This window comes from Paraburkholderia phymatum, assembly GCF_038900715.1.
Lineage (GTDB): Bacteria > Pseudomonadota > Gammaproteobacteria > Burkholderiales > Burkholderiaceae > Paraburkholderia > Paraburkholderia phymatum_A.
The window spans coordinates 1-56,202 of sequence record NZ_JAYMRZ010000014.1; the positions used below are offsets into that span (position 1 = coordinate 1).

53 protein-coding genes and 6 pseudogenes are annotated in these 56,202 nt (G+C 62.7%); 40 read left to right on the plus strand and 19 right to left on the minus strand.

Annotated elements, in window-relative coordinates; genetic code table 11:
* Window positions 1-107 precede the first annotated feature (107 nt).
* The 8 genes from VSR68_RS23940 to VSR68_RS23975 all read left to right on the plus strand — a co-directional run bounded on the left by VSR68_RS23940 (window position 108) and on the right by VSR68_RS23975 (window position 8,128).
* Window positions 108-797: an MFS transporter gene (locus VSR68_RS23940; protein WP_342942420.1), complete on the plus strand. Its 690-nt coding sequence runs from the start codon at window positions 108-110 to the stop codon at window positions 795-797.
* Window positions 798-959: 162 nt separating this feature from the next.
* Window positions 960-2,081, plus strand: a complete 1,122-nt coding sequence (locus VSR68_RS23945) for a porin (RefSeq protein ID WP_342942214.1) — start codon at window positions 960-962, stop codon at window positions 2,079-2,081.
* A gap of 132 nt (window positions 2,082-2,213) precedes the next feature.
* A complete protein-coding gene (locus VSR68_RS23950) occupies window positions 2,214-2,729 on the plus strand; it encodes a VOC family protein (RefSeq protein WP_342942215.1) in 516 nt (171 codons plus the stop codon).
* A gap of 26 nt (window positions 2,730-2,755) precedes the next feature.
* On the plus strand, window positions 2,756-4,456 hold the full coding sequence (locus tag VSR68_RS23955; RefSeq protein WP_342942216.1) for an FAD-dependent monooxygenase: 1,701 nt from the start codon (window positions 2,756-2,758) through the stop codon (window positions 4,454-4,456).
* 20 nt (window positions 4,457-4,476) lie between these two features.
* Entirely contained in the window at window positions 4,477-4,680 is a 204-nt protein-coding gene (locus VSR68_RS23960; RefSeq protein WP_342942217.1) for a hypothetical protein, read from the plus strand.
* Window positions 4,677-5,840 (plus strand): alpha/beta hydrolase, encoded by a 1,164-nt coding sequence (locus VSR68_RS23965; protein ID WP_342942218.1) that lies wholly within the window; start codon window positions 4,677-4,679, stop codon window positions 5,838-5,840. The genes VSR68_RS23960 and VSR68_RS23965 overlap by 4 nt, the downstream gene beginning before the upstream one ends.
* Before the next feature lie 63 nt (window positions 5,841-5,903).
* On the plus strand, window positions 5,904-7,109 hold the full coding sequence (locus tag VSR68_RS23970; RefSeq protein WP_342942219.1) for a CaiB/BaiF CoA-transferase family protein: 1,206 nt from the start codon (window positions 5,904-5,906) through the stop codon (window positions 7,107-7,109).
* Window positions 7,106-8,128: a hydroxymethylglutaryl-CoA lyase gene (locus tag VSR68_RS23975; protein ID WP_342942220.1), complete on the plus strand. Its 1,023-nt coding sequence runs from the start codon at window positions 7,106-7,108 to the stop codon at window positions 8,126-8,128. Before VSR68_RS23970 ends, VSR68_RS23975 begins: the two co-directional genes overlap by 4 nt.
* 153 nt (window positions 8,129-8,281) lie before the next feature.
* On the opposite strand, the pseudogene VSR68_RS23980 reads toward VSR68_RS23975, so the two are convergent.
* Window positions 8,282-8,380 (minus strand): annotated as a pseudogene (locus VSR68_RS23980) (IS6 family transposase); the annotation flags it as partial.
* A gap of 72 nt (window positions 8,381-8,452) precedes the next feature.
* Here VSR68_RS23980 and VSR68_RS23985 point away from each other — a divergent pair.
* Window positions 8,453-8,656: pseudogene (locus VSR68_RS23985) on the plus strand (IS6 family transposase); the annotation flags it as partial.
* A 64-nt stretch (window positions 8,657-8,720) separates the two neighbouring features.
* Here VSR68_RS23985 and VSR68_RS23990 read toward each other — a convergent pair.
* A pseudogene (locus VSR68_RS23990) lies at window positions 8,721-9,092 on the minus strand (IS6 family transposase); the annotation flags it as partial.
* Window positions 9,093-9,202: 110 nt separating this feature from the next.
* Window positions 9,203-9,637, minus strand: coding sequence for a DUF7686 domain-containing protein (locus VSR68_RS42875; protein WP_428983571.1), 435 nt, complete (start codon window positions 9,635-9,637; stop codon window positions 9,203-9,205).
* Between the two features lie 124 nt (window positions 9,638-9,761).
* Between VSR68_RS42875 and VSR68_RS24000 the strand changes: the two genes are divergently transcribed.
* The 5 genes from VSR68_RS24000 to VSR68_RS24020 are packed head-to-tail and all read left to right on the plus strand — an operon-like array spanning window position 9,762 to window position 13,214.
* Window positions 9,762-10,577 carry an ABC transporter ATP-binding protein gene (locus VSR68_RS24000; protein WP_342942421.1) on the plus strand — a complete coding sequence of 272 codons (816 nt, stop codon included), beginning with the start codon at window positions 9,762-9,764 and terminating at the stop codon, window positions 10,575-10,577.
* Window positions 10,574-11,410: an ABC transporter permease gene (locus VSR68_RS24005; RefSeq protein WP_342942222.1), complete on the plus strand. Its 837-nt coding sequence runs from the start codon at window positions 10,574-10,576 to the stop codon at window positions 11,408-11,410. Before VSR68_RS24000 ends, VSR68_RS24005 begins: the two co-directional genes overlap by 4 nt.
* A gap of 48 nt (window positions 11,411-11,458) precedes the next feature.
* Complete coding sequence (locus VSR68_RS24010; protein WP_342942223.1) at window positions 11,459-12,334, plus strand: TauD/TfdA family dioxygenase; 876 nt, start codon at window positions 11,459-11,461, stop codon at window positions 12,332-12,334.
* Window positions 12,324-12,605 (plus strand): hypothetical protein, encoded by a 282-nt coding sequence (locus tag VSR68_RS24015; protein ID WP_342942224.1) that lies wholly within the window; start codon window positions 12,324-12,326, stop codon window positions 12,603-12,605. The genes VSR68_RS24010 and VSR68_RS24015 overlap by 11 nt, the downstream gene beginning before the upstream one ends.
* A gap of 39 nt (window positions 12,606-12,644) precedes the next feature.
* The gene (locus VSR68_RS24020; RefSeq protein ID WP_342942225.1) at window positions 12,645-13,214 is read left to right on the plus strand and encodes a MaoC/PaaZ C-terminal domain-containing protein; all 570 of its coding nucleotides are present in this window, start codon (window positions 12,645-12,647) and stop codon (window positions 13,212-13,214) included.
* Here the strand turns inward: VSR68_RS24020 and VSR68_RS24025 are convergent.
* From VSR68_RS24025 to VSR68_RS24055, 7 genes are read right to left on the minus strand one after another with little or no spacing between them, the layout of a single operon-like run.
* Window positions 13,211-13,963, minus strand: coding sequence for an SDR family NAD(P)-dependent oxidoreductase (locus VSR68_RS24025; protein WP_342942226.1), 753 nt, complete (start codon window positions 13,961-13,963; stop codon window positions 13,211-13,213). The two genes, VSR68_RS24020 and VSR68_RS24025, sit on opposite strands and share 4 nt — an antisense overlap.
* Window positions 13,964-14,001: 38 nt before the next feature.
* Complete coding sequence (locus VSR68_RS24030; protein WP_342942227.1) at window positions 14,002-15,159, minus strand: acyl-CoA dehydrogenase family protein; 1,158 nt, start codon at window positions 15,157-15,159, stop codon at window positions 14,002-14,004.
* A gap of 2 nt (window positions 15,160-15,161) precedes the next feature.
* On the minus strand, window positions 15,162-16,370 hold the full coding sequence (locus tag VSR68_RS24035) for an acetyl-CoA acetyltransferase (protein ID WP_342942228.1): 1,209 nt from the start codon (window positions 16,368-16,370) through the stop codon (window positions 15,162-15,164).
* A 14-nt stretch (window positions 16,371-16,384) separates the two neighbouring features.
* Window positions 16,385-17,827: an OB-fold domain-containing protein gene (locus tag VSR68_RS24040; protein WP_342942229.1), complete on the minus strand. Its 1,443-nt coding sequence runs from the start codon at window positions 17,825-17,827 to the stop codon at window positions 16,385-16,387.
* Window positions 17,828-17,849: 22 nt separating this feature from the next.
* The gene (locus VSR68_RS24045; protein WP_342942230.1) at window positions 17,850-18,731 is read right to left on the minus strand and encodes a MaoC/PaaZ C-terminal domain-containing protein; all 882 of its coding nucleotides are present in this window, start codon (window positions 18,729-18,731) and stop codon (window positions 17,850-17,852) included.
* Entirely contained in the window at window positions 18,728-19,660 is a 933-nt protein-coding gene (locus tag VSR68_RS24050) for an SDR family NAD(P)-dependent oxidoreductase (RefSeq protein ID WP_342942231.1), read from the minus strand. The genes VSR68_RS24045 and VSR68_RS24050 overlap by 4 nt, the downstream gene beginning before the upstream one ends.
* Window positions 19,657-20,439 (minus strand): glutaredoxin domain-containing protein, encoded by a 783-nt coding sequence (locus VSR68_RS24055; protein WP_342942232.1) that lies wholly within the window; start codon window positions 20,437-20,439, stop codon window positions 19,657-19,659. Before VSR68_RS24055 ends, VSR68_RS24050 begins: the two co-directional genes overlap by 4 nt.
* A gap of 246 nt (window positions 20,440-20,685) precedes the next feature.
* Between VSR68_RS24055 and VSR68_RS24060 the strand changes: the two genes are divergently transcribed.
* The 14 genes from VSR68_RS24060 to VSR68_RS24130 all read left to right on the plus strand — a co-directional run bounded on the left by VSR68_RS24060 (window position 20,686) and on the right by VSR68_RS24130 (window position 34,919).
* Complete coding sequence (locus VSR68_RS24060) at window positions 20,686-21,852, plus strand: acyl-CoA dehydrogenase family protein (RefSeq protein ID WP_342942233.1); 1,167 nt, start codon at window positions 20,686-20,688, stop codon at window positions 21,850-21,852.
* Complete coding sequence (locus VSR68_RS24065; protein ID WP_342942234.1) at window positions 21,849-22,535, plus strand: TetR/AcrR family transcriptional regulator; 687 nt, start codon at window positions 21,849-21,851, stop codon at window positions 22,533-22,535. Before VSR68_RS24060 ends, VSR68_RS24065 begins: the two co-directional genes overlap by 4 nt.
* On the plus strand, window positions 22,525-23,886 hold the full coding sequence (locus tag VSR68_RS24070; protein WP_342942235.1) for a phenylacetate--CoA ligase family protein: 1,362 nt from the start codon (window positions 22,525-22,527) through the stop codon (window positions 23,884-23,886). Before VSR68_RS24065 ends, VSR68_RS24070 begins: the two co-directional genes overlap by 11 nt.
* On the plus strand, window positions 23,883-24,692 hold the full coding sequence (locus VSR68_RS24075; protein ID WP_342942236.1) for an SDR family NAD(P)-dependent oxidoreductase: 810 nt from the start codon (window positions 23,883-23,885) through the stop codon (window positions 24,690-24,692). The genes VSR68_RS24070 and VSR68_RS24075 overlap by 4 nt, the downstream gene beginning before the upstream one ends.
* Complete coding sequence (locus tag VSR68_RS24080) at window positions 24,689-25,486, plus strand: enoyl-CoA hydratase/isomerase family protein (RefSeq protein ID WP_342942237.1); 798 nt, start codon at window positions 24,689-24,691, stop codon at window positions 25,484-25,486. Before VSR68_RS24075 ends, VSR68_RS24080 begins: the two co-directional genes overlap by 4 nt.
* Before the next feature lie 44 nt (window positions 25,487-25,530).
* Window positions 25,531-26,616: an ABC transporter substrate-binding protein gene (locus VSR68_RS24085; RefSeq protein WP_342942238.1), complete on the plus strand. Its 1,086-nt coding sequence runs from the start codon at window positions 25,531-25,533 to the stop codon at window positions 26,614-26,616.
* A 10-nt stretch (window positions 26,617-26,626) separates the two neighbouring features.
* Entirely contained in the window at window positions 26,627-27,514 is an 888-nt protein-coding gene (locus tag VSR68_RS24090) for an isocitrate lyase/PEP mutase family protein (protein WP_342942239.1), read from the plus strand.
* Between the two features lie 3 nt (window positions 27,515-27,517).
* Window positions 27,518-28,783 (plus strand): aconitase/3-isopropylmalate dehydratase large subunit family protein, encoded by a 1,266-nt coding sequence (locus VSR68_RS24095; protein ID WP_342942240.1) that lies wholly within the window; start codon window positions 27,518-27,520, stop codon window positions 28,781-28,783.
* Complete coding sequence (locus VSR68_RS24100) at window positions 28,780-29,280, plus strand: 3-isopropylmalate dehydratase (RefSeq protein WP_342942241.1); 501 nt, start codon at window positions 28,780-28,782, stop codon at window positions 29,278-29,280. The genes VSR68_RS24095 and VSR68_RS24100 overlap by 4 nt, the downstream gene beginning before the upstream one ends.
* 1,375 nt (window positions 29,281-30,655) lie before the next feature.
* Window positions 30,656-31,345, plus strand: a complete 690-nt coding sequence (locus VSR68_RS24110; protein WP_342942242.1) for a histidine ABC transporter permease HisQ — start codon at window positions 30,656-30,658, stop codon at window positions 31,343-31,345.
* On the plus strand, window positions 31,342-32,055 hold the full coding sequence (locus VSR68_RS24115; protein ID WP_342942243.1) for an ABC transporter permease: 714 nt from the start codon (window positions 31,342-31,344) through the stop codon (window positions 32,053-32,055). The genes VSR68_RS24110 and VSR68_RS24115 overlap by 4 nt, the downstream gene beginning before the upstream one ends.
* A gap of 31 nt (window positions 32,056-32,086) precedes the next feature.
* Window positions 32,087-32,854 (plus strand): ABC transporter ATP-binding protein, encoded by a 768-nt coding sequence (locus VSR68_RS24120; protein ID WP_342942244.1) that lies wholly within the window; start codon window positions 32,087-32,089, stop codon window positions 32,852-32,854.
* Between the two features lie 80 nt (window positions 32,855-32,934).
* The gene (locus VSR68_RS24125; protein ID WP_342942245.1) at window positions 32,935-33,711 is read left to right on the plus strand and encodes an ABC transporter substrate-binding protein; all 777 of its coding nucleotides are present in this window, start codon (window positions 32,935-32,937) and stop codon (window positions 33,709-33,711) included.
* A gap of 92 nt (window positions 33,712-33,803) precedes the next feature.
* Entirely contained in the window at window positions 33,804-34,919 is a 1,116-nt protein-coding gene (locus VSR68_RS24130) for a succinylglutamate desuccinylase/aspartoacylase family protein (RefSeq protein ID WP_342942246.1), read from the plus strand.
* Window positions 34,920-35,531: 612 nt separating this feature from the next.
* Here the strand turns inward: VSR68_RS24130 and gcvA are convergent.
* A complete protein-coding gene (gene gcvA / locus VSR68_RS24135; protein WP_342942247.1) occupies window positions 35,532-36,425 on the minus strand; it encodes a transcriptional regulator GcvA in 894 nt (297 codons plus the stop codon).
* A gap of 203 nt (window positions 36,426-36,628) precedes the next feature.
* Here gcvA and VSR68_RS24140 point away from each other — a divergent pair, with 203 nt between their 5' ends.
* The 8 genes from VSR68_RS24140 to VSR68_RS24175 all read left to right on the plus strand — a co-directional run bounded on the left by VSR68_RS24140 (window position 36,629) and on the right by VSR68_RS24175 (window position 47,212).
* Window positions 36,629-37,474: a transketolase gene (locus tag VSR68_RS24140; RefSeq protein ID WP_342942248.1), complete on the plus strand. Its 846-nt coding sequence runs from the start codon at window positions 36,629-36,631 to the stop codon at window positions 37,472-37,474.
* A complete protein-coding gene (locus VSR68_RS24145; RefSeq protein WP_342942249.1) occupies window positions 37,471-38,469 on the plus strand; it encodes a transketolase family protein in 999 nt (332 codons plus the stop codon). The genes VSR68_RS24140 and VSR68_RS24145 overlap by 4 nt, the downstream gene beginning before the upstream one ends.
* Before the next feature lie 70 nt (window positions 38,470-38,539).
* Entirely contained in the window at window positions 38,540-39,304 is a 765-nt protein-coding gene (locus VSR68_RS24150) for a glucose 1-dehydrogenase (protein WP_342942250.1), read from the plus strand.
* 163 nt (window positions 39,305-39,467) lie between these two features.
* The gene (locus tag VSR68_RS24155; RefSeq protein ID WP_342942251.1) at window positions 39,468-40,511 is read left to right on the plus strand and encodes a TRAP transporter substrate-binding protein; all 1,044 of its coding nucleotides are present in this window, start codon (window positions 39,468-39,470) and stop codon (window positions 40,509-40,511) included.
* A gap of 5 nt (window positions 40,512-40,516) precedes the next feature.
* Window positions 40,517-42,376 carry a TRAP transporter large permease subunit gene (locus VSR68_RS24160; protein ID WP_428983579.1) on the plus strand — a complete coding sequence of 620 codons (1,860 nt, stop codon included), beginning with the start codon at window positions 40,517-40,519 and terminating at the stop codon, window positions 42,374-42,376.
* A 118-nt stretch (window positions 42,377-42,494) separates the two neighbouring features.
* Complete coding sequence (gene tkt, locus VSR68_RS24165) at window positions 42,495-44,471, plus strand: transketolase (protein ID WP_428983580.1); 1,977 nt, start codon at window positions 42,495-42,497, stop codon at window positions 44,469-44,471.
* A 34-nt stretch (window positions 44,472-44,505) separates the two neighbouring features.
* On the plus strand, window positions 44,506-45,462 hold the full coding sequence (locus tag VSR68_RS24170) for a D-2-hydroxyacid dehydrogenase (RefSeq protein WP_342942254.1): 957 nt from the start codon (window positions 44,506-44,508) through the stop codon (window positions 45,460-45,462).
* A 334-nt stretch (window positions 45,463-45,796) separates the two neighbouring features.
* The gene (locus tag VSR68_RS24175) at window positions 45,797-47,212 is read left to right on the plus strand and encodes an IS1182 family transposase (protein ID WP_342942422.1); all 1,416 of its coding nucleotides are present in this window, start codon (window positions 45,797-45,799) and stop codon (window positions 47,210-47,212) included.
* 415 nt (window positions 47,213-47,627) lie between these two features.
* Here VSR68_RS24175 and VSR68_RS24180 read toward each other — a convergent pair whose 3' ends face one another.
* From VSR68_RS24180 to VSR68_RS24190, 3 genes and pseudogenes are all read right to left on the minus strand, one after another.
* Window positions 47,628-47,927: a hypothetical protein gene (locus tag VSR68_RS24180; protein ID WP_342942255.1), complete on the minus strand. Its 300-nt coding sequence runs from the start codon at window positions 47,925-47,927 to the stop codon at window positions 47,628-47,630.
* 343 nt (window positions 47,928-48,270) lie between these two features.
* A pseudogene (locus VSR68_RS24185) lies at window positions 48,271-48,498 on the minus strand (PLP-dependent transferase); the annotation flags it as partial.
* 212 nt (window positions 48,499-48,710) lie between these two features.
* The gene (locus VSR68_RS24190) at window positions 48,711-49,112 is read right to left on the minus strand and encodes a hypothetical protein (protein WP_342942256.1); all 402 of its coding nucleotides are present in this window, start codon (window positions 49,110-49,112) and stop codon (window positions 48,711-48,713) included.
* A gap of 736 nt (window positions 49,113-49,848) precedes the next feature.
* On the opposite strand from VSR68_RS24190, the gene VSR68_RS24195 reads away from it, so the two are divergent.
* Window positions 49,849-50,067: a hypothetical protein gene (locus tag VSR68_RS24195; RefSeq protein ID WP_342942257.1), complete on the plus strand. Its 219-nt coding sequence runs from the start codon at window positions 49,849-49,851 to the stop codon at window positions 50,065-50,067.
* Window positions 50,068-50,691: 624 nt separating this feature from the next.
* Here VSR68_RS24195 and VSR68_RS24200 read toward each other — a convergent pair.
* Window positions 50,692-50,913, minus strand: a pseudogene (locus VSR68_RS24200) (transposase domain-containing protein); the annotation flags it as partial.
* Window positions 50,914-50,919: 6 nt separating this feature from the next.
* On the opposite strand from VSR68_RS24200, the pseudogene VSR68_RS24205 reads away from it, so the two are divergent.
* Window positions 50,920-51,135: pseudogene (locus tag VSR68_RS24205) on the plus strand (transposase domain-containing protein); the annotation flags it as partial.
* A 7-nt stretch (window positions 51,136-51,142) separates the two neighbouring features.
* Window positions 51,143-51,739 (plus strand): plasmid pRiA4b ORF-3 family protein, encoded by a 597-nt coding sequence (locus tag VSR68_RS24210; protein WP_342942258.1) that lies wholly within the window; start codon window positions 51,143-51,145, stop codon window positions 51,737-51,739.
* 294 nt (window positions 51,740-52,033) lie between these two features.
* Here VSR68_RS24210 and VSR68_RS24215 read toward each other — a convergent pair whose 3' ends face one another.
* Window positions 52,034-54,574 carry an LPD7 domain-containing protein gene (locus VSR68_RS24215; RefSeq protein ID WP_428983573.1) on the minus strand — a complete coding sequence of 847 codons (2,541 nt, stop codon included), beginning with the start codon at window positions 54,572-54,574 and terminating at the stop codon, window positions 52,034-52,036.
* A gap of 150 nt (window positions 54,575-54,724) precedes the next feature.
* On the opposite strand from VSR68_RS24215, the gene VSR68_RS42880 reads away from it, so the two are divergent.
* The gene (locus VSR68_RS42880) at window positions 54,725-55,156 is read left to right on the plus strand and encodes a hypothetical protein (RefSeq protein WP_428983574.1); all 432 of its coding nucleotides are present in this window, start codon (window positions 54,725-54,727) and stop codon (window positions 55,154-55,156) included.
* Here VSR68_RS42880 and VSR68_RS24220 read toward each other — a convergent pair.
* The 3 genes from VSR68_RS24220 to VSR68_RS24230 are packed head-to-tail and all read right to left on the minus strand — an operon-like array spanning window position 55,097 to window position 55,968.
* A complete protein-coding gene (locus tag VSR68_RS24220; RefSeq protein ID WP_342942260.1) occupies window positions 55,097-55,330 on the minus strand; it encodes a hypothetical protein in 234 nt (77 codons plus the stop codon). The two genes, VSR68_RS42880 and VSR68_RS24220, sit on opposite strands and share 60 nt — an antisense overlap.
* Window positions 55,331-55,345: 15 nt before the next feature.
* Window positions 55,346-55,711 carry a plasmid mobilization protein gene (locus VSR68_RS24225; RefSeq protein ID WP_342942261.1) on the minus strand — a complete coding sequence of 122 codons (366 nt, stop codon included), beginning with the start codon at window positions 55,709-55,711 and terminating at the stop codon, window positions 55,346-55,348.
* A gap of 2 nt (window positions 55,712-55,713) precedes the next feature.
* Window positions 55,714-55,968, minus strand: a complete 255-nt coding sequence (locus VSR68_RS24230) for a hypothetical protein (protein ID WP_342942262.1) — start codon at window positions 55,966-55,968, stop codon at window positions 55,714-55,716.
* Window positions 55,969-56,202 lie beyond the last annotated feature (234 nt).

A 56,202-nucleotide genomic window follows, 5' to 3' on the forward strand; every position in this document is an offset into this window, starting at 1 on the left:
TCTGCACCTCATCAGGAATTGCAGGATTCACGCATCAATATGCCAGGTCCCTGCAATTCCCACAACACCATTTCCGACTCAAAGCCCCACTGTAGAAGGCTCCGCTGATTGTTCAGGGTCGACTATTAAGCCCGGAGGCCCTTCAGAAGGCGGAAAAAATCCGCTTTAAAGACCTGATCAGCGATCCCTATGTGTACATTCTGGCGATCGCTTACTTTACGTTGAATAGCGGGAACTTCGGACTGGGTTTCTGGCTGCCGACGATCCTGAAGGATTTCGGTATTCGGGACCCCCTGATGATTGGAGTCTGGAGCGCAGTCCCCTACGCGCTCGGAACCGTCGGCATCGTCGCCATCTCCCGGAGCTCCGACCGCAACCAGGAACGTCGGTGGCATTTGCTCGCCTGCACCTTCTTTGGCGCGGTGTCGCTCTGGTCGCTTACCTTGCATGTGCAAACGTTCTGGCTGGTCATCGCACTACTCAGCTGCGCAATTGCGTTCATGTATGGCGGCATGCCGATATTCTGGGCCGTTCCGTTCAAGGATCTAAAACCCAATGCGCTGGCCGGAAAAATCGCTTTGGTCAGCAGCCTGGGGCAACTTGGCGGTTTCGCTGCGCCCTACGGCCTTGGCCTCATCAAGGCCGCGACCGGAAAGCTTGACGTCGGCCTCATCGTACTTGCGGCCATGTTTGCCGCAGGTGGCGCGCTGATATGGCTGACGTCCAGGTCACAACGGCATGAAGGACCGGTATTCGAGACACAGTCGCTCGCTGCCGCTGACAACCACGAAACCTGAACGGTTGCATGTATCGAGCAACTGAATTGCCCGGAGAGCGCGCGTTTCATTGCGGAACGCGCCTCCGTACCGCGAAGTGATCACCAGGATCACACGCGTTTTTTCCGGATACCGGACACAGCATCTGAAATACGAACACCAAGCTCGCAAGGAGACACTTACGTGAATAAAAGAAAGTTCGGGATTGGTGCGGCGTTGATGACCCTGTCAACTTTGGCTGCTGCACAGAGTAGCGTAACCCTGTACGGCGTCATTTCAGAAGGAATCGCATGGGTCAACAACGATGGCGGGAATCGAAACATCAAATTGCTGAGCGGCGTTAACCAGAACAACCGCATGGGTTTTCGAATCACCGAAGATCTCGGAGCCGGAAATCATGCGTTAGCCGTTCTTGAAAACGGGTTCGACATCACCAGCGGGAAACTTCAGCAAGGTGGCCGACTGTTTGGGCGACAGGCGTTCGTGGGGCTGGCGAACGATCAGTTCGGCACAGTCACGTTCGGCCGCCAGTACGACATGTTCTGGGATTACTTCCTGCCGTGGACCACGGCAACGACCACAGGTAGTGAAGCCGCACATCCTGGTGACGCCGACAATCTGTTTGGCACGTGGCGCTATAGCAATTCGGTCAAGTACAAATCGCCGACCATAGGCGGGTTCAACGCCGAAGCGCTGTACGCATTCAGTAACGCCAGTGGGGACTTTGCAAACAATCGGGCGTTCAGTGTTGGCGCGGGATACACACACGGCCCTCTCAAACTGGCTGCTGCCTATGTTGAACTTGACCGACCAGGTATAGCGAACACAGCCGGAGCCGTAACCGACGACTACCAGGCTGCGCCATTTTTGACGTTCCAGACGAGCCCTGTTAACAAAGTGGGCGTATTGAAGCAGCGCAATGCGGGTGTCGGCGGCCAATATGACTTTGGTCACGGATTGCGGCTCAACGCCCTCTACGATACCGTACGGTACTCTTACCTCGACGGGACAGCCTTCCGCCTCGACAACTACGATATCTCAGTTAGCTACTACGTTACGCCTGCCCTTTTGCTCGGCGCGGGCTATGTCTATTCAGGCGGGCAGTATCACGGAATCGATGCCAATCCTCATTGGCATACCGCCGCGATTAACGTCGACTATTTTCTGTCGAAACGCACTGATGTGTTCGCTTTTGCCGATTTTCAGCGCGTTTCCGGCCCGGGCTCAGCGGTATTGTATTTGAACAGCCCGTCATCGTCGAACATGCAAAGCATGGTAGTGCTCGGGATGCGCCACACGTTCTAATTTTGGCGAAGCCGGCGCGACTTCGGGTTAGTCGCGCCGGCTTTGCGACCCACCTAAAGTGTCAATTTTTGCGAAACCTGACGGCCACCAGAAAGCCGTCCCGTTTCATACAGTAACCGAAGGAGACGCACCATGACATCACGATTCGAAACCATAGAGCGGCTGCACCACTTCGCGTGGCGTTGCCGGGACGCCGAAGAAACCCGCCAGTTTTACGAAGACGTGCTGGGACTGCCGCTCACGCATGTCGTGCGCGCCGAGAACGTGCCGAGCACCGGCGAGCACTGCCCTTACGTGCATTTGTTCTTCCAGCTTGCCGATGGCTCGTCAATTGCGTTCTTCGATCTTGGCGACAACGAATCCGCCCTGCCTTCGCCGAACACACCAGCGTGGGTCAATCACGTGGCGTTGCGCGTCGGGTCCATTGAGGCGGTACAGCGCGCGAAAAGTCGCCTCGAAGAGGCTGGCATCGAGGTGCTCGGCGTAACCGACCACGGCTTCGTGCATTCGATCTACTTCTTCGATCCGAACGGCGTTCGCCTCGAGCTGACGACCGATACCGCCGACGCGGCCTACGCGGCTGCGGCTCGCGCAGAGGCGCGGGAACAACTCGATGCGTGGATGCAGGAAAAGCGTTCGCGCGCGTAAAACAAAACAAAGGACGCGCAAGAGACATGTACCAACCGAACACCACTCCGCATAGGTCGAGTTACTTCGACTACGAAATCTATCCGTTCAAGCGCTCGCCCGAAGCCGGTGCCGCGACGCTCACGCACCATCCGGTCGTCGTCATTGGCGCGGGGCCGATCGGGTTAGTGCTGGCGATCCAGCTCGCGCAGCAGGGAGTCGCGCCCGTGCTGATCGAGGCCGAGGCGCAGGTATGCGGCGGCAGCCGCGCGCTCGCGCTGACGAGGCGTTCGATGGAAATCTTCGAGCAGTGCGGCGTTGCAGAGCGCGTTCTCGAAGGCGCACTGCTCTGGAAGGACGGCTACAGCTACTACAAGGGCAAGCCAGTCCATCACATGAAACTGTCCTTCGCCGAGGACGACAAGTTCTATCCGATGACTAACCTCGCGCAATGCGACATCGAGAAGATCCTGCTCGATCGCGTGTTCGAGCTCGGCATCGACGTGCGCTTCCAGACGAAGCTGGTCGCGCAGGAAGCGCATGACGAAGGCGTGACGCTCACGCTCGACACGCCTGAAGGCGGGTATCGAATCGACGCGCAATGGCTCGTCGCGTGCGACGGCGCGCGCTCGACCGTGCGCAAGCTCCAGCAATTACGCTTCGAGGGCGAATCGTTCGAAAGCCGCTTCGTCATTGCCGACTTCAGGATCGACCTCGACGAGCCTGCGGGCCGTCGCGCCTACTTCGATCCGCCGTGGCTGCCGGGGCAAACCGCGCTCATGCACAAGGCGCCGAAGGGCGTCTGGCGGCTCGATTATCAGGTACCCGAGGGTATGAGTGATGAAGCCGCACTAGATGACGCCAAGATTCGCAAGAACATCAAGGATCATCTCGCCTACATCGGCGTCCATCTGCCGTGGGAGGTCGAGTGGACCACGATCTACAAACCGAACGCGCTGACGCTCGGCTCGTATGCGAATGGCCGCACGTTCTATTGTGGCGATGCCGCGCATTTGCTGCCCGTATTCGGCGTGCGCGGTATGAATACCGGCGTGCAGGATTCGCTGAACCTCGCGTGGAAGCTCGCCGCCGTCTTGCAAGGCCGTGCCGACGCAAAGCTCCTCGATAGCTACAGCGTCGAACGCGTCGCCGACGCGCGCCAGATCTGTGTCGAAGCGAGCCGCAGCACGCGCATGTACGCACCGCCGAGCGAGGGCTTTCGCATCATGCAGCAGGCGGTGCTGTCGTTGTGTCTCGATCACGCGTTTCCGCAAGACCTGCTGCACTGGCGCACGTCGCATCCGATCGACTACCTGGCAAGCCCGCTCACGCAGATCGACGCAAGCGGCGCGCAATTCGAGTCCGGCCCGAGGCCGGGCGCGCCCGCGCGTAATGTGCGCCTCGCGGACGGCACGTATCTGTTCGATCACCTCGCGAGGTCGTTCAACGTGCTCATGTTCGGCACCGACGCGGTGACGTGGGAGCGTGCCGCTCAAGATGTGAAGCGCCTGAACGCGGAAGGCATTCCCGTACGCCTCGTCGCCGTGCGTAGTGAAGGCGAGCGGCCCACGCACGCCGATGTATTCGTTCTTGACGCGAATGGACACGTCGCGTCGATGTGGGGCGCAACGGAGGATGCCGTGTATGTCATGCGGCCAGATCAGCACATTTGCGCGCGTTGGCGCGTGGGTAGCGCGGCGAACGTCGCCGACGCGGTGCATCAGGTGCTGCGCGGCGGACGCGCGTGATCCAAACGAAAGGGTGGAACATGGAAAAGATGAGCTTTCAACAGCTTGAAGTGCTGTACGACGCGATGGCGCGTTCACTCGATCGCGTCCCCGAGTCGCGGCGCAATGTCTATCTGGCGCGCCTTGTGTTGCAGATTGCGCATGAACTCGGTCACGCGGATCGCATCGTGGCGCTCGTCGAATCGAGCGCTGACGAAGTGCTCCGCGAAGGAGCACTGTCATGAGCGACGCGATCAACCGGCGTTGGGTTCATATCGCCTATGAGGAAACGAGCGCGTTCACCGAGGTCTATGGTTTCGTCGGTAGCCGGGGCACCGTGAATCTCGAAGGCGTGCTGCTGGAACCGCGCGAGCCGCGCTCGCGCACAGTGTTCCTGATGATGCATCCGAGTTCGACGCTCCAGTTGCTGCCCTTGCCGAGCGCGCTTGCGCAGGCGGGGCACGCGGTCATGTGCATGGGCAGCCGCTACGCGAAGAACGACACCCCACTCATTTTCGAGAAGGTGGCGCTCGACCTTGGCGCGTGCGTGCGCGCGGCAAAGGAGCAGTATGGCTACGACAAGGTTGTCCTGCTCGGCTGGTCGGGTGGCGGTTCGTTGTCGCTGTTCTATCAGTCGCAAGCCGAGAAGCCGACGATCACCCAAACGCCCGCGGGCGATGCCGTCGACCTCACGGCGGCGGGCCTCATTCCCGCAGATGGCGTGATTCTCGAAGCGGCACATCGCTCCCGGGCACAGTGTCTCGCCGACTGGATCGATCCGTCGGTCATCGACGAGCACAACCCGGACAGGCGCGAACCCGAGTTCGATCTCTACTCGCCTGGTCTGGCCGTGCGCCCACCGTATCCGGCCGACTGGCTGGCGGCCTATCGCGCGGCTCAGTTGCGCCGCGTGCGCCGCATCACGGCGTATGTCGAGGAAACCTTGGAGACCTTGCGCAGGCGTGGGGGCGCAGAAGTGGAGCGCGGGCTGCTTACGCACCGCACGATGGCGGAGCCGCGCTTTCTGGACGCTAGCATCGATCCGAACGGCCGCCCGATCGGCAGCTGCTACATGGGCGTGCCGGAAGCCGTGAACAGCGGCCCAGTGGGCCTCGCACGTTACTCGACGTTGCGTGCGTGGCTCTCGCAATGGTCAATCGAGCATTCGCGCGCGGACGGGGAGAAATGCGCGGCGGGCATGAGCGTGCCGCTGCTCGCGATCGAGCATGGCGCCGACGACGCGGTACCGCAGCCGGACGTCGGCCTGATGTACCACGCGTGCGCGAGCGCCGACAAGACGTTCCACTGTATCGAAAGCGCCGGCCATTACTTCAAGGGGCAGCCCGAGCAACTGGCACAGGCCGTCGGGCTGATTGGCGACTGGACGCAGCGTCACGGCTGGTAAAAGCCAACAACGGCGTGGCGCACAAGGCGTGCCACGCATCACGACTCTCATCCCACGACGAATATGGACAAACTCAATCCGCGTCCACTCGACGGCATTCGCGTCGTCGAAATGGGCAGCCTCATCGCGGGGCCGTTCGCGGCGAAAACGCTCGCCGATTTTGGTGCCAAGGTCGTCAAGATCGAGCCGCCCGACGGCGGCGATCCGCTGCGCGTGTGGCGGACACCCGACGACTCTACCTCGGTCTGGTGGCACGTACAGTCGCGCGACAAGCAGTCGGTCGCCATCGACCTGCGCAGCCCGGAGGGCCAGGCGCTCGCACGCAAGCTCATCGACGAGGCAGACGTACTCATCGAAAACTTCCGCCCTGGCACGCTGGAGCAATGGGGGCTCAGCTATGAACAGCTCGCCTCGACCAATCCGAAGCTCGTCATGCTGCGCATCTCCGGCTACGGCCAGAGCGGGCCGCTCCGCGATCTGCCGGGCTTCGGCGTGATCGCCGAGGCGATGGGCGGACTGCGCCACATCACAGGTGTGCCGGGCGAGCCGCCGGTGCGGCCGGCCATCAGCATTGGCGATTCACTGTCGTCGCTCCACGGCGTCATTGGCGTGCTGCTCGCGCTGTATCACCGCGACGCGCGCGGCGGGCGCGGCCAGGTCGTCGATGTCGCACTGTACGAGTCGGTGTTCAACATGATGGAAGGGGCGCTCTCCGAATATGACCGCTACGGCCTCGTGCGCGAGCCCGCTGGCAGTGCGCTGCCGGGTGTCGCCCCGACCAACGCGTATCCGTGCGCCGATGGTCGTTACGTGCTGATCGCCGGCAATGGCGACAGTATCTTCAAGCGGCTCATGTCGCTCGTGGGCCGTGACGATCTCGCGCAGGACTCGACTCTCGCCCGCAACCCGGCGCGTGTGCGCCGCGCCGCTGAGCTGGACGCCGCCATCGGCGCCTGGACGCGGCAGCACTCGCTCGACGACGCACTCGCTGCCTTGGCAGGAGCCCGCGTGCCCGCCGGCAAGGTTTTTACGATCGAGGATATCGCGCAGAGCGAGCAGTATCGCGAACGCGGCATGATCCGCACTGTGCGCCTGCAGGACGGGAGTGAAATGAAGGTGCCCGGCATCGTGCCGCAACTGAGCGCGACGCCAGGCGGCTTCTGCGGCGGTGGCCCGGCGCTTGGTGAACATACACGCGAGGCACTGGAATGTGTGGGCGTCTCCGTCGAGCAGATCGAGGCGATGCGCGCGAAAGGAGTGATTGCATGAGTGCGCAAACGACCGGCGAGCGCGTGTGGATCAACGATGTCGTGATGCGAGATGGCCTGCAGATGGAGCCCGTCTTCGTGCCAACGCCGCAGAAGGTCGCGCTGATCAACGCGCTTGGCCGCTGCGGGCTGAACCGCATCGAGGCGACCTCGTTCACCTCGGCGAAGGCGATTCCTGCGTTGAGCGACGCGGAGGCGGTCATGCAGGAGATCGAGCGTGTCCCGGGCGTTCGCTACGCCGCGCTCGTGCTGAACCGGCGTGGCGCTGAGCGGGCGCTCGAATGCGGCGTTGACGAGCTGAACCTCGTCGTGTCAGCGAGCGAGACGCACAATCTCGCGAACACGCGTATGACGCGCGCACAGTCGATCCGCGCGCTGATGGACATCACGGCCTTTTGTGGCGGCCGGGTCGCAATCGGCGTGTCGATCGCGACGGCATTCGGATGCCCGATGGAGGGCCTGATCGACATCGATTCGGTGGTCCACATTGGCGACAGGTTCGTCGCAGCCGGCGTGCAGGGCATCACGCTGTGCGATACGACAGGTATGGCGAACCCGCGTCAGGTCGAACCGGTGTGCGGCGCGCTCGCGGCGCGCTGGTCCGGAGTCGAGCTCACGCTGCATCTGCACAACACGCGCGGCATGGGCCTTGCGAACGTGGTGGCAGGCCTTGATGCAGGCGTTCGCCATTTCGATGCATCGCTCGGCGGTCTGGGCGGCTGTCCGTTCGCGCCGGGCGCAAGCGGCAACATCTGCACGGAAGACCTCGTTCACATGCTCGACGCGATGGGGTACGTGACCGGCGTCGATCTGGAGCGCCTCATCGAATGCGCGAGCCACATGCCGCACCTCGTTGGCCATGGCGTGCCGGGCCAGGTACAGATCGCGGGGCCGTGGCATCGGCGATATCCCCCGCCGACCGATCTGGAGGAGACACGTGAGCGCGCGCTCGCACGTGAGGCGTCCGGCGACGCCGATCGCGCGATGCGCCCCGGCGTCGTGCCCGCGCCGTACCGCTGAATGGCGCCGGCTTGATCTGGAACTCGCCCGCGCCTGTTTTGGGCCAGCGTTCGTGGAGAACGCACCGAGGGCCATCCGAGCTACTGGCCCGAGATCGGGTTTTGTCGCGATAACGATTGCAAGTTGAGAAAAACCTGATATGACTAGGACTACTTATTCCACCAACGAATAGAACTGATCGGCGAAAGTTTGTCGGCCGCCGTTGGCTTTCATCTGCCCCTTAGCGATCATGTGAGTCACCTCGATGCCACCGCACCGGAAAGGTTCTGTCGCAGTAACGCGATCAAGTAGAATCGGTCGGACCGTAACGCATGACAATAGATGATGGCAAATACGCCACGCAAGACGCTGCCCGTGGGGATTGGCAAGGTATTGAAGCGACTGCACTATCCGCTGGATGTGATTCTGCTGTGCGTGCGTTAGTACGTGGCGTACTCGTTGAGTCTGCGCGATCTCGAAGAGATGATGGCCGAACGCGGAGTGGAGGTGGATCATTCGACGGTGCACCGCTGGGTCATCAAACTGGTTTTGACGCGATAACGATTGCAAGTTGAGAAAAACCTGATATGACTAGGACTACTTATTCCACCAAATACCGCCGCGCCGCAGTCTTATCCCGATGGGCCCGCAACAGAAAGTCGACGGTGTTGCCGGCCTTGTCGACGGCGCAATACAGGTATTTCCAGTGGCCATTGACCTTGATGTAGGTCTCATCGACGCGCCAGCTCTTGCCGACGGCGCGTTTGTGGCGGCGAAACGCTTTTTCCAGCACCGGCAGCAACTTGAGGGCCCAACGATGCACGGTTGAGTGATCGACCGAGATGCCTCGCTCCGCCATCATTTCTTCCAGGTTTCGCAGGCTGAGCGGATAGGCCACATACCAGCGCACGCAAGTCAGGATGACATCAAGCGGGTAATGCAGGCGTTTGAGCACGCGGGCCACGGTCGGATTCAGCGTCTTCATCAAGCTTTCAGTCGTTCATCTCGTTCCGCGCATGATAGCGGAGCTTCCTATTGCAACAGAACCAACTACCACAGGCAGCTCAGAAATATCACTGACGTGCCCGCATTAACTTAAACCAACCAGCCTCCACGATTCTCGGTGCGGTTCATTTTCCCGGTCACCCGGTCTGGAGAGACGAACGCCCGAAGAGTTGCTGTTCGCATGCGCCGGCTCAAGCCGCGCAAGCATGAAGTACATGCGTACGCTCGCGCGTGTCGACCGGAAGATGTGTCGTATGAGCACGACTCGTCCCATTCGATAGGCCCGCGCGCCGTGCTGTCAATGATCTGGCGTTCATGAAAATCGATGTGCCTGAGTGCACGACGCATCTTTTCGACGAGACGCCCGAACTGCGCGAACACGTCCTCGTCGGCTTCGCTTATGAGCTGGAACCAGTAGCCGGCCTGGACTTCTCTGCGAAACCGGGCTTGATTTGAGTAGCGCGAGGCTGACAGCAAGTCCCGCCTTAGCCCGCGTAAACACCTATCCAACGCTATTGACGCCATACATATGCATTAGTAAGATTTCCCCACGACATACTACGTAGTATGTTTTGTGCGCAATTCGGCACCCGTCAGACGCCCTTCCCTGCAAGACGACTCAAGGAGAGCCTTCGCCGCCATGGACCGCATGCCCACACTGTCGCTCTTTGACCGCGAGCACCGTGCGCCGCTACCCGCCCTGATCCATATCGAAGGTCTGCAAAAGCATTACCGGACACGAAGCGGCGACTCGGTGCAGGCGCTCGGCCCGATCGACCTGACCATCGACACGGGTGAATTCATCACGGTCGTCGGCCCCTCGGGGTGCGGCAAGTCAACGCTGCTAAAGATGCTGGCGGGCCTCATCCCCCGCACCTCCGGCACGATTCGCGTCAACGGACAGCCGATCGACGGCCCGCAGCGCGACATCGGCGTGGTGTTTCAAAGCCCGGTGCTTCTGCCGTGGAAGACGACGTTCGACAACGTCATGCTGCCCGCCACTGTGCTGAAACTCGATCGCCGGGAAACGACTGCGCGCGCGATGCAACTCCTCGACATGGTCGGTCTTGCCGACTTCGCGCATCGCTACCCGAACGAACTGTCAGGCGGCATGCAGCAGCGCGTCGCGATAGCCCGCGCGCTGGTGCACGATCCCGCTGTGCTGCTGATGGACGAACCGTTCGGTGCACTCGATGCGATGACGCGCGAAACCATGAACGTCGAAATTCGCCGCATCTGGCGCGAGTCCGGCAAGACCGTGCTGTTCGTCACCCACTCGATTCCCGAAGCAGTGTTTCTCGGCAGCCGCGTGCTCGTGCTGTCGAGCCGTCCGGGCTGCATCGCCGAAATCGTCGACGTCGAACTTCCCGCGCAACGGGATCTCGACGTGATGACCACCGAGCGTTTCGGCGGGTACACGCGCCGCATCCGACAACATTTCCAGGCAAAGGGGTTCATAGAATGAGTGCCGAACTCGCGCTCTCTCATCAGCCGGCGAAGCCGCGCCGCCATGCATTCGCCGCGTTGAAGGAGCATCCGGAATGGGTGTGCGTGCCGGCGCTGTTCGTACTGGTGGTCGCCGTGTGGGAGGCCGGCTTCGCGCTCGCATCGGTACCGATCTACATCGCGCCGGCGCCCTCCGACATCTATCACGCGCTCTTCCACGGCCTGTCGAGCGGCCTGTTCATCAGCAACGGCCTGACGACGCTCGCCGAGGCGCTGCTCGGCTTCGTGCTTGCGACCGCGCTAGGCATCGTGCTCGGCGCGGTGATCGCGCAGTCGCGCTTCGTCGAAAAGACGCTTTACCCGTATCTGATCGCGATACAAACCACGCCGAAAGTGGCGATTGCGCCGCTCTTCATCATCTGGTTCGGCTTCGGCATGACCTCGAAAGTGATCATGGCGGCGGTCGTCGCGTTCTTTCCGATTCTCGTCAACGTGATCGTCGGACTGCGATCGACCGACACGTCGCGTATCGAGTTGATGCGCTCCCTCCAGGCAAGCCGCTGGCAAATCTTCACCATGGTCCGCCTGCCGAGCGCCGCACCGATGATCTTCGCCGGGCTGCATATAGCGGTGATCTTCAGCGTGCTCGGCGCGATCGTCGGTGAGTTCGTCGGCTCGCGCAAGGGCCTCGGCAATCTGATCATGCAGCTCAACAACAATCTCGACACAGCGGGCGTATTCGCTGCGCTGGTCGTGCTTTCGGGAATGGGAATCGTGTTGCATCTGCTGATGCACATGCTTCAGAAGAAGCTGCTGTTCTGGTCGGAGCAACATCAGATCGCGCAGGTTTGATGTCATCCGATTCGTCGCCGCCTGTCGTCCCATACTACGGATTCCATCATGACGTTTACTTTGAAGCCTCTCGCGTCGGCGATCGGCGCGGAAGTGATCGGACTCGATCTGCGTCAGCCGCTCGACGACGACACCATCGCCGCCTTGCGTGATGCGTGGCATCGCCACACCATTCTGCTGTTTCGCGGCCAGTCGCTCGACCATGCACAACACGTCGCGTTCAGCCGCCGCTTCGGCCCGCTCGACGATCACGCGTCGATCCCGCGCTTCCGTCATCCGGAGCATCCGGAAATTCTACTGGTCACCAATTACGAAGCCGGCGGCAAGCGGCTCGCGGTCGGCCGTCAATGGCATTCCGATCTCTCGACGACGACCTGCCCGGCGAAGGGATCGCTGCTCTATTGCTCGGTGCTGCCGCCGGTCGGCGGCGACACGATGTTCTGCAACATGGTACGTGCATGGGACACGCTCTCGTCCGGCATGCAGTCGATGCTCGATGGCCGCTGGGCATTGCACGACATGACCATCGCACGCGAAACCCAGGCCAATCGCAGCGCCGACGAACTCGCCGATATCCGCCGGCGCAATCCGCCGGTATTTCAGCCGGTCGCGCGCGTGCACGACGAATCGGGACGCAAGGCGCTGTACGTGAGCGAAATGACGACTGTCTCATTCGAGCACATGACGCGCGCCGAGAGCAGGCCGCTCCTGGAATACCTCTACCAGCACTGCGTTCAGCCGGAGAACGTGTATCGCCATCGCTGGCAGGTCGGCGATCTGATGATGTGGGACAACCGTAGCGCCATGCACATCGCGTTGTCCGATTACGATCAGACTCAGCCACGCATGATGTATCGCACGACGCTGCTCGGCAATCCGAGTGGACGTGTCGCCGAAGCATCGGCGCTCGCGCTTGTCACCTGACGCGCGGCGCCGCGTGCCGCCCGATCCGACCCGCCTGCTGAACTGGCCGATCGACGCGATCACTCAACGCTACACGCCGCGCGACGCGATGTTCTATGCGCTGTCGCTCGGCATCGGTCAGGCGCCGGCCGATCGCAGGCAACTCGCCTATGTGCATGAAAATGCGCTCGACATGCTACCGGGCTTCGCGACCGTGCTCGCCGATCCGGGGCCGTGGCTCGGGGATCCGCGCCTCGGGCTCGACTGGCGGAGCATGCTGCACAGCGCATAGCGTATCGAACTTCATCGGCCGCTCGCGACGAGCGGGCACGTGCGCAGCGCAAGCCGTGTGATCTCGCTCGACGATCTCGGCCGCGAGCGCGGTGCACGCGTCGTCACGAGGCGCGTGCTCGTCGACTCGGACGACGGCGCGTTGATCGCCACGCTCGACATGACATCCATTCTCCGTGCACACGGCGGCTTCTCGCGGCATCTTGTCGCGAGCGAAGCGAAGCCTTGCATCAACGGCGAGGCCGCGCGACCCCAAATTTTCGACTACACCATTCCACCGCAGACGGCGCTGCTGTTTCGCCTAAACGGCGACATGAACGATCTGCATGCCGATCCGGATGCCGCGCGCGAAGCCGGCTTTCCGCAGCCCATCCTGCACGGCATGGCGACATTCGGCATCGCGAATTACATGCTTCTGCGCGCGCTGAATCGGAGCGCGCGTACGCTGCGCGAACTCGAAGCGCGCTTCACCGCGCCGGTCTTTCCCGGAGACACGCTGCGCATCAAAGCACATGCATCGGACGGTGGCCAGCGCGCCCGGTTCGAAGTGTACGCGCCCGATCGCCACGTGAAAGTGCTGTCACGAGGCGTCGCGCGCTTCGAAGGCTAGTAGCGTCCGCCTGATACGTGTAAAACGTCGCCGCTGATGTAACCCGCGCGCTCTGACAACAGAAATGCGACCGCATCCGCGACATCGGCGGGATCGCCGATGCGCGGAACCGGCGTCGTTTTCCCCGCGGCTTCGCGGACCTTGTCGTAATGAGGCAGATCGCGCACTGCCTGCGTATCTATGATCCCGGGCGCAATTGCGTTCACGGTCACGCCGTGACGCCCGTTTTCCAGTGACATCGCGCGGGTGAAACCGATCAGACCCGCCTTTGCCGCCGAGTAGTTCGCCTGCCCCGGATTGCCCAGATGCGCCCGCGACGAAATATTGACGATGCGTCCCCAGCGCTGGCCCTCGGCGGTCATATGCGGCAGCACCGCGCGCGTGCAGAGGAACGCGCCCTTCAGAATCACGTCGACGACGCTGTCCCAGTCGCCGACGCCCATCTTCGTTATTCGCATGTCGCGCGTGAAACCCGCGTTGTTGACGAGCAGATGCACGCTGCCCCAGGCCTTGGCGACCGCTTCGACCATGCCATTCACGGGCGCTTCGTCGGTGACGTCTACCGCGTACGCGCGCGCCTCGACGCCCATCGACGACAACTTGTCCGCTTGCGCCCGCGCGCCGGCTTCGTCGCGATCGACGACCGCGACGCGCACGCCTTCCATCGCCAGCCGTTCGCTAATCGCCGCACCGATCCCCCGCCCGCCGCCAGTGACGATCGCCGCCTTGCCCTTCAGTCCGAGATCCATTCCGCCGCTTCCTGTCGATGTTCTTGTTGATAAGAGCCTCACGCCGCCAATGCACGTCGCGCCAGTTCCTTGCCGATGATGATCTGCTGGATCTGCGTCGTGCCTTCGTAGATGCGAAACAGCCGTACGTCGCGATAGAAGCGCTCGACGGCGCTGTCGCGCATGTAGCCCGCGCCGCCGTGAATCTGCACAGCGCGATCGGCAATGCGGCCGACCATCTCCGAGCAAAAGAGCTTGCAGCACGACGCTTCGAGGGACACGCGTTCTCCGCCGTCATAACGCCGAGCGATATCGCGCAGCATGCATTCGGCCGCGTAGAGATCGGCTTGACTGTCGGCGAGCATTGCCTGAATCAGCTGAAAATCCGCGAGCGGCTGACCGAACTGCGTGCGGTTGACCGCGTATTGCGTGGCTTCGTGCAGGATGCGCCGCGCCTGCCCGACGCACACCGACGCGACATTGATGCGGCCGCGGTCGAGCGATTTCATCGCGGTGACGAATCCGCGCCCTGGTTCGCCGCCGATGATCGCGCTCGCCGGCACGCGCACGTTCTCGAAGTAGACGTCCGCCGACCAGGCGCCCGCCTGCCCCATTTTTTTGTCGTTCGCGCCGATCGTCACGCCAGGCGTCCCGGCAGACACCAGGAACGCGGTGACGTGCGCGTTCTTCGGCAGGCGCTCGGGATGCGTACGCGCCATCACGAGAAAGACTCCCGCGACCGGAGCATTCGTGATGAAACGCTTGCTCCCGCTAATCACATAGTCGTCGCCATCGCGCACCGCGCGCGTGGACAGCGCCGCGCTGTCGGAGCCCGAATCCGGTTCGGTGAGACAGAAGCTCGTGATCACCTCGCCACTCGCGATCTTCGGCAGCCAGTAATCTTTCTGCGCCTGCGTGCCATCCATCAGAATGCCCTGCGAGCCGAGCCCGAGATTGATGCCGACCGCCGAACGAAACGCGGCCGATGTCCACGTCAGTTCCATGATGATCTCGATCTCTTCCGCCGAACCGAGCCCGAGTCCGCCATACGCCTCGGGCGTCGTCAGACCGTACAGGCCCATCTCGCAGAAGTCCTTGATGATCTCCGGCGGAATGCGGTCGTCTTCGGCGACTTGCTGTTCCAGCGGCACGAGTTTTTCGCGCACGTAGCGGCGCACGGAGTCCTTCAGTTGTTCGAGCGTGTCGCGGTCGATCATCGTCATGCTCCCGCAAGGCCGACGATCGCGACCGCGCTCACGTTCTGGTTCGGCATGCCGCCCAGATTGTGCGACAGCCCGAAGACCGGCGGCGTCCTGACCTGGCGCTTGCCCGCGCGTCCCAGCAACTGCAGATAGTTCTCGTAGATCATCCGCAGCCCGGACGCGCCGATCGGATGACCGAAGCACTTGAGACCGCCGTCGATCTGACACGGGATCTCGCCGTCCGCGTCGAAACGGCCGTCGAGCGCGTCGCGCCAGCCTTGTCCCGGTTCGCTCACGTGGAGGTCTTCCATCGTCACGAGTTCGGTGATCGAGAAGCAGTCGTGCACTTCCATCAGACTGAGTTGCTCGCGCGGATGCGTGATGCCCGCTTCGTCGTAGGCGCGTTTCGCGGCGATGCGCGTCGTGTGGAAATAGCTGCCGTCCCAGCCGGAACCCTGCAATTCCCAGCCGTTCGACACCGCCAGTTGCAGCGCCTTCACGGTGACGAGCTCGCTGCCCTTGCCGAGCGCGCGCGCGATTTCCGGCGTCGTGACGATCGCGCAGGCGGCGCCGTCCGACACGCCGCAGCAGTCGTACAGACCGAGCGGCTCGGCGATCATCGGTGCATTCAGCACGGCGTCCATCGTGATCGCACGACGCAGATGCGCCTTGGGGTTATTGACGCCGTTCGCATGACTCTTGACCGATACGTGCGCCATCGCGCGTTTCAGATCGTCGTAGGAGACGCCGTGCCGCGCGCGATACGCGGCGGCGAGCTGCGCGAAATTGCCCGGCGCCGAGCCGACCACGCCGATCATGTCGAAGGTCGTGCCGCGCGTGCGCACCGGCAGGCCGGCGTAGCCAGTGTCCTTCAGCTTCTCGACGCCGAGCGCCAGCGCGATATCGGCGGCGCCCGACGCGACCGCGTAGACCGCGCCGCGAAACGCCTCGGTGCCCGACGCGCAATAGTTCTCGACTTTCGTCACCGGAATGTCGTGCAGCCGCAGCGCCATAGCAAGCGGAATGCCGGACGGCCCGATGTTCGTCGCGTCGAAGCCAACCGACAGCCATGCCGCGTCGATCTGCGCGGTTTCGACGCCCGCGTCGGCGAGCGCCTCGATGTAGGCTTCGACCATGAGATCGTCGGCGTCGTCGTTCCAGCGCTCGCCGAAGCGCGCGCATCCCATGCCGAGAATCGCTACCTTGTCCCGAATGCCTTTAGGCATGTGTTCGCTCCTTGTCAGGCGGGCATTGCCTTCCAGAAATATTTGACGAAGCCACGGCGCGCATCGACAGACTTGATGCGAAACGTCATGCGCATCGGCCGGCCGACTTCGATCTGATCGGCGTCGGCGTCGGTGAATTCGGTGACCATGCGGCCGCCGCCGTCGAACTCGACCATGCCGTAGCAGCCCGGCGGATCCGGCGTGAACGCGAGACGATCCGCGGTGAAGGTCAGCACCCGCGCGGTGCGTTCGGCAAGCGGATACGGCTCGAATTTGCTTATGCGTGCGGCCTGGGCGCCCACCGCGATGCCGCTCGGGGGATACTGAACCGCGCCGCTTTCCGGATCGTGCCCGCCGACCAGGCCGAGCACCGCCGACCGGTTCCGGTACAGCGCGGTAAGCGGCTGTTTCTGATCGAATTCGGCGCGCATGCCGGTGTCGAGGTCCACTCCGCCCGTGAAGAATAGATATTTCAGGTAGTTCGACTCCGGCTTGCCGCGCGCGAGCCAGCCGGACACGCCGCGGCCGTGTTCGCGCACGCGTGTCGCGATCGCGGGCGTCGTCTCGAAGATCAGCACGTCCGCACCCTGACCGAACCCCAGCACGACGATCCGCTCGCCGGGCTGGGCGTGCTCCAGCGCATGCGCGAGAAGCACGAGCGGCTGGGCGCAACCCGCGTGGCCGAGCGATGCGCCGAGCGAATCGCCGATGGCCGTCGCCGGAATGCCTGCTTGCTTCGAGAGCGCTTCGGCGACGCCGCGCACGGGAATCGGTACGATCAGCCGATGCACGTCTTCGCCCGCGAGGCCGAATTTTGCGAGCGCTTGCGTCAAGGCATTGCCAACGATGCCGACATAGCCTTCGTCGCGAACCCAGCGCGCTTCCCAGCCGTAGTCGAAAGCTGCATCGCGGCCGCGAAAGTGATCGACGAAATCAACCGACAGCGAATGAGTGCCGATACAACGCGCAATTGGTTCGCCTTCACCGATCACGAACGCCGCCGCCGCGTCGCCGTTGATCAGTTCGGCTTCGGAGCCCGGTTTGGACACCGCGCGCTCGGACGCGATGCATAACGTGTGCTCGCCATTCGACGCACGCAACGCCTGAACCAGCGCGCCGGTGCCCGCTTTCTGGCTTCCGCCGACATCCTGCGTGAAGACCTGATCGCGGAGATTGAGCGACTCTTTCACGATGCCCGCGTTCTGGCGATCCGCGAAGGGCAGGCTGGTCGAAGCGAGCACGAGCGCACCGATCGCCTCCCGCGATGCCTCGGGCGCAGCGTCGCGCGCGGCTTCGACGGCGAGCGTGATCGCGTCTTCGTCCCAGTTCGCCATCGCACGCTCGCCTTTGTCATGCGCCTTGAGCGCCGGCGCGAACCACGCATGCGCGGCGGCCACCGTCGCGCGCTGCAGGCGCAGGCGCGGAACGTAGGCGCCGCAAGCCAGTATTCCGATCATATTTGCTCTCTTGGTATGGGCTTCATCGCCATTGGAAACGGCCATTGCCGAGCACGACCGCATCGCGTTCCGCGACGCGCGCAACGAACGACGCCTCGCGCTCGCCGGTGATCCAGATATCAGTGACGATGATTTCGCCCGGATACACCGGCTTCGAAAAACGGCACGCCATGCGCGCGAATCGCGATGCATCGTCATTGCATAAGGCGCCCGTCAACGCGCGCGCCACGACGCCGTAAGTGCACAGGCCATGCAGGATCGGCCGCCCGAAACCGGCCGCTTCGGCGATGCGCGGATCGATGTGCAGTGGATTGCGATCGCCGCTTAACCGGTAGAGCAATGCCTGATCGTCGCGCGTCGCGAGCGGCACGGACGTGTCGGGCGCGCGCTCGGGCGCGACGTTCTGCTCCGGCGCGAGGCCGTCCCCGTTCGCGCCCGCCGATCCGTGTCCTCCGTCGCCGCGCAGAAACGTGGTGCGCCGCTCGGTCGCGAGCAATGCGCCGCCCTCCAGCGCGTATAGATCGCGACGCGAATACAAAAGCGAGCCCTTGTCCGCACCTTTATCGACGATCCGCTCGACGCTCAGCACGCTCCTCAACTCGCCTTGCGGCGGCAGCGGCGCGAACACTTCGAGCGATTGCGCCGCGTGCAACACCTTCTGCCACGTCACGCCGTATTGCGGTTCCTTCAGCCAGAAGCCGGGCCATGCGAGCACGACGGCCATCGTCGGCAAGACCTGCAGTTGCGTTTCGTAGACGTGACGCAGCGTGGCGTCCGACGTCGCCGATTCCGTCCCCACGCCCACGCCCAGCGCATACAGAATCACGTCGCGCGCATCATGCGTCGCGATGGTTTCGCGCGGCGGCGACGCGACGATCTTCGCGGGATCGAACACGGCGCTCATGCCGGATCCCACGCGAACACATCCGACGATCGCTGCAATGGCTGCAACGTCGGTCGGAATGCGGGCAGCAGATCCGACGCGAGCGACTCGACGCTCCAGCCCTCGGCGCGCTGCATCGAACGGATTGGGCGCGGCAGCGAGAACAGAAAGATTTCGTTCTTGCGCGCGCAGAACACCTGCCCGGTCACGTCGCTCGACAAATCCGAGCAGAGAAACGCGGCGAGCGGCGCGACCTTGTCGGCAGACATGGTTTTTAGCCGCTCGACGCGCGCCTTGTCCGCGTCGGTTTCGGCAGGGATCGACGCGGTCATCCGGCTCCACGCGAATGGCGCAATGCAGTTCGAGCGCACGTTGTAACGCTGCATGTCGAGCGCGATCGACGTCGACAGGCCAACGATGCCCATCTTGGCCGCCGCGTAGTTCGCCTGGCCAAGATTGCCGACCAGCCCCGACGTCGACGTGAAATGCACGAATGCGCCACTGCCCTGCGCCTTGAAATGCGGGGCAGCTGCCTTGGACACGTAGAAGTAGCCGTTCAGATGCACATCGACGACATCGCGCCACTCCGCGTGGCTCATGTTGTGAAACATGCGGTCGCGCAGAATGCCGGCGTTGTTGACGACCGCATCAATGCGGCCGAAGTGCTGCATCGCAGCCTCCACGATCGAACCGGCACCCTGCGGATCGGCGACGCTCGCGGCGTTCAGCACCGCGAGCCCGCCTGCACCGCGGATTGCATCGACCACGTCCGCGCCCGGATTCGGCTCGTCTGCACTCGCGCCGTCCGGGCCGCCGTAATCGTTCACCACCACCGCCGCCCCTTCCCTCGCGCACAGCAGCGCGATCTCTCGGCCAATGCCACGGCCCGCGCCCGTTACCGCCACCACCTTGCCGGTCAGATTCACGTTGTCTCCATTCTTGAGTGTCATTTGTCGTCGTCCCACGCCTTTTCGGGCAGCGGCAGCCCGGAGAGATCGGCAGCCGTGAACGGATTGTTCACGGTGTCGCCCTGCGCCTCGATCACGACGGTCAGTTGCCGCGCGTGCTGCATTGCATGCCATGTCGTGCGCTCGAAGACTTCATGCAGCGGCTGCGCGCCCCAGTACGTTGCCGCGAGCGCGTCGAAGTCGTCGTCGCGATGCATGCGCCACCAGCACTCGAAGCGTGCGAGCACCGTTTGGCCGTATGCAATGACGTCCTGCTTCGGCAGCACGTCGTGCGTGCCGCGCATCGTCATTTCGTAGGTAAGTTCAGCGTGGGTTTCACCCGCTTCGAGAAAGGCTTCAACGACGCGAAACACGTGATGCGCAAGACCGCGCGGCGGCGCCCAGCTATTGCGAAAGGGGCCGTCGAGCACGTCGTCCGACATTTGCGCGACGAAGCTGATGGCCTTCGTGATCGTGATCCTGACGCGCTCCGCGAGCGCGGCGGGCGGCAAGCGCGTGCCGTCGGGAATGTCGAGACCGAGAAAAGCCTTGATGTCGGCGAGCGACTGGCAGTAGACGTAGCGCGGACCGATTGCGAGAACTGGAACGCTGCGCGCCCCCGAACTGCGAAGTGCCTCCATTGCGCCAGACTGCGCGGCCACGTTCACCGATTCGAATGCAATGCCGTGACGCGTCAGGAACTCCTTGACGCGCAGACAACTCGAGCATCCCGGCGCCCAGAACACCTTCAGCACCGGCGCGACCGTTTCAACTGTGTGCATCGCCTGTCTCCTGTCGATCGGTTCGCCATGCGCGGGGCGGGCTTTCCCTGCCTTCCGCGCTGTTGACCGAAAACATACTCGTTAGTATGATGTGTTGACCGAGCATACTACACAGTATTTTTTTTGGTCAATCGTTTCGAACTGGCAAGGTCATCGCGAATGAACATTTCCGAACGCGCAGCCGTTGCGGCAGAAAGAGCAGTCATGGCGGATTCGCCGTCTCAGAACGGCGCGTCTCGCGCCTCGGTGGACGTTGTCTGGGAGCCGCAACTGAGCGCGGAGGAGCGGCGCTGGCACGACCTCGCCGCGCAGTTGTCGGTCGAATACTTCGCGCCGCTTGCCGTCGAGATCGATGCGAGCCAGCGCTATCCGCACGAAACCGTGCAGCGCCTGCGCGACAGCGGCATCGCAACGATGGCGCTGCCGAAACAGCACGGTGGCGGCGGCGCGAGTCTGGTCGCGTATTGCGCGGTGGTCGAGGAAATCGCGCAGAGCTGCGCATCGACGAGCGGCATCGTCGCAACCATCCAGCTCGGCGCGGCGCCACTTCTGCTGCTGCGCGACGAACAGCTGAAACGCGATCTGCTGCGTGGTCTCACCGAACGCGGCGAAGCCGTGTCGTTCGCATTGAGCGAGCGCAACGCCGGCTCCGATCCCGCATCGATGCAGACCATCGCGACGCCCGAAAGCGGCGGCTGGCGAATCCGCGGCCAGAAGTGCTGGATCGGCGGCGGCGGTGCGGCGCACTGGTATGTGGTCTTCGCCCAGACCGAGCCGGGCGCGGGCAAGCGCGGCATCGCGGCGTTTCTCGTCGATGCGAAGGCGCGAGGCGTCGACGACAGCCGGCTCGAGGACAAGATGGGCATGCGCGGCACGCGCACCGCGACCATCGAACTCGATACCTGGGTCGAGCATGCGCGCGTGCTCGCGCCGCCGGGCGAAGGGCTGCGCATGGCATTCGGCTCGCTCGACGTGGGCCGCATCGGCGTCGCCGCACAGGCCTGCGGAATGGCGCTTGCCGCATTCCGGCTGGCCGTCGGGTATGCTGCGAAGCGACGCACGTTCGGCCAGTTGCTGATCGATCATCAGGCGCTCGGCTTCAACCTCGCCGATCTCGCCGCGCGCATTTCCGCCGCGCGCGCGCTCACCTACGAAGCCGCGAAGGCGCACGATAACTACGCGGATGTTTCGGTGCTGGCAGCCCAGGCCAAACTGATCGCGAGCGAAACCAGCCACGACGTGATCGACGCCGCGCTGCAGATCTTCGGCGGCGCCGGCTATGTGAAACCCAACCCGGTGGAACGTCTGTATCGCGACCAGCGTGTCACTGAAATCTATGAGGGCACATCCGAGATCCAGCGTCTGCTTATCGCGCGCGCGATCCGGGCCCACGCAACAGGAGGTTCCGTATGACACTCGAAGTCGAAACGCGCCCGCCGCGCGGCCGCGCGATCCAGACGAAGCAGTCGAAAGCCGCCGCGGACGACAGCAGCAGCGTCGCGCAGATATTGCACGCGGCGGCCAGCGCGTTCATGCTCAAGGGCTTCGCCGCGACCAGCATCGACGATGTCGCCGACGTGCTCGGCTGCACCAAAGGTCGCATCTATCACCACTTCAAGAGCAAAACCGACCTCTTCTTCCAGGTGCATGGCGAGGCAATGGAGATGGTGACGAGCGCGGTCGGCGCGGCAGCCGAGGGCGTCGCGGATCCGATCGCCCGCATCGCCAGGATGTCGCGTGAGCACGTGCTCGTCATCATGAGCAACATCGAATACCAGTGCGTCGTCGTGCAGGGTCTCGACATGCATCTGCATGGCCAGACCACGCCGGCGCAGCGCAAGGTGCTGAAGGAATTCCTCGCGATGCGCGACCGCTACGAAGCGATGTTCGTCGATGCAATCGAGGAAGCAATGGCGGCCGGCTCGCTGCCGCAGCAGGACGCGCACGTCGTCGTGAAGGCGCTGCTCGGCGCGCTGAACTGGACGACGATCTGGTACCGTCCGCGTCGCACAGAGACCGTCGCTGAACGCAATTCGACCGCCGACAGCGTCGCCGCGTTCTGCGTACGCGGGCTGGGAGCGAACTATGCAGGCTGACGCGCTCCCGCCGCCGGACGCGATCGCCGACGAGGCCGCGCCGCGCGACGCCTGCGAAACCTGGCCGCGCGAACAGATCGCCGCCTATCAGCTCGACCGGCTGCGCACGCAGCTCGACTATGTCGGCGAACACAGCGTCTACTATCGCCGTCTGTTTGCCGAGCATGGATTCAGGCCGGCCGATCTGCGCGCGCTCGACGATCTGCGCGCGCTGCCCTTCACCCGCAAGCGCGACTACGTGGATACGATCGCGCGCGTGCCGCCGTACGGCGAATTTCGCGCCGTGGCGCCGGCCGACGTGCGACGCATCCATTTTTCTTCCGGCACCAGCGGCGCGCCCGCTCCGCAGTACTGGACCGATGCCGACCTCGACCGCTGGGCCGGCCTCTACGCGCGCTATGCGCATGCGCAGGGCGTGCGACCCGGCGATGTCTATCAATGTCTGTTCGGCTTCGCGTGGTTCGTCGGCGGGCTCGGCGCGACAGCGGGCTATCAGAAGCTCGGCGCAACCTGCATACCGGGCGGCAGCGCCGACTCGGAGCGGCAAATCCGCTCGATCTTCGAATACGGCGTGAGCGTCATCACCGCGACGCCATCGTTCGTCGCGCACCTCGCGCAGACGGCGCGCTCGATGGGACTCGACGCGCGCCAGTCGCCGGTGCGGCACATCATGCTCGGCGGCGAAACGGGGGCAAGCGTGCCCGCGACGCGCGAGCGGCTCGAAGCCGAATGGAACGCGAAGTGTTTCGATGCGTACGGCAGCCTCGAATTTCAGACGATCGGTCAAGACTGCCATGCGCAGAGCGGTCCGCATCTCGCCGAGGATTTCGCGTACGCAGAGATCGTCGACGAGCATGGCGATCCGGTCGCGGACGGTACGCCCGGTGTGCTGGTGCTCACGCATCTGGACAAGCAGGCGGGCCCGCTCGTGCGCTGGTGGACCGGCGATGTCGTGGTGCGCGACAGCCGCGACTGCGCGTGCGGACGCACGCATGCGCGGCTGGCCGGCGGCGTGCAGGGCCGCGCGGACGACATGCTGGTGATACGCGGCGTCAATGTGTTTCCGTCGTCGGTCGAACAGATCGTGCGAGGTTTCGATGGACTCAGCAGCGAATATCAGATCGTGCTCGATCCATCGGTGCGCGATGCGGACACGGGCTTCCTGACCGGTTTCCGGTTGCGCGTCGAACCGAAGGGGGCGGCGGTAGGCCCCGATATCGCCGAACGGCTCGCGCACGAGATTCGCGCGAAGCTGCAGGTGCGCGCGACAATCGAGATCGTGGCGGCGGGCAGCCTGCCGCGCAGCACGCACAAGTCCAGACGCGTCGTCCGCGAAGGGCTCGACCAATGAGCCGCGCCGCACCGGTCCTCGCTGCATCCGCGCTGAGCGGCAGGCGCATCTACGTGACCGGTGCGGGTTCCGGCATCGGACGGGCGATCGCGTGCCGCGCAGCCGCGCTCGGCGCGACAGTCGGCGGGTGCGGAAGACAGGCGGCGACGCTCGGCGCCACCGCTCGTATGATCGCGGACCAGGGCGGCGTCTTCACGTACGACGTGTGCGACGTGCGCGACGCTGACGCGATGCGCGCGGCCCTGCACGCGTTCGCAGGCGACACGGGCATCGACGGCCTCGTCAACAACGCGGGCGGCCAGTTCGCCATGCGCGCCGAAGCGATTTCGCCGAACGGCTTCGCCGCGGTCGTCGATCTCAATCTCAACGCGGTATTCAACACGACCCGCGCCGCGCACGATCTGATGCCGCGCGGTGGCGCGGTGGTGAACCTGTCGATCTGCCCCGCCGGGCGCGGCGGCCTCGGTCTCGCGCATGCAGTCGCGGCTCGCAGCGGCGTCGCGGGACTGATGCACGCGCTAGCGCTCGAATGGGGCGCGCGCGGGATACGGGTGAACGGCGTCGCGCCGGCCGCGGTGGAAACGCCAGCGTTCGTCGCCGCCTACTCCGCCGAGGCGGCGCGCGCCCTCGGCGCGGCAACGCCGCTCGGCCGCAACGCGAGCGCTGGCGAGGTTGCCGAAGTCGTCGCGTTCCTGCTTAGCGACGCCGCGGCGCTCATTACCGGACAACTGATCCGCGTCGATGGCGGCGCGTTTCTCGGCGCGCCGATCGACCTTCGCCCACCGCACAAGGAGACATTTGCATGAGCGACGACTTCGCGATCGAGCGCGCCCCGCTCGTGCAGACCAAAACGCATGGCGCGGTCACGCTGATCCGGCTGAACCTGCCGGACAAGCGCAATGCGCTCGTCGAAACGTTGCGCGAGGCGCTAATCGCAGCGCTTGAGCAAGCGCAGCACGACAGCGCGTGCCGCGCGGTTGTCCTGACCGGCAGCGGCACGAGTTTCTGTGCGGGCGGCGATCTCGACGGCCTGCGCGACCACGAGCCGCTTAACGTGCGCGCGCGCATGCAACGCGGCCAGCAGTTGATCCGGCTGATCGCGGCCGGCGACAAACCCGTCATCGCGGCGGTCAACGGCGCGGCGCACGGCGCGGGACTGTCGATAGCGGCGGCCTGCGATTTCGTCGTCGCGAGCCGTGCTGCGAAGTTCGGCGCGGTGTTCGGCAAACTCGGCCTGATGGCGGACTTCGGTTTGCTGTGGACACTGCCGCGCCGCATCGGCATGGCGCAAACGCGGCGCGTGCTGTTCTCGAGCCGCGTGCTCGATGCACAGGAAGCGCATGCGCTCGGTCTCGCCGACCAGCTGGCCGAACCCGCGGACCTGATCGCCGACGCACTCGCGCTCGCGCAGTCGTTCAGCGAATCCGCGCCGGTCGCCGTCGCGATGACCAAAGCCGCGCTCGCGAAACCGGTCGACTCGCTCGATGCGGCGCTCGCGCTCGAACTCGAAGGGCAGACCCTGCTTTTTTCCACCGACGATTTCGTCGAAGGCCGCAGCGCGTTTCGGGAGCGCAGACCGCCGCGCTTCCAGGGCCGATGAATCGCCAGAACGGCATCTATCTAAAAGCACAGGAGACACGCAACATGACCCGCTCGCAACGCGCTCGCCTCGGCACGTACGCCCTCGCCACATCGTTCGCACTCGCCACCGCGCCGCACGGCGCACTCGCACAGGACATGCAGAAGATCACCATGGCGGTCGGCACGACGGTGATCGACGCTTCGCAGGCCAACAACACGTCGATTCCGCTCTACACGAAGTGCTGGCAGAAACAGGGACTCGACGTGACCATCCAGCCGATCAATTCGACGGCCGGCATGCAGGCAGTACTCTCGGGTCAGGCGCAGTTCGTCAACATGGCGCCGGGAGCCGCGATCGTCGCGCGCTCCAAGGGCGCGCCGATCAAGGCTGTGTATCTGAACATCCGCCGCAACTTCCAGTTTCCGGTCGTGCTGGATTCGAGCCCGATCAAGAGCATCAAGGACTTCAAGGGCAAGACCATCGGCGTGATTTCGTACGGCGCGGTGCTCGTCAACATCATCAAAGGACAAATCGCCGAAGCGGGGCTCGATCCTGACAAGGACGTGACCTTCGTCGAAACTGGTACGGGCGCGCAGGCGATCACGGCGCTTCGAAGCGGCAAGGTCGACATCTGGGGCACATGGGATTCGCAGATCGCGCTCGCCGAGGACATGGGCCTGAAGCTGCGCGTGTTCAAATCGCCATCGGCGGAAAAACTCACGTTCGGCAGCGCCTACTTCGTGCGCGACGACTATACGAAGACCCATCCAGACGTGATCGAGAAACTGCTGCGCTGCGTCGTGCAAGGTACGCAGATCACGATGGCCGACCCGAAGGGCGCGATTCGCGCGCACTGGGACGAGTTTCCCGCAAGCAAGCCGGCCGGCTTGTCCGACGCCGCGGCGATGAAGCAGGCGCTCGCGCTCGTCAATATGCGCATGAATTATCTGAAGACCGACGCGGGCGAGAACTTTGGCGAAACGCCCGCCGAATCCGCCAGCGCGATGGTCGAGTTCCTGAAGAGCAACAAGCAACTCGCCGGGCCGCTGGATCCGAAGGATGTCTATACGAACCAGTTCATTCCCGCAGCGAACACGTTCGATCCGCAAGCGGTCAGGCAGGCGGTCGCGACGCTGCCGAAATCGTGAGGTTACGCACATGACAATCTCCCTGCCTTCCGATGCAACCCGTGGCGCACGCGTGCGCGCGATGCTCGCGAAACGCGAAGCGGTTGCCGTGCCGGGTACGCACGACGCGCTCGGCGCGATGCTCATCGAAGCCGCTGGTTTCGAGGCCGTCTACATGTCGGGCTATTGCGTGGCCGCGAGCCGCGGCAAGCCGGATATCGGCCTGATCAGCGCAACCGAGATGATCGCGCAGGCCGGGCAGGTCGCCACGGCGGTCAAGATCCCCGTGATCGCCGATGCCGATACGGGTTACGGCGACGTATCGAATATCGCGGAGACCGTGCGCGCACTCGAGCGCGCGGGCGTCGCGGCGATGCATCTGGAAGACCAGATGTCGCCCAAGCGTTGCGGCGCGATGACCGGCAAGGCGCTCGTCGACGATGCCGAGATGGCCGGCCGTCTGCGCGCCGCGCTGCAGGCGCGCACCTCGCCCGACTTTCTCGTGATCGGCCGCACCGACGCGGTCACGCTGCACGGTCTCGAGGAAGCGATCCGCCGTCTCAGGAAGATGGCCGAACTCGGCGTCGACGCCGTAATGGTGCCGTCGCTCTCGTCCCTCGACGAATGCCGGGCCGTCGCCGAAGCGGTGAACATCCCGGTGATTCACACGGTCGCCGAAACCATTCGTCCGCTGCATCCGCAAAGCGAGCTGGCAAAGACGGGGCTGGGCATGGCGCTGTATCCGATCACGCTGATACAGGGGATCGTCGGATGGCAGCGTTCGCTGCTCGCGCATCTGAAAGCCGAAGGCAGCACGGCCGCGATGACGCCGGACATGGCACCGCTCGCGCAGATCACTGACATGCTCGGCGCGTCGCGCTATGCGGCGTTCGAGCGTCGTGTCATGAGCGGGGAATGAAGCATGGCGTCCACGTTGGTTCAGAAAATCCTTGCCCGCTCGAGCGGCCGCGCACGCGTCGAGCCGGGCGAAGTCATCTGGGCGACGCCGGATCTGACGACGATGCCCGAGGTGTCCTATCCCGCGTATGTGAAGCGTCTCGCGGACATCGGCATCGACACGCTTGCGAGGCCGGAGCGCCTCGTCGTCGCGATTGATCACGAGACGCCCGCGCACAGCGTGGCCGCCGCCGAACGCAACCGGCTCACGCGGCAGCTCGCGGCGAAGATGCACGTTGGCCATCTTTTCGACGGCGAAGGGATCACGCATCCGCTGACCGTCGAACGCGGACTCGTGATGCCCGGCATGTTCGTGGCGGGCGCCGATACCCATACGTCGGGACTTGGCGGCGTCGGCGCGCTCGCGATGCCCTTCGGCATCGAAGTGACGATGATCATGGCGACCGGGCGGATCTGGCTCAAGGTTCCCCAGACGATCCGGGTGTGCGTAAACGGTGCGCTGCCTGTTGGCGTCACGGCGCGGGACGTCGTTCTGCACGTGATGCGCCTGATCGACGCCGATGAGGCGAACGAGCGCGTGATCGAATATGGCGGCACGGCGATCGAACGGATGTCGGTGCCGGAGCGCATCACGATATCCGGTCTGACGGTCGATATGGGCGCGGACGCGGGCATGGTCCCGGCGGATGCCCGCACGCTTCAATATTTGCGCGACAGTGGCGTACAGGATCCGCAAGTCCTGAGCGGTGACGACGATGCGGACTACGCCCGCATCATCGACGTGGACGCGCGCGCGCTCAGGCCGCTCGTCAGCATTCCGCCTTCGCCTGCTCACGTGCGCGAAGCGACAGAACTGGGCGATGTCGCGATCCAGCACGCGTATATCGGATCGTGCGCATCTGGAAGTCTCGCCGAATTGCGCATGGCGGCTGCGCTCGTGAAGGGACGTAAGGTGCGCGACGGCGTGCAGTTGCTCGTCATCCCGGCGACGCGTCGGGTGCACGAACAGGCCATGGCCGAAGGCGTGCTCGGCACGTTGATGGCCGCGGGCGCGCAGATCGCGCCGTCGACGTGCGGTCCGTGCTTCGGCGGCCTCGCACCACTCGCGGCGGGCGAGGTGCGCATCAGTACCAGCACGCGCAACGATCCCGGACGCATGGGCAGCCTCGACGCGAACATCTATCTGGCAAGCTCGCTAACTGTCGCTGCATCGGCTCTTGCTGGCCACATCGCTGATCCGCGCGATTTCTTACAGGAAGCTTTGACATGACGGTCCCGCTCTCGACCACAGGCCGCGTCTGGAAATTGCCCGATGATGTATCAAGCGATGCGTTGATCTCCGCCAGTCACGTCTTCAACTATGATCCGCGTGCATTGCGCAAGCATTTGCTGTTCGAGGTTCGCCCGGAGATTGCCGAGGAAGCACGTTCAGGTGACGTCATCGTGGCCGGAAAGCGCTTCGCTCACGGCAGTCAGCATAGCCATCCGTTCATCGCGATGAAGGAAATCGGGCTTGGGCTTCTGGCTGTTAAGCTCGCTCGGGCGCCATATCGCATCTCCGTTTACATGGGCGTGCCGTTTCTCGAGATTTCCGCTGTCGAATACGGCGCGATTGAGGACGGCGAGACACTCGAAGTCGACTTTCTCAATGGAAATGTTCGGCAGACGGCAAGCGGAATTTCGCATCAGGTGCCCCCGTTGCCCCCCTTCGTGCTGGAGATCGTATCGGCGGGCGGCGGTATGCCGTACCTGCGGAAGCAGGTTTGAGCGCGAGCCTGGCACGGGACGCCTGCGTGTCGATGGAAACGAACACCCTCCCGCGGCATCTGCACCAACGGCACAGTGCCCGTTCCATCGATAGATCAAGCGCCTCGTGATTCGCCAGCCACCAGAGACTGCGCCGGACGTAGCGCCCACAAACGCAGCACCGGATAGACGACCAGACACACCGCGACCGTGGTCACAAATTCGATCGGCACGATGGTGTTGAGCACCCAGTGCGACAGGGCGAAGGCAATGATGGTGGTCGCGACACCGGCGTAATTGCATACAAACCCCCGCCTGAGCCTGCTTTCGCATCACGAAGTCCTGTTCCCGCCAGAAGAGACCCGCTGTGTCAAAGGAATCTGCGCGAGACACAGATCCATCGTGCCGCCGGACACGCGTAGAAAGCGACGGGCGTGCAGCAGGAGTCGACGGTGTTGCCGGCCTTGTCCACCGCGGTACAGGTATTTCCACCGGCCGCCCACCTTGACGTACGTCTCGAGGACTTCGCTTTTTTGCTGCAGCAGAGCCAGGGCTGCTTTCTGCGTCTGGGAAACGGCTTGAATGCGCCTATGCTGCACAGTGCGCAGTACGACTACGCCGACGAAAATCTCGTTATTGGCGCTACATTCCGGACTCGGCTCGTAGAACGTTTCCTCGGCTCGGACTCAACCTGAGCGAACTGCATCGACTACATGTGGGCGCACCTTCTTTCAGCCCATGTCGTTCGCTGGAACGGACGGCAGTTGCGGTTGCATTCGCACAGCGTGCGCAATTTCTCATTCGATGTGCGGGTGAGCCGATCTGAGCGGCGATCTGGCGGCCGCCTATGCGACGTTGTTACCCGCTGCGGATGTGTCGCTTCCGAAACAAACAGCACGATGTTGTATGGACAAGTTGCCAATAGGAGGCGCGAATGACTTCGTCCATGACAGTTCTGAGTAACCTTACAACATCCGTTCTCACCTGTTTAGTGCCAAAAACAGGGCCTCTTTTGACTTCCGCGTCGAGCACGTGTTGGTAATAACACCGATTGTCGGTTTCTGAGATGCGTCGATAATTGTATATACAAGTTGCGAAACCGCCCTCGGGCGTCTGACCGGGGCATCTAAGGCTTTCGATAGGGTCGCCCGCGTGCGGGATGCCGCATCGAACATCGCTTTCGGCGACTTTCATGAAGAAGCACGCTCGCCCAAAGCGAACAGCGAACAGCTTTCGTCCACATGGTCAAGGACGGACATACAAGAGGAACGAGTTGAGGTATTTCGACTTCGGCGTGTGCGGCGGTTAACTGCTGTCGCATTCACTCGCATCAACACAGGGGCACAGGCTGCGCGGACGCGCGGCGTGCGCTCCCTGTCACCAGGGACTTCCTTCCATGCTTTTTCAAGGCTTCGGCCCGCTGCTGCTGGCGGGCACGCTCGAAACTCTCAAGCTCGCGGTTCTTTCGCTCGCTGCGGCCTTTCTGCTGGGCCTCGCCGGCGCCGCGGCGAAGCTCTCGCGCAATCGCATGCTCGCGCGCCTCGGCGCGATGTACACGACGCTGATTCGCGCGGTACCCGACCTTGTGCTGATGCTGCTGCTGTTCTACAGCATTCAGATCTGGCTCAACGACGTGACTGACATGCTCGCCATGAATCAGATCGACATCGATCCGTTTGTGGCGGGCGTCATCACGCTCGGCTTTATCTACGGCGCGTACTTCACCGAAACCTTTCGCGGTGCCTTTCTGGCCGTTCCCCGCGGGCAAATCGAGGCTGGCTTCGCATACGGCATGAACTCTACGCGCGTGTTCATGCGTATTCTGTTCCCACAGATGATGCGCTTCGCGCTGCCGGGCATCGCCAACAACTGGCAGGTGCTCGTGAAGGCGACTGCGCTCGTGTCGATCATCGGTCTCGCCGACGTTGTGAAAGCCGCTCAGGACGCGGGCAAGGCGACGCAGGCATTTTTCTTTTTCACGCTTGCAACCGGTGCAATCTATCTCGTGATCACCACCGTTTCCAACCTTGCATTGCACCACCTCGAAAAGCGCTATTCGATCGGTGTGCGGAGGGCTGCGCTGTGATCGAACTCATTCACCAATACTGGCCGAACTATCTTTACAGCGACGGCTTCAACTACAGCGGCCTCGTCATCACGCTTTGGCTGCTGGTCGTTTCGATCGCACTCGGCTTTCTGCTCGCCGTGCCGCTCGCCATTGCGCGCGCGTCTCGCAACTCTTTTGTTTCGCGACCGGTCTGGCTCTACACCTATGTGTTTCGCGGCACGCCGCTCTACGTCCAGTTGCTGCTGTGTTACACGGGCATCTACAGCCTGCACTTCGTCCATGCTCACGAACTGCTCGGAGCGTTCTTTCGCAGCGCGATGAACTGCACGCTGCTGGCTTTCACGCTGAACGAATGCGCCTACGCCACCGAGATCTTCGCCGGTGCGATCAAGGAGACCTCGTACAGCGAGATCGAAGCCGCCCGTGCTTATGGCATGTCGAATTTCAAGCTCTATACGCGCATCATCCTGCCCTCCGCATTGCGACGCGCGTTGCCCGCTTACAGCAATGAAGTGATCCTGATGCTGCACGCCACGACGCTAGCCTTCACTGCGACCGTACCCGACATCCTGAAAGTGGCACGCGACGCGAATTCGGCCACCTATATGACGTTCCAGGCATACGGCATCGCGGCCGCTTTGTATGCGTCTATCGTGTTCGCCCTGATCTGGGTATTTCGCCGCATGGAAATGCGAATGCTGGCTTACCTGAAACCTCAAGGGCACTGAACCCGTCCAGCCCTGATGGAGAGCATCGAGAATGTACAAGCTGACTGTCGACGATCTGCACAAGAAGTTTGGCGAGAACGAGGTATTGAAGGGGGTATCGCTGAAGGCGAAAGCCGGCGACGTGATCAGCCTGATTGGTTCTAGCGGCTCGGGAAAAAGCACGTTCCTGCGTTGCATTAACTTCCTCGAATTGCCGTGCTCCGGGCGCATCACTCTGAACCGCGAGGAAATCCGCACCACGACAGACCGCAGCGGCGGACTGCGCGTGAGTGACCCGAAGCAGCTGCGGATGATGCGCGCGCGTCTGTCGATGGTCTTCCAGCATTTCAACCTGTGGGCTCACATGACCGTGCTCGAGAACATCATCGAAGCACCCGTGAGCGTGCTGGGCTTGAGCCGCAGCGACGCGGAAACGCGCGCCCGAAAGTACCTCGACAAAGTGGGGCTTTCGGCCGATGTCGAGCAGAAGTATCCGTCGCATCTGTCCGGTGGCCAGCAGCAGCGCGTGGCGATCGCCCGCGCGCTGGCGATGGAACCGGAAGTCATGCTGTTCGACGAACCGACCTCCGCGCTCGATCCCGAACTCGTCGGCGAGGTGCTGAGAGTGATGCAGGCGCTCGCAGAAGAAGGCCGCACGATGATCGTCGTGACGCATGAAATGGGCTTCGCGCGGAATGTTTCGAATCACATTGTCTTCCTGCACAAGGGCAAGATCGAGGAGCAAGGCGACCCGCGTGAAGTGCTGACCGCACCGCGCAGCGAGCGGCTGCAGCAATTTCTGGCAGGACGGCTGAAGTAAGCCCATTCGATGCACTTCGTGCTCGAAATTTCCCGGCATCTCCATCAATCCGACTTTCACAACCTTTGGAACCCACATCAATGAAGAAGTTTGCTCTGTTCATGGCGACGCTTGCGATCGCAACCTCCGCCTGCGCGAAGGACTGGTCCACCGTCCGGTTCGGTGTCGATGCGAGTTACCCTCCGTTTGAATCGAAGAGTGCGAACGGCCAGCTGGTCGGCTTCGATATCGATCTGGGCAACGAGATCTGCAAGCGACTGAATGCGAAGTGCGTGTGGGTCGAGAGTGCGTTTGACGGCATGATCCCGGCGCTGAAGGCGAAAAAATTCGACGGCGTGCTGTCGGCGATGTCGATGACGCCCCAGCGTGAAGCGCAGATCGCGTTCTCGGCGAGGCTGTTCCACACGCCGACTCGCCTCGTTGCGAAGAAAGGCTCGAACCTCCAGCCGGCGGCAGATGCGCTGAAAGGAAAGGCGGTCGGTGTCGAGCAGGGTTCGATCCAGGAAACCTATGCAAAGATCAACTGGGCGCCGAAGGGCGTGAATGTCATCCCCTATCAGGATCAGGACCAGGTCTATGCAGACCTGACCTCAGGCCGTCTCGACGCGGCATTGCAAGACGCCGTGCAGGCCGACATGGGCTTTCTGAAGACCTCGCGCGGCGCAGGCTTCGCGTTCGCGGGCAGCGAACTGACCGATCCGCAGGGGACGCTCGGCAGTGGCGCCGCCATTGGTCTGCGCAAGGAAGATACCGAACTGAAGGCAAAGATCGACAAGGCGATCGCGGACATGATCAAGGACGGCACCTACAAGAAGATCGAGGCCAGGTACTTCGCATTCGACGTGTACGGCACCTGACACACACGGGAACCGTGACGCTCGGCAGCGATCGGCTGAATCGCAATACCTCATCCCCGCGCCGGTATCATCCGGCGCGCGCTCGACCCATCATGCAAACACAAACGCACCCGTTAATCTCCCCGGCGCTCGGCACGCAGCGGCACCTGACGAGCTTCCACTATGGCCCTGCGGGCGGGCAAAAGGTCTACATTCAGTCGTCGCTGCACGCTGACGAGTTGCCCGGCATGCTCGTCGCCTGGACACTGCGCAAGCGCCTCGCCGCGCTGGAGACAGCGGGCAAGCTGCGCGGCGAAATCGTCATCGTGCCCGTGCCGAATCCGATCGGGCTCAACCAGCGGCTGCTCGGCCAGATGCTCGGCCGCTTCGAAACCGGCACTGCGTCGAACTTCAACCGGAACTTCCATGACCTGGCCGCGCTCGTGATCCCCCGTATCGAGCATCGGCTGACGGGCGACGCGCAACAGAACCTGCTCGCCGTGCGCGACGCCACGCGAGAAGCACTGGACGAGCAGACGCCGACCACCGAGCTCGAATCCCAGCGCCTCGCGCTGCAGCGACTGTCATACGACGCCGACATCGTGCTCGATCTGCACTGCGACTTCGAAGGCGCGATGCATCTCTTCACAAACCCCGATTTGTGGCCGGACGTCGAGCCGCTCGCGCGCTATCTCGATTCGAAGGCCTCGCTGTTCGCGCTCAATTCGATCGGCAATCCATTCGATGAGATCCACAGCTTCTGCTGGTCGGAGTTGCGGGCGCGCTATGGCGAGCGCTATCCAATACCGAACGGCTCGATTTCGGTGACGATCGAGCTGCGCGGTCAGGCGGACGTGACCTACGCGTTCGCCGAGCGCGACGCGAGCGCAATCGTCGAATACCTGACCTACCGAGGCGTCATCGATGGGACGCCCGCCCCCTTGCCGCCGCTCGAGTTCGACGCGACGCCGTTCTCCGGCACCGAGCCCCTCCTCGCTCCCATCTCCGGTGTGCTCGTGTTCCGCACGCCGGTCGGCATCTGGGTCGAACCCGGCCAGGCGATCGCCGACGTCGTCGATCCACTCGCCGATCGCCTCGTCACGATTACCAGTTCCATCGCCGGCGTGCTATATGCGCGGCAGCGTGCGCGCTTCACCACCGCCGGGCAGGAGGTGGCGTGCATCGCTGGGGCCAAGCCGATTCGCAGCGGCTCGTTGCTTCCGGGCTGAACGCATCACGGCGCCGGATCTCGTATCTCTCCATGAAGATGCTCGAATCCACGATCATCCGTGAATGCCGCGACAGCATCGTTCGACTGCGGGTCGACGTCAGGTCAATTCCGCGTACATGTCGGGTTGGTCGAACGTCACGGTTCAACTGTAATCCTGGCCCGCGCTCGAATCACGACGATCCGCTCGGACACGTCGTTCTCAGACAAAACGGGTCCATGATGTGCCTTCAAAGACATCCGTGCGTGTCGTCATCGATGACTTCGTCTGCGCACGATGTATGTTGATGCTGTTGCTTCTGTAGAGCATGGGGATTCCGGTAGGGCGCGATCTCAGTCCCATGCCGCGTGACGCTCTCCACTTCATCCTCGACGTGACGGCGTGAGATGGCCATCGCCGCATGGTCCAGAAAGGGGTGATCGTACTTTTCGTGCGGGAAATGGCGGCTAGCCTTGAAAAGAGCGAAAGGTCAAGGCTTGCGCTTCGGCAGACTCGTGCGGCATCCAAAGGCGGCGAAATCTTTATGCAGGCGGTTCGGTTTCATGAAGCCGCCAGCAATCAATCGAAATGTACGTTCACCACAAGAAGCGGCCCGATCTGTCCAACCGCGCCTCAGCCCGTCTCGAGTTCCGCAAACAGCCAGTCCTGAAAGCGCTTCAGCTTCGGCAGATCAGCGCGCGATTTGAGCAGGTTCAGCGTATAGCCATTCACCCTCAATCCTTCGAGTCCCAACGGCGCCACCAACGTGCCCGTCTCCAGTTCGCGCTGCACGAGCAGCAGGCTCTCCAGACACACGCCCATGCCGTCCGCCGCCGCGCTGATCGCCATGAACGAGCGATCGAAACGCGGACCGCGCGTGATATCGAGCACGACCTTGCGATGCAGCCGCATCCAGTCGCGCCATCCGACGAGGCACCCTTCGCTATGAATCAGCGTGTGATTTTTCAAATCCGCGACCGAGCGAATCGGATGCTCGCCGCTCGCGAGTCGCGGCGAACATAACGGCACGATCGTTTCGAGCGGCAAGTCCAGCACCATCGTCCCCGCCGGTTGCAGCCGCCGCGCGCCATAGCGAATGTCGATATCGACAGACTCCTTGATCAGATCCACGGGCGCCGACGATGCATTCAGCCGCACATCGATATCCGGATGCATCGCACTGAAACGCGCGAGCCGCGGCATCAGCCATTGCGTCGCAATGCTCGGCGTCGCATGCACGGTGAGGATGTCGCTCTTCGCGACGCGGCCGATGTCACGCGTCGCCCTGTCGATCCGCGCGAACGCCGCGCCGACTTCCTCCGCATATTGACGGCCCGTGTCCGTGAGGATCACCGCGCGATGCACGCGATGAAAGAGCCGTACGCCCAGTTGATCCTCCAGCAGTTTGATCTGATGACTGACCGCAGAGGGCGTCACGAACAGTTCGTCTGCTGCGAGTGCGAAAGACGACAGCCGCGCAGCAGCCTCAAACGCCTGAATAGATTTGAGTGTGATCCGATTGTGCATTGCAGTGTACGGTTGAATTCAATTCATGGATAAGCCACTTTAATTCGTTTGAGTGGATGTGTTCAAGCAGATACGCTTTCAATCACTCGCAGCGCACTCGAAGCAAGGGATTACCTGAGTCTGCGAGCACGACGAAACATCCCGCCATGAATCACTCCACGCCTGGCCCTCACCGAGCCAGGCGCTGCAAGAAGGAGACACGCGTGAATACGAGCGAAGCCGGGCGTACCGCCCAACTCGCGGAACACGCCTACCGCATCCGCCGCAACGCGCTGCTGATGGGCGAAGTACAGGGCCAGGGCTATATCGGCCAGGCGCTCGACATTGCCGATGTACTGGCCGTCGCCTACTTTGGCGCCATGCACTACCGCCTCGAAGATCCCGAATGGGAAGGCCGCGACCGCTTCCTGCTATCGAATGGTCACTACGCGATCGCGTTATACGCGGCCCTCTTCGAAGCCGGCGTCCTGCCCGCCGACGAACTCGAAACCTACGGCAGCGACGACAGCCGTCTGCCGATGTCCGGCATGGCCAGCTACACGCCCGGCATGGAGATGTCCGGCGGCTCGCTCGGCCAGGGCCTGACGATTGCCGTGGGCCGCTGCCTGGGCCTCAAGCGCAAGGGCTCGGACGCATTCGTCTACACCCTCTTCTCCGATGGCGAACTCGACGAAGGCGCGATCTGGGAAGGCGTCATGTCCGCCGCGCACTGGAAGCTCGACAACCTGATCGCCATCGTCGACGTGAACAACCAGCAGGCCGACGGCCCGTCGACGCAGATCATGGCGTTCGAGCCGCTCGTCGACAAGCTCGAAGCCTTCGGCTGGTACACGCAGCGCGTGAACGGCAACGACATCGATGCCGTCAAGCAGGCCTTCGACAACGCCCGCAATCACGACAAGCCGCAGCCGCGCATCATCGTCTGCGATACGAAGATGGGCTGCGGCGTGCCATTCCTCGAAGAGCGCGAGAAGAACCACTTCATCCGCGTCGATGCGCACGAGTGGAAGCTCGCGCTCGAAGCACTCGATGCCGGGAGGCACGCATGAGCACCGTTGAAAAGAAGCCGCGTCTGAAGACCTCCGCGATGATCGCGTCGATCGCGGGCGAAGGCCAGCTCACGCGCTCCGCGCCGTTCGGTCACGCGCTCGCGAAACTCGCGCGCACGAAGACCAGCATCGTCGGCATGACGGCCGACCTCGGCAAGTACACGGACCTGCACATCTTCGCGCAGCAGTTTCCCGAACGTTACTACCAGATGGGCATGGCCGAGCAGTTGCTGATGGGTGCCGCAGCGGGTTTCGCGCACGAAGGCGCGCAGCCGTTCGTCACCACGTACGCGGTGTTCGCCACACGCCGCGCGTACGACTTCATCCACCAGACAATCGCCGAAGACAACCTCGACGTGAAGATCGTCGCGGCGCTGCCGGGACTGACGACGGGCTACGGTCCGAGCCACCAGGCTGCCGAAGACCTCGCGCTGATGCGTGCGATGCCGAACATGACGGTGATCGATCCGTGCGACGCGCTCGATATCGAGCAGATGGTGCCCGCGATCGCGGCGCACAAAGGGCCCGTGTATGCGCGTCTGCTGCGCGGCAATGTGCCGGTCGTGCTCGACGAATACGACTATCGCTTCGAACTCGGCAAGGCGAAGCTCCTGCGCGACGGCAACGACGTGCTGCTGATCTCGTCGGGGATCATGACAATGCGCTCGCTCGAAGTGGCTAAGGCGCTGCAAGCCGACAACATCGGCGTCGGCGTGCTGCACGTGCCGACCATCAAGCCGCTCGATACGGCCACGATCCTGCGCGAGGCGAAGCGCACGGGCCGCATGGTGATCGTCGCGGAGAACCATACGGTGATCGGCGGGCTCGGCGAAGCGGTGGCGCGCACGCTGCTCAGTGCAGGCGTTACTCCTCCGTTCCGCCAGATCGCGCTGCCCGATGAGTTTCTCGATGCGGGTGCGCTGCCCACGCTGCACGACCGCTATGGCATCTCGACGAAAACGATGTGCGACACCATCAAAGGCTGGCTGGGCTGACAACACCCGCTTAGCCAATAGCCACACCAACAACCCTTACGCAAGCAATCATTATCAGGAGCACAGCATCATGTCAGAGTCACGTCTTCTCGAAGGCAAGGTCGCCGTCATTTCCGGCGCAGCATCGCCGCGTGGAATCGGCATGGCCACCGCGCGCATGTTCGCGAAGCACGGCGCAAAGATCGCGATCCTTGATCTCGACGCTTCCGCGGCACGCGACGCTGCCGCCTCGATCGGCCCCGAGCATCGCGGCTATGCGTGCAATGTCATCGACAAGCAGGCGTGCCAGGCAGCCGTCGAGCAGATCGTCGCCGACTTCGGCGCAATCGATGTGCTCATCAACAACGCGGGCATCACGCAAGCCGTGAAGCTGCTCGACATCGATCCCGAAAGCTGGGACCGCATTCTCGACGTGAACCTGCGCGGCGTGCTGTATCTGTCGCAAGCCGTCGTGCCGCAGATGAAGAAGCAGAAGAGCGGTTCGATCGGCTGCATGTCGTCCGTGTCGGCACAGCGCGGCGGCGGCATTCTCGGCGGCCCGCATTATTCGGCGGCGAAAGCGGGTGTGCTCGGCCTTGCGAAAGCGATGGCGCGCGAGCTCGGCTCCGATGGCATTCGCGTGAACTGCGTGACGCCCGGCCTGATTCAAACCGACATCAACGCGGGCAAGATCAGCGACGACAAGCGCGGCGAGATTCTAGCGGGCATTCCGCTGAACCGTCTCGGCGTGCCGGACGATGTCGCCGGCGCGTTCCTGTTTCTCGCGTCGCCGATTTCGTCGTACATCACGGGCGCCGTCATCGACGTGAACGGCGGCATGCTGATTCACGGCTGATCCGCGGATAACGCCACAGCGCGCGGCCGGGTCCGGCCAGCCGCGCGCGAAGCAGGCAACAACAGCAGCAATAGCCGGACGCAGACAGACGCGCCGCAGAGCGTGTTGTCCGGGTAAGACAACTACACCGATACATCACAAATCCGTATTGGAGGAGCACATCATGAGCAACCGCTCGACCATCCGCACCGGCATCGACCGACGCACGTTTCTGAAAGCGGGCGCAAGCGTCGCAGCAGCAGCACCGCTCTGGGGCCTGTCGATCCGACGCGCATCGGCCGCCGACTTCTCGTACAAGCTCGCAACGGGCCAGGACCCGACGCACCCGGTCAACATCCGCGCGCAGCAGGCTTGCGACAAGATTCGCGCCGCGACCAACGGCAAGCTCGACATCAAGGTCTTTCCGGCGAACCAGCTCGGCTCGGATACCGACCTGCTGTCGCAGGTGCGAAGCGGCGGCGTCGAGTTCTTCAACCAGGCGTCGTCGATTCTCGCGACGCTCGCGCCCGCCGCCGGCATCGTCAACACAGGCTTTGCGTTCCCCGACTACGATACCGTCTGGAAAGCGATGGACGGTGATCTCGGCGCGTACATCCGGGCGCAGATCGAGAAGACGGGCATCGTCACGGTGTCGAAGGTATGGGACAACGGCTTCCGCCAGGTGAGCTCATCGACGCGCGTCATCAAGCAGCCGGGCGACCTCAAGGGCTTCAAGATCCGCGTGCCGCAAGCGCCGATGCTTACGTCGCTCTTCAAGGCGCTCGACGCCGGCCCTGCCCCGATCAACTTCAACGAGCTGTATTCGGCGCTGCAAACGGGCGTCGTCGAAGGACAGGAGAACCCGCTGCCCATCATTGCGACGGCCAAGCTCTACGAAGTGCAGAAGTCGATCAGCCTCACATCGCACGTGTGGGACGGCTACTGGATTCTCGGCAACAAGCGCGCATGGGAAAAGCTGCCCGCCGACATGCGCGCCATCGTCACGCGCGAATTCGAAGCGGCGGGCATGCTGGAACGCGCGGATATCGCCCAGCTGAACGGGTCGCTGCGCAACGATCTGAAGGCCAAGGGCATCAATGTCGTCGATGTGGACCGCCAGGCGTTTCGCGACGCCTTGCGCAAAACGAGCTTCTATAGCGACTGGAAAGCGAAGTATGGCGACCAGGGCTGGAGCACGCTCGAAAAGTACGTCGGAAAACTGGTATGAACACGATGCACACCGCTACTTTCCCTCAGCCGTCGCCGCGCCGTATCGTCAATACGATCGACACGGTGCTCGGGTACATGGTGGAGATTCCGGCCGCGCTGCTGGTGGTCGCCGAAATCTTCGTGCTGCTGGCGGGCGTGACGAGCCGTTATGTGCTGCGTACGCCGCTCGTCTGGTCCGATGAACTCGCGTCGATGCTGTTCCTCTGGCTCGCGATGCTCGGGGCCGTGGTCGCGCTGCGGCGCGGCGAGCACATGCGGATGACGGCGCTCGTCGGCAAGGCATCGCCGTCCGTGCGCGCGTTTCTCGAGCTCGTCGCAATCGCCGCTCCCCTCGCGTTCCTGCTGCTCGTGATCGGACCCGCTGTCGAATTCGCGCAGGACGAAGGCATCATCACGACGCCCGCGCTGGAAATCTCGAACACGTGGCGCGCGGCGGCGCTGCCCATCGGCTGTGCGCTGATGCTCGTCGTCGCGTGCCTGCGCCTCATTCGCGTGGCCAACTGGCACATGACGCTCGCGGCGCTCGCGGCGGTGGCCGCGATCGCGGGCGGCTTCGTCGCGATGAGTCCCGTGCTGCACGATCTGGGCAACGTGAACCTGCTGATCTTCTTCGTGGGTCTCGTCGCGCTGTGCGTGCTGTCGGGCGTGCCTATCGCGTTCTCGTTCGGCCTTGCGACGTTCGGCTATCTCGCGCTGACGACGAGCACGCCGCTGAGCGTCGTCGTTGGACGGATGGACGAAGGCATGTCGCATCTGATCCTGCTCTCGGTGCCGCTCTTCGTGTTCCTCGGGCAGCTGATCGAGATGACGGGCATGGCCAACGCGATGATCGCGTTTCTCGCGAGCCTGCTCGGTCACGTGCGCGGCGGCCTGTCGTACGTGCTGGTCGGCGCGATGTATCTGGTGTCGGGCATCTCCGGCTCGAAGGCGGCCGACATGGCCGCCATCGCGCCCGTGCTGTTCCCCGAGATGAAGGCGCGCGGCGCGAAGCCGGGCGACCTCGTCGCACTGCTCGCCGCTACAGGTGCGCAGACGGAGACCATCCCGCCGAGCCTGGTGCTGATCACGCTCGGCTCGGTGACGGGCGTGTCGATCTCCGCGCTCTTCACGGGCGGCATGCTGCCGGGCATCGTGCTCGCGATCACGCTGTGCTCGGTCGTGTGGTGGCGCTATCGCGGCGACGATCTGTCGAACGTGCGCCGCGCCGCGCGCGGCGAAGTGCTGCGCAAGCTCGCGATCGCCTTCCCCGCGCTCGCGCTGCCGTTCGTGATTCGGCTCGCGGTCGTCGAAGGCGTCGCGACGGCCACGGAAGTTTCGACGATCGGCATTGCGTATGCGGTGCTTGCGGGCCTGTTGATCTATCGCCGCTTCGAATGGGCGCGCCTGAAGCCGATGCTGATCGACACGGCCGCGCTCTCCGGCGCGATCCTGCTGATCATCGGCGCGGCGACGGGCATGGCATGGGCGCTCACGCAGTCCGGCTTCTCGGGCCAGCTTGCGCAGGCGATGGCCAAACTGCCCGGGGGCGCCGCGATGTTCATGGCCGCGTCGATGCTCGTGTTCATCGTGCTCGGCAGCGTGCTCGAAGGCATTCCCGCGATCGTGCTGTTCGGCCCCCTGATGTTCCCGATCGCGCGGCAGATGGGCATTCACGATGTGCATTACGCGATGGTCGTGATCCTGTCGATGGGCGTGGGCCTGTTCGCACCGCCATTCGGCGTCGGCTACTACTCGGCGTGCGCCGTGAGCCGCATCCATCCCGACGAAGGCATGAAGCCGATCATCGGCTACATCATCGCGCTCGTGATCGGCCTGATCGTCGTCGCAGCCGTGCCGTGGATCTCGACCGGCTTCCTGCACTGACGCATTGCGCTGCGTCTTTATCTTCTGCCGAAGACGCAGCGCCCTCTTCCCTCTTTCAACACTTGCGATAGCCGCCGCCCAAGAGGCGCAGCGGCAAGGAGAAGTCATGTCCGACATCATGCCGTTGCGCGCAACGCGGCCGCTCGCCAACGCGATCCGCTTCCTGGCCATCGATGCCATCGTGCGTGCCGGCGAAGGCCATCAGGGCGTGCCGCTCGGCATGGCCGAAATCGCCACGGCGCTCTTCACGCAGCATATGAAGTTCAATCCCGCCGATCCGCAATGGCCCGATCGCGACCGATTCGTGCTGTCCAACGGACACGGCTCGATGCTGCTGTACGCACTGCTGCATCTGACGGGCTATGCGGAGTTCGGCATCGATCAGATCAAAACCTTCCGCGAGATGGGCTCGCATTGCGAAGGCCACCCCGAGTTCGATCCCGCAGCCGGAATCGAAGTCACGACGGGACCGCTCGGACAAGGCATTGCGAACGCGTTCGGCATGGCTGTCGCAGAGGCTTATCTGAACGCGAAGTTCGGCGACGGTATCGTCAATCACTACACGTATGCGTTCGTCGGCGATGGTTGTCTGCAGGAAGGCGTCGGCCAGGAGATGATTTCGCTCGCGGGGCACCTGAAGCTCGGCAAGCTGATTCTCTGCTGGGACGACAACCGCATCACCGATGACGGCAGCACGTCGCTGTCAATCAGCGAAGACGTGAGCGAACGGTTCCGCGTCGCAGGCTGGCACGTGATCGAAGTCGACGGGCACGATATGGAAGCCATCGCCGCGGCGCTGGCGCAAGCGAAGCACGACCCGCGTCCGTCGATGCTGGCGTGTCGCACGGTCATCGCGCGCGGCATCGCGCGCTTGCAGGGACAGCGCGGCGGTCACAGCGGCAAGCTGTTCGCCGCCGATGCCGATGCGGCGCGCGACGAACTGGGCTGGCCGCATGCGCCGTTCGAGATCTCACATGACGTGCTGCAAGTCTGGCGTGCCGCGGGAAGGCGCAGCGAAAGCGAATATCTCGCCTGGCATGAGCGCCTCGCCGCGTTGCCCGGCGACGCGCGCGCCGAGTTCGAGCGTATCCAGGCCGGCCGTTTGCCCGAAGGCTGGCAGCGAGTCCTCGAAGACTACAAGAAGCAGGTTGTGGAAAAAGGCGAAGGCCAGGCAGGCATCATGATTTCCGCCGAGATCAACGATCTGCTCGCGCGGTTGCCGGAACGCATGGTCGGTTGCGCAGACCTCGAAGCGCCGACGAGCCACAAGCGCAGCCTGCATGCGTTCACATCGGAAGACCGCAGCGGCGCCTACGTGCATTGTGGCGTGCGCGAGCACGTGATGGGCGCGATGGCAAACGGCATGGCCGCGCACGGCGGCGTGATACCGCTTGCCGTCACGTACCTCGCGTTCTCCGACTACGAGCGCCCCGCAATGCGCATGGCCGCGCTGATGGGCCTGCCCGTGAAGTTCGTGTTCAGTCACGACTCGATCGGCGTCGGCAAGAATGGGCCGACGCATCAGCCGGTGGAGATACTCGCATCGTTGCGCGCGATGCCGAACATGCAAGTGTTTCGCCCCGCCGATGCCGTCGAAGCCGCCGAATGCTGGGCGCTCGCCTACGAGCACCGCAGCGGACCGAGCACGATGGTGTTCGCGCGTCAGACGTTGCCGCTCGTACGCACGCGCATCAGCACCGGCAACCTGTGCGCGCGCGGCGGGTATGTGCTCGCTGAGGCCGAAGGCGGCGAGCGCCTCGTCACGCTGCTCGCGACGGGATCGGAAGTCGCGCTAGCCGTCGTGGCGCGCGAATGTCTGCAAAAAGAAGGTATTCCGACCGCCGTCGTGTCGCTGCCGTGCTGGGAACTGTTCGACGCGCAGGACCGCGTCTATCGTCAGACCGTGCTCGGCGCGAACACCGTGCGCATCGGCATCGAGGCCGCCGTGCGCTTCGGCTGGGACCGCTATCTCGGCGAACGCAGTGGCTTTGTCGGCATGACGGGATTCGGCGCATCGGGCCCGGCCGAAGCGCTGTACGAACACTTCGGCATCACGGCGGCGCATATCGTCGCTGAAGCAAAGCGTCATCTTTGATCCCCCTCATCAGCCAACTCCACCAGGAATCAGCATGCAGAAGATCGTCTTCCTCGACCGCGCGACACTCGCGCCACAGATAAAGCTCGCACGGCCGGCATTCGAACACGAGTTCGTCGAATACGAGCATACGCAAGCCGATCAGGTCGCCGCGCGTCTTGACGGCGCAACCATCGCCATTACCAATAAGGTGCCGCTGACCGCCGATGTGATCGCGCAATTGCCGTCGTTGAAGCTCGTCGCCGTCGCCGCGACGGGCACCGATTGCGTCGATAAGGACGCGTGCGAACGTCACGGCGTCAAGGTGTCGAACATTCGCGGCTATGCACTGAACACCGTACCCGAGCATACGTTCGCGTTGATGCTCGCGCTGCGCCGCAATCTGATCGCATATCGCGACGACGTGCTGAACGGCGAGTGGCAGAAGTCCGGCCAGTTCTGCTTCTTCAATCACGCGATACATGATCTCGGCGGCATGACGCTCGGCATCATCGGCGAAGGCGTGCTTGGTCAGCGCGTGGCGGAAATTGCGAAGGCGTTCGGTATGCGCCCGCTGTTCGCTGCGCACAAGGGCCGCGAAGGACTCGGGCCGCTTTACACGGCATGGGACGAAGTGCTTGCGACGAGCGACGTCATCACGATACACAGTCCGCTGACGCCACAAACGCGCGGCATGCTCGCGATGCCCGAGTTTCGCGCGATGAAGCGCAAGCCGGTTGTGATCAATACGGCGCGCGGCGGGCTCGTCGATGAACACGCGCTGGTGTGCGCGCTCGAAGAAGGACTGATCAGCGGCATAGGCTTCGATGTGCTTTCGAGCGAACCGCCCCAAGGCAACAATCCGCTGATGCGCATTGCGAATCGGCCGAATGTGATTGTGACGCCGCATGTGGCTTGGGCGTCGGATGAGGCGCAGCAGGCGCTTGCCGATCAGTTGATGGATAACATCGGCGGATTTGTGCGTGGCGCGCCTGTCAATATTGTCGTTTAGTGTTCGCGATGGGCGCGGGTGTGGTTCGCCTGGCTTTTCGCTGGCATCCGCGCTGCGCCTCGCGGCACGGGGCGTTACCAGCGCGGGTACGGCAGAGAGGTAGAGTTGCGAAGCCGACATTCGAATGTCTGCGTTAGAGCGTGAGCCAATGACTGGAGATGGCAGAGAGCAGCAGTTCCGTGAACGTTCTGCAAAGCTGACGTTCGAGTCTTCAACGGTAACTTTCCGGCGACGTGGGTGAACGCGTACTCCCGGTCTATTTCGTTGAAAAACTCCCCTGAGAGCCCGGTTCTTGGCTATCCTGGAATCCATCAATCGATGGGAGTGCATCGTCATGATGGGTCAGCGAAGCGGCGATCAGGAGCAGCTGTTTTACGCGTTCAAGCCTGACGATCACGTTCCGAAGGGCTATCTGTTACGCGGTATAGATCAGTACTTCGATGCCGGAGACCTCCGTCAGCACATGGCGTCGTTTCCCAGTCATACGGGACGCCCTTCGATCGATCCAGAGTTGATGATTCGCATGCTGATCGTCGGCTACTGCTTCGGCATCCGCTCCGAACGGCGCCTGTGTGAGGAAGTCCATCTGAACCTGGCGTATCGCTGGTTTTGCCGCCTCGGCCTTGAGGATCCGATTCCCGATCACTCAACGTTTTCAAAGAATCGCCATGGCCGGTTTCGCGACAGCGATATGCTGCGCCATGTATTCGAATCAGTTTTACACCGCTGCATGAGCGAAGGCCTCGTAGGTGGTGAAGGGTTCGCGATCGATGCCAGTGTCATCAAAGCCGACGCCAATCGCACTCGAGGCATCGCCGGGACTGAAGCGATCGACTGGAGTCGTGGCGAAGAGCCCAGCCGTGCAGTGCGTGAGTATCTGGCGACGCTCGACGCGAACGACACTGACGCCCAAGCCATGGAGCCATCGCAGGAACCCGTTACGCCACCAAAGAACATTTCGCTAACCGATCCTGCTGCACGTTGGACAGCTGCACCCGGTGGCCCAGCGTTCTTTGCCTACTCGACCAACTACCTGATTGTTCTGCAGGCGGGAATCATCGTCGATGTCGAGGCCACTCCCGCATACCGCACACAGGAGGTGGACTGGACCAGGACCATGATGGATAGGGTCGAACAGCGTTTTCGTCTCAAGCCACAACGTCTGCTGGGTGACACCGCATATGGCACTGCGGCGATGCTTGCCTGGATGATCAATGACAAGGCGATCGAGCCGCATGTCCCAGTGTTGGAGAAAGGAGCGCGTAGCGACGAAACCTTCGCGAACAGCGATTTCCAGTGGGTCGGGCAAAGCAATGAGTATCGCTGCCCGGCTGGCCATGCATTGCGCAGCGAACGGCGTCCATTCAAGAATCCGCGAACGCACATCATCAAGGCCAACACGGTCGTCTATCGATCAAGCCAGTTGGACTGCGCTGGATGTTCATTGAAAGATCAATGCTGTCCGAACACGCCAATACGAAAGATAGCCCGAAGCGTCCACGAATCAGCACGCGATAAGGCAAAGGCTATTGTGAAAACATCGACATACAGGCAGTCACGCAAGGACCGCAAGAAGGTTGAGATCCTGTTTGCTCACCTCAAAAGCGTCATGAAGCTGGATCGTCTCCGACTGCGAGGTCCGTCAGGTGCTCATGACGAGTTCTTGCTGGCTGCAACTGCGCAGAATCTGAGGCGAATGGCGACGTGGTTGATGCCAAAGCAGGAAGAAATGGCGGCAGCGGCCGCTTGATAGGCATCGCGAAGCGATGCGCACAAGCAGCCCGATCGGAAAGAGCACTGAGCACGTCGATTGCACGACTACAAATCACCGCGTCCGCGCGCGAAAGCGCAGTTTTTCAACGAAATAGGTCGCAAGTACGCATTCGCTAGCAATGAACGCTGACGTTCGCCGCTGCCGAACTGCGAATGTCGGCAAAGCGACTGCCGCCTGACGGATGCGATACCTGAAGGTCAGGTATCGCCGAACTGCTTCCGGTCGGCATCCGGCAGCTTCCGAATGTGAGCCGGCCATGGGAATGGCGGTTTTTCCGTGCCGCTCGAGAAGTTGAGATGTTTATCGTCACAGCCACGGAAACCAGTTCGGCGCTACATGACGTGGCCCACCCGATGCCAACCGGCGATCGGGTGTTGTGCGCGAGAAATCATCAATGCAGGGTGTGGACGCTGCTGATGGCCTCATCATCGTCATCACCTGACGAGGCTCGATCAAGGATCGCGCACCGAAGGTCCAGCTTGACGCGAAGGATGGCTGATTCAATACGTGCATCGCCGCGATGGCCGCTCAGGCGAGTATTGATCGCCTCCTCGACGGCGAGAATCGCCCGCTCGATGCTCTCCGGATCATCGCTATCGAACCCGACCTCAACCTCAATGCTCTCCAGCAGGTTCAACGCTGTCGCAATGTCTTCGGAAGCGACGAATAGCATCTTGGCGGTTTCTCTCATCTACCCTTCCCGTTCGGTTGTCTAGCGTGTTCAGACAGCTGCGAGTTGCACGAATATCGTTGCACATCCAGCGCAAACCTGCCGGGCGATAAAGGTGGGTGTTGGGTTCGAAACAACGAAAAGGTTGCTGTACGCAGTGAAGCGAATAGAATCGACTGTTCCACCTTGATGCATTGGTTATGGCGTTCGGGACAAATCCCGTGTGCCTGAAACCGCAGTGGAGCGCTCAGCGACACAGCATCCCCCTGAAGCTTCCGCTCGGCGGACCCTTTTCCGGCCTTTTTGCCGCGCATTGCTAGCCGTGTCACTCTGACGAACGAGTCATCGCCGCCGACAGTGTTTTTCAACGAAACAGGCCGAAACTTGTCCCGCAACGCGTTACACCGCCCAACCTGAGCGCTTGCGAGAAATCCGCGATCAGGTCGTCGATATCCTCGATGCCCGCCGACAGGCGCAACATGCCGTCGGAAATGCTCATCGCCTTGCGCGTTTCCGGGCCCGCTTCGAAAAAGATCGTCGGTGCAACGGGAATGATCAGCGTACGCGTGGCGGCGAGAGCCGTTGCCTTGACCTCCTTGATTCAACCAGGTGACCGGTTCGAACCCAGTCATCAGTTCGCGCACGCGCGATCAACTGTGCAATAACCAGATAGCAGAACTGATCAGCGCGGCGTTCATCGTCGAGACTGCTACGCATCACGATGTCGTGGAATCAGAGCATGACGGTTTATTGTGTTCCGGCTGGCCTTCCAGCAATCGCTTTCGCGAATGCGGTCAATGTCCGCTACGGCATGTCAGTCTGATCTGTTTCAGGAACAGGTGAATTTGCGGTTCCGGCAAGAAACCGCCTGAGACGGCGTTCCGCGTCGATTACCTTATGCAGGGGCGCAGTGGCGAGTTGTCTGTCGTTCAGTGCGAGCAGGCGCTCGAACACGCAAATGGTGTCCTCTGCGAGCACCCACTCGTTGGATTGATGGGCCAGTTCCAGCGCTGTCTCTACGGCGTGTTCGGCTGTCTTGAAGGTTCCTGCCGGTTCGCTTCCGTAACCGTCCTGCTGGAGAAACCAGGCCACATACGCTGTCCGGATCAGTTCGTTAAACAGATGCGTATTGCCGTGACCCTCCCGGCAGGCTACGAGAGCAAGATGAGAAGACAACGCCTGCTCGCGCGCAGACGCCTCGTCCATCGGCAATAACATCGTTTTCGTGAGATGCTTCCGGGGTCGTGAAGCACCTGCCCCGCGTCGTTTTGAGCTCATCCTGTTGGTGATTGCACGTGTATCAGCGAGATATTCTAGCGAAGTATTTTCGCCGGGCGCGCGACATCAGGAGAACTGCCGATGATATCGACCGCCGAACCCGGGCGTGGGGCGCGATTCTGTGCGTCTTTCCCGAATCACTGGCGCAGCGATCACGCACCCCATCCATGAGAAAATACACCCGGTTGAACTCCATCCCGGCGGCTGATGTTCAGCGCATCGATAGTCCGCTCCGACTGCCCCGATGCGGCGGATCGTGCACGGGTCAGGACGACCGATGTGTCTGATGGCAGGGATATGTCTGCAGTGGGGAGAGGATGAGGAAGGTAATCCGGTGTGGCCTGTTATTGCTGGCGGTCGCTTTCCCCGCATTCGCAGGTGCGCATTACGTTGAAGTGTGGAATCCGCCTGAAGCACGCGGTGACAAGTGGCGGGCACAACCGCTCCGCAAGGCACCGAAGCATCGGCACGCGACTCTCCACTTCGCGAGTGGTCAACTGCATCACCGCATCGCTGCGGCAGCGCCTGGCCCCAGAGCATCGGTCGCCGCAGCGGAGCAACGCGCGCGCACGCCTCGTTATGAGGACATTCCGCGTCAGATTACCCCCGAGGGGAATGTACTCCGCGTCGATGGACATCGCGGGCAGGTCGAGGTCCAACGCTGATGCGAAGCGAAAAACATCAGGGCTACATGCTCTGGGGACATGCGATTCTCCAGCAGGAGGGCCGCGTGAACACTGAGCGCTACGCCGCAAGCGGCACCATCACGAAAGACAACCGGGTCGTTGAGGCTTCCGGCGTACTCGGCGAGTTTGGAACAGAAGAAGAGGCAGAACTGGCGGGTATCCAATGGGCACGGGCATGGGTGGACGGTATCGGCTGATCCGCGGCCGTTGCTCGTCGAAGCCGGCGCTCCCATCGTCACCTTCATCATTGGGTAGCCGCAATTGCCATGACGCTGCGCATGCCGACCCACATCGTTATTCAACTGGAGGCACAGCAGTTTGCCGGTCGCCCTCCGGCCTCTATGAACCGTCCGAAGCAGGCCGGGTTGCTGGCAGCACAAAAGTAAGCGAGTCATACGTACCGTCTTGACGAGTTATCGTATCTCTATGGTGTTGAGCAACCGGGCCGCGACGGAACCGACAAGCTAGTCCATCGCGACGTTTCGGGAAGGCACCTCCGCAAGCGGCGGCCCACGTGGTCAGAGCTCCGATGTGGCATACTTCTCGCAGCGGCATTGAGCGTGACTCAGGCTCTTTCTTGGAATGGCTGATATGGAGACGGCATGGACCCTTTCGCTGTAGTGTGGGAGAACGACTGCGGTTACGGCACAGAATACTTCGAAACCCAAGATCAGCAGGCCGCCTTTGTTGCCGAATGTGCGAGGACGGGGACGACTGCAGCAGCGGTTTCCAGCGCTGAACTTGCATAAACCAGGCTTCAACCTGTTGAATGACCACTGCCTAAGGCCGTGGTTTGACGGGACAGATAGTTTCCGCGGCCGCTAAAGAATGGGATCGATGTGCGCGGAGGCGGGCAACACGGGAGCGACATTCCAGGGAAACAGCTCGTCGATGCGGTTTATCGGATGATCGGCAATACGCTCGATGACGTAGTGCAGATAGGCCTCGGGATCGACACCATTCAGGCGTGCTGAGCCGATCAGGCTGTACATCGCGGCGGCACATTCGCCACCTGAGTCCGCGCCGGCAAGCAGATGATTCCGCATTGAAGGCGGAATCATCTGTTCGCAGGCTCCGACGGCGGTGGCGAAAGCGCGGCAGTGATCTACAGCTTGATTGGTACGGCGCGCCTGAACGGCATCGAGCCGTTTGCGTACCTGCGCACGGTGTTTGAGCGCATCGCTAATCATCCCATCAACCGCATCGACGAGTTGCTGCCGTGGCGCCTGATGACGGCCGAACACGTCGAGCAGCAAGCCGCGTAATAATTCGATGGCCCAAGCCCGCAAGCCCTCCCTGCGACAGGTCAAAGCGCCAGTGCCCGACTACGTGCTGCGCGTTGAACTGCAATACATCAAGCCGGCAATCTGGCGACGAATCATCGTCCCCGGCTCAATCAGGCTGGGCAAGCTGCATGTCGTGCTGCTGCTGGCCATGGGTTGGGAAGGCGGGCACCTGCATGAGTTCGTCTTCGGCGAAACCAACTATGGTGAACCGGATGACTTCGGATTCCCGAGCGATCCGCCAATGCTCAATGAAGCACGGGTCACGCTGACGAAGGCGCTGGACGGGCTGAAGTCATTCACCTACATCTACGACTACGGCGACAACTGGCGGCATCGAATCAAGGTCGAGAAAGCACTCGTGCCCGACCCGGACATGCGCCGGCCGCTATGCCTGGATGGGCAGAATGCGTGTCCGCCGGAAGACGTTGGCGGAGTGCCGGGATATGCCGACTTCCTCGAAGCGATCGGCGATCCGACGCACGAGGAACATGACCACTTCCTTGAGTGGTGTGGCGGTAGCTTCGATCCCGCCGCCTTCGATCTCGTGCTTGCGAATCAGCGGCTCTCAGAGGTCAAGTTCTGATCGTCAAGACGGCCTCGGTTTGACGCTTACACTGATCGAGCGCTTACGCACAAAAAGCCTCACCTTCAACAGGACCCGTGTTGTGCAAGCCCTTGCATCCAGATGATGGGAGCATTCGTCCTCAGCTGCGGGGCCAGGAGGCAAATGCGCCGATCACTCCGGCGCCGCTCTTGATACAGATTCGCAGGTTAACCACCTGGACGGCGTGTCACTAAAAACGACCTCATGCGCGACTGACACACTACCGCACGTTGATTGCGAACCAGGGCGTTCGATTCCTCCCAGACTGATGACTCAACGTTCGATATCCGGCCCGCTGCCGGGTGCATCGGGATCAGCGGGAGGCTCAGCGTCCTGGGTTCGGGTGGTCTGGTCGTCGCGGACGGGTAGTTGCGTATTGCGCACGGCGTCGCGCAGTTCATCGCGTTCCCATGCGTCGCGCTCGCGCTGTGCGGTTCGACGATCCTGTGCCTCGGTATCGAGCTCCGCAAGCCGCATCTGCCGGATGCTCTCGAGCTCTGGCTGCTCGAACACGATCCACATACGTGTGTCGGCCGCAATGCGCGCGGCCGCGGCCTGGAATGCTTCTGGACCGGACAGTGACAGCGTGGCGCCAAACTTCTGCTGCGCGAAACGCAGCGCAATCTCGATCGCTTCGCGCTCGCTATCCCACAGTCGCAGCGAGCGGCCTTCGTCGACCAGGAACGCCACACCGTCCTTGCGATAGTCGACCTCACCGCTGGCGCGCACCTCGTACGTGATCGACGGTCCGCGGTAGATAAGCTCGTTGCGATCGGGTCCGGCCCGTGGCTCCACATCATGCGATGGCTCACTGAAGATCACAGCGCGTTTGTCGCCGGCGCTCCTCGCCTGCAGGCGGATCTGCCGCATGCGTCGCAGTTCGCGCAGCGCGCGTTCGTCACCGGTCTGTGCGCGCTCGCGCAGGAAGTCCTGGTACTGGTCCGCGATCGGCCGGCGAGCGGCAGCCTTGAACGCATGACGCTCCTTCGCGATCCGTTCGCGCAGCGCGGCCTCAGCCTCGACCCGCGCGACACGGGCAGCCGAAAGCTGTTCGCGCCGCTCAATGCCGGGCAGATCCTTGCGGTCCGCAAGGTCGTTACGGGCGCGATAGAAGGCCGCCTTGATATCGATACGTCGCGCTTTATCGTGCTGCGCCTGTTCATCCCATGCACGACGTAGTTCGTCGCGATACGCCGCACGCCACTGCTGGAATTCGCCCCACAGATCACGCTCGGGCGTGTGGCGCGGCGCATGACCAGGGCTGCGTCCGGTCTGCGCCCGATACGTGTCGCGTAGCAGTTGCGCGGTCTCGTCCCATGACAGGTTCATTTCCTTCGTCAGAAAGTCCGACACGTTCAGATTGCGTGAACCAGCCCGAATCCGGTCACCGCCGTCCGCACCCTTGCCAATGTCGTACTTGTTGACGATCAGCCCGTGCGAGTGGGCAAGTGCAGCAAGCAGCCGGCTGGCATCGAGTGTCGCGAGGATCTCTGCAAACTCCGCCCGCTCGCGCGAGCGACGGACACTGCGCGACTCCACAAGATCGCGCGCGAACTGGTCCCGAACGGTATCCGCCTCCCGGCCGGTTGCCGCTCGCGCGCGTGCATTGAAAGGTGCTGTCAGCATCTCGCTGCCAGCAGCGGACGACGCAAAGGGAAGCGACTCGACCGCATCGAGCGACTGGACGTCTGCAAGGCTGCGGATCTCATTACGCGGGCCCAACGCTGGCGGCAACCGGCCCCCGCCCGATCGCGGATTCAGACCGAACCAATGGCCCGCGTGCTGCCGATCACCACGTGATCCGTCGCGACGCATGAACTTGTCGGCCGCTGTCGCCGCAAGGCGCACCCGCGCTGCATCGTCCACCTTGTCCCACGCGCCGTACATGCGCGCCGCGATTACGTCGAGGAGCGGATTGCTGCCGCTGCTCCCAGGATCTAGGTGTTCTCTTCCCGTTCGCTCGCGATCGCCAGTCCATCGCAGTGAGTCAATTCGGTCGGCTTGGTGGTTTCCCAGCTCCAGTAGTGCATCAGCCTGCAGAAGCATTTGACGTCGCGCGGTGTCGCCATCCACACTGCGGCTGGGCACACTTCGCACACGGTGTGGGGATCCGGTCGGCGGGCGGGGTCGATCGAAGCGAGCGTCAAGGTCGTGATCCGCGCCTCGTCGCCACCGCCCCCGGTGTTCGTGTTGCGCGAGCTGCGCCTCGTGCCTTGGCTGCTGTCGTTGCCACTCTCGCCAACCTCGCCAGTCTCCTGGTCCACCACTGCTGCGTCGTGTTCGCTCATCGAGCCCTCCTGCTGCGTCATAGAACCGCTGTTCGCGATGTTCGAGAATGCGCCGCTGTTCTGCCGGCGACGCGGCCTGATACGCCTTGTAGAAGCTGCTTCCGCTGTTCAGATACTTGATCTCGCGGGCCCGCATATCGTTCCATTCGAAAAGGGCATCGAGAAAGTGCCGGGGCGTCGCGCGCGGCGCACCCGGTTCGATGTACTCCGCATGGACATTGTGATCGAGCGCTTCGCGCTTGCCAGCGGCGTCGAGTTCGATGAATTCGCGTGAGAACACGAACTCCTTCAGATTCACGCCCTTCGCGGCGGCGGGCGGCTTGACGTTTTCGTATTCGCCGTCGCGGCCCGCGTTACGTGTGCGTGTCGCGCCGAATTCCGTGAGCAGCGCCTTGAAGTCTTCGTAATGCGTGACATCGCGCGCAATCAACGCTTCGAGGATCGCGGCCTTCAACTCGCGATTCATTGGCTCGAATACATCGCCCTTGTACCGGCTGATCATTTCCGACGCGTCGGTGAACTGCACGCGCCGGTTGTCCTTCGGACTCGCCAGTCCGTATTTCGCGTTGATATGCTCCTGGAATGCTTCGAGGAACCGGTGATGCCGGTCGACCTTGCCGAACGGTTCCAGCCGTCGTCCCGTGAGCAGGTTCACTTCCGGTATCACGACATGTAGATGAACCTTGCGCTCGACGAGTTCGCCACTGCGCCGGTCGGCATAGCTCTTCAGACGCGGCACATGTGCTTCTGCATAGAAGTTGTACTCGTCCGGCCGGTACGCAGCAAACGCGAACGACTCAAACTCCCGTACGATGTCCGCGAGCACCTCGCCCGAGACTTCATCTTCTTTGAACGACAGCGTGACGTTGATATAGCGTTCTGCCTGCGTATCCATCGACTGGATGATGTCGTTGGTCAGCGCCAGATCGCCCGCCAGAATCACCCGCTCGTCCATCTCGTCGCGCTCGAACTCACGGTCCTGCTTCTGGCCGTCCTCCAGATAGGCCTTGATGCCATCGTGATAACCGCGCACCCGGATCAGCATGGCTCACCGTCTCTGCTGTGCGAGCAACTGCTCACACTGCTCGACGCGACGAAGCAACGTTGAATACACGATGGTGAGCAATGTGTGCCGGGCTGCCTCCACGGCCTGCCTCGCTTCCGCGCAGTCAGCCACGCGCAGCGCTCGCGTGGCGTCCCCTTCCTTGTCATTCTTCGCCTGCAGCTTCTTCTCCAGAGCAAGGACCTTGAGAATGGCAGGGTGTTTGTCATCGATGCCCATGGGTACGGTCTCCATTCAGTCCACCTTGTCCAGTGAGCATCTCAGATACCGCGAGATCATCTGCAGCTGCGTGAGCAGTTCCTCATAGGTAGCCTCCGACAGCTGACCGCTTACATGTTCCGAATTCGCCCGATGGGCGATCTGGTTCAGGTTGTTGCTGGTCTTGTTGAAGATGTACAGCAGCCGCTTGCGATCCACGCTGGCGACCGGCCGCGCGATCACCTGCGTCCGGTTCGTCAGCACCGCCTGCCGGAAAAATTCAGATTGCGTCAGCCCGCTCCGGTTCACCTTGTCAAGATAGACCGCGCGGTCCGCATCCGACAACCTGAACGCAATCGGTTTGCCGAGCCCTGCCCCATCGTTGCTCTTTTTGCGTGGCATGATCAGAGCCCCACGGGATGCGTCCAGTCCGCCGACTGACCCGGCAGATCGAATCGCGTCATGTCGCCGTCGATCGGGTGCGCGCGGAATTCGTATGCTGGCCAATGCGCTTCACATTCGTATAAGGCGTGCATCGCCTGATCGCCCGTCATGGGATGCGTATAACCAGCCCACGGCAGATACTGCCACCGCCTGTTGCGCGCGAAACCGCTTGGCCTCATCACACGCTGGATCACCCACGCGCTGATCGGAATCATAGGAAAGCGCCTCCTATTCGCGTTGCATACCTGGCAATGCTGATTGTTGCCGACAGACCCTTCGGCGCGATGGACGCGGGGCAGTGGCCCGCGTCGGGGTTGCAAAGGGGCCTTGCCCCTTTGGCACGCGATATTTTACGAAGCGCGTAGCGATGCGTAAACATATCCGACGTGCCTCGCTCCGCGACCGACATCACAAGCATAGTGCAGATAATCCACTTGCGTACGTCATCC

What these genes read in the sequence shown, in the direction of transcription:
- VSR68_RS24120 (WP_342942244.1), top strand. Translation starts at nt 32,087, where the DNA reads ATGTACAAGCTGACTGTCGACGATCTGCACAAGAAGTTTGGCGAGAAC.
- VSR68_RS24045 (WP_342942230.1), bottom strand. Translation starts at nt 18,731, where the DNA reads ATGAGCGCCGTGTTCGATCCCGCGAAGATCGTCGCGTCGCCGCCGCGC.
- gcvA (WP_342942247.1), bottom strand. Translation starts at nt 36,425, where the DNA reads ATGCACAATCGGATCACACTCAAATCTATTCAGGCGTTTGAGGCTGCT.
- VSR68_RS24005 (WP_342942222.1), top strand. Translation starts at nt 10,574, where the DNA reads ATGAGTGCCGAACTCGCGCTCTCTCATCAGCCGGCGAAGCCGCGCCGC.
- VSR68_RS24175 (WP_342942422.1), top strand. Translation starts at nt 45,797, where the DNA reads ATGATGGGTCAGCGAAGCGGCGATCAGGAGCAGCTGTTTTACGCGTTC.
- VSR68_RS42880 (WP_428983574.1), top strand. Translation starts at nt 54,725, where the DNA reads ATGAACCTTGCGCTCGACGAGTTCGCCACTGCGCCGGTCGGCATAGCT.
- VSR68_RS24010 (WP_342942223.1), top strand. Translation starts at nt 11,459, where the DNA reads ATGACGTTTACTTTGAAGCCTCTCGCGTCGGCGATCGGCGCGGAAGTG.
- VSR68_RS24000 (WP_342942421.1), top strand. Translation starts at nt 9,762, where the DNA reads ATGCCCACACTGTCGCTCTTTGACCGCGAGCACCGTGCGCCGCTACCC.
- VSR68_RS23975 (WP_342942220.1), top strand. Translation starts at nt 7,106, where the DNA reads ATGAGTGCGCAAACGACCGGCGAGCGCGTGTGGATCAACGATGTCGTG.
- VSR68_RS24225 (WP_342942261.1), bottom strand. Translation starts at nt 55,711, where the DNA reads ATGCCACGCAAAAAGAGCAACGATGGGGCAGGGCTCGGCAAACCGATT.
- VSR68_RS24170 (WP_342942254.1), top strand. Translation starts at nt 44,506, where the DNA reads ATGCAGAAGATCGTCTTCCTCGACCGCGCGACACTCGCGCCACAGATA.
- VSR68_RS24080 (WP_342942237.1), top strand. Translation starts at nt 24,689, where the DNA reads ATGAGCGACGACTTCGCGATCGAGCGCGCCCCGCTCGTGCAGACCAAA.
- VSR68_RS23950 (WP_342942215.1), top strand. Translation starts at nt 2,214, where the DNA reads ATGACATCACGATTCGAAACCATAGAGCGGCTGCACCACTTCGCGTGG.
- VSR68_RS24030 (WP_342942227.1), bottom strand. Translation starts at nt 15,159, where the DNA reads ATGATCGACCGCGACACGCTCGAACAACTGAAGGACTCCGTGCGCCGC.
- VSR68_RS24070 (WP_342942235.1), top strand. Translation starts at nt 22,525, where the DNA reads ATGCAGGCTGACGCGCTCCCGCCGCCGGACGCGATCGCCGACGAGGCC.
- VSR68_RS24025 (WP_342942226.1), bottom strand. Translation starts at nt 13,963, where the DNA reads ATGGATCTCGGACTGAAGGGCAAGGCGGCGATCGTCACTGGCGGCGGG.
- VSR68_RS24130 (WP_342942246.1), top strand. Translation starts at nt 33,804, where the DNA reads ATGCAAACACAAACGCACCCGTTAATCTCCCCGGCGCTCGGCACGCAG.
- VSR68_RS24055 (WP_342942232.1), bottom strand. Translation starts at nt 20,439, where the DNA reads ATGCACACAGTTGAAACGGTCGCGCCGGTGCTGAAGGTGTTCTGGGCG.
- VSR68_RS24220 (WP_342942260.1), bottom strand. Translation starts at nt 55,330, where the DNA reads ATGGGCATCGATGACAAACACCCTGCCATTCTCAAGGTCCTTGCTCTG.
- VSR68_RS24150 (WP_342942250.1), top strand. Translation starts at nt 38,540, where the DNA reads ATGTCAGAGTCACGTCTTCTCGAAGGCAAGGTCGCCGTCATTTCCGGC.
- VSR68_RS24110 (WP_342942242.1), top strand. Translation starts at nt 30,656, where the DNA reads ATGCTTTTTCAAGGCTTCGGCCCGCTGCTGCTGGCGGGCACGCTCGAA.
- tkt (WP_428983580.1), top strand. Translation starts at nt 42,495, where the DNA reads ATGCCGTTGCGCGCAACGCGGCCGCTCGCCAACGCGATCCGCTTCCTG.
- VSR68_RS24035 (WP_342942228.1), bottom strand. Translation starts at nt 16,370, where the DNA reads ATGCCTAAAGGCATTCGGGACAAGGTAGCGATTCTCGGCATGGGATGC.
- VSR68_RS24065 (WP_342942234.1), top strand. Translation starts at nt 21,849, where the DNA reads ATGACACTCGAAGTCGAAACGCGCCCGCCGCGCGGCCGCGCGATCCAG.
- VSR68_RS23955 (WP_342942216.1), top strand. Translation starts at nt 2,756, where the DNA reads ATGTACCAACCGAACACCACTCCGCATAGGTCGAGTTACTTCGACTAC.
- VSR68_RS24075 (WP_342942236.1), top strand. Translation starts at nt 23,883, where the DNA reads ATGAGCCGCGCCGCACCGGTCCTCGCTGCATCCGCGCTGAGCGGCAGG.
- VSR68_RS23960 (WP_342942217.1), top strand. Translation starts at nt 4,477, where the DNA reads ATGGAAAAGATGAGCTTTCAACAGCTTGAAGTGCTGTACGACGCGATG.
- VSR68_RS24160 (WP_428983579.1), top strand. Translation starts at nt 40,517, where the DNA reads ATGCACACCGCTACTTTCCCTCAGCCGTCGCCGCGCCGTATCGTCAAT.
- VSR68_RS42875 (WP_428983571.1), bottom strand. Translation starts at nt 9,637, where the DNA reads ATGGCGTCAATAGCGTTGGATAGGTGTTTACGCGGGCTAAGGCGGGAC.
- VSR68_RS24050 (WP_342942231.1), bottom strand. Translation starts at nt 19,660, where the DNA reads ATGACACTCAAGAATGGAGACAACGTGAATCTGACCGGCAAGGTGGTG.
- VSR68_RS24190 (WP_342942256.1), bottom strand. Translation starts at nt 49,112, where the DNA reads ATGGACGAGGCGTCTGCGCGCGAGCAGGCGTTGTCTTCTCATCTTGCT.
- VSR68_RS24195 (WP_342942257.1), top strand. Translation starts at nt 49,849, where the DNA reads ATGCGAAGCGAAAAACATCAGGGCTACATGCTCTGGGGACATGCGATT.
- VSR68_RS24210 (WP_342942258.1), top strand. Translation starts at nt 51,143, where the DNA reads ATGGCCCAAGCCCGCAAGCCCTCCCTGCGACAGGTCAAAGCGCCAGTG.
- VSR68_RS23965 (WP_342942218.1), top strand. Translation starts at nt 4,677, where the DNA reads ATGAGCGACGCGATCAACCGGCGTTGGGTTCATATCGCCTATGAGGAA.
- VSR68_RS23970 (WP_342942219.1), top strand. Translation starts at nt 5,904, where the DNA reads ATGGACAAACTCAATCCGCGTCCACTCGACGGCATTCGCGTCGTCGAA.
- VSR68_RS24155 (WP_342942251.1), top strand. Translation starts at nt 39,468, where the DNA reads ATGAGCAACCGCTCGACCATCCGCACCGGCATCGACCGACGCACGTTT.
- VSR68_RS24100 (WP_342942241.1), top strand. Translation starts at nt 28,780, where the DNA reads ATGACGGTCCCGCTCTCGACCACAGGCCGCGTCTGGAAATTGCCCGAT.
- VSR68_RS24040 (WP_342942229.1), bottom strand. Translation starts at nt 17,827, where the DNA reads ATGATCGGAATACTGGCTTGCGGCGCCTACGTTCCGCGCCTGCGCCTG.
- VSR68_RS24145 (WP_342942249.1), top strand. Translation starts at nt 37,471, where the DNA reads ATGAGCACCGTTGAAAAGAAGCCGCGTCTGAAGACCTCCGCGATGATC.
- VSR68_RS24230 (WP_342942262.1), bottom strand. Translation starts at nt 55,968, where the DNA reads ATGATTCCGATCAGCGCGTGGGTGATCCAGCGTGTGATGAGGCCAAGC.
- VSR68_RS24180 (WP_342942255.1), bottom strand. Translation starts at nt 47,927, where the DNA reads ATGAGAGAAACCGCCAAGATGCTATTCGTCGCTTCCGAAGACATTGCG.
- VSR68_RS24085 (WP_342942238.1), top strand. Translation starts at nt 25,531, where the DNA reads ATGACCCGCTCGCAACGCGCTCGCCTCGGCACGTACGCCCTCGCCACA.
- VSR68_RS24095 (WP_342942240.1), top strand. Translation starts at nt 27,518, where the DNA reads ATGGCGTCCACGTTGGTTCAGAAAATCCTTGCCCGCTCGAGCGGCCGC.
- VSR68_RS24125 (WP_342942245.1), top strand. Translation starts at nt 32,935, where the DNA reads ATGAAGAAGTTTGCTCTGTTCATGGCGACGCTTGCGATCGCAACCTCC.
- VSR68_RS24090 (WP_342942239.1), top strand. Translation starts at nt 26,627, where the DNA reads ATGACAATCTCCCTGCCTTCCGATGCAACCCGTGGCGCACGCGTGCGC.